This is a genomic window from Carnobacterium inhibens subsp. inhibens DSM 13024 (assembly GCF_000746825.1).
Lineage (GTDB): Bacteria > Bacillota > Bacilli > Lactobacillales > Carnobacteriaceae > Carnobacterium_B > Carnobacterium_B inhibens.
The window spans coordinates 2,316,199-2,373,869 of record NZ_JQIV01000006.1 but is presented as its reverse complement, the minus strand read 5'-3'; the positions used below and the strand labels follow the sequence as shown (position 1 = coordinate 2,373,869).

At 35.7% G+C, this 57,671-nt stretch carries 48 protein-coding genes, 3 rRNA genes and 1 other annotated feature (2 of these 52 only partly in view); of the genes, 11 read left to right on the top strand and 40 right to left on the bottom strand.

The window, feature by feature from the left end; genetic code table 11:
• The 6 genes from comGD to BR65_RS12455 form a co-directional block, all read right to left on the bottom strand.
• Positions 1 to 264 carry the 5' portion of a competence type IV pilus minor pilin ComGD gene (gene comGD, locus BR65_RS12480; RefSeq protein ID WP_023177161.1) on the bottom strand. It extends 174 nt beyond the left edge of the window, so 264 of the gene's 438 nt are visible here — the first part of the coding sequence; its start codon is at positions 262 to 264; the stop codon falls past the left edge of the window.
• A gap of 2 nt (positions 265 to 266) precedes the next feature.
• A complete protein-coding gene (comGC, locus tag BR65_RS12475) occupies positions 267 to 584 on the bottom strand; it encodes a competence type IV pilus major pilin ComGC (protein ID WP_023177160.1) in 318 nt (105 codons plus the stop codon).
• Complete coding sequence (gene comGB / locus BR65_RS12470; RefSeq protein ID WP_034538450.1) at positions 581 to 1,639, bottom strand: competence type IV pilus assembly protein ComGB; 1,059 nt, start codon at positions 1,637 to 1,639, stop codon at positions 581 to 583. Before comGB ends, comGC begins: the two co-directional genes overlap by 4 nt.
• Positions 1,593 to 2,660 (bottom strand): competence type IV pilus ATPase ComGA, encoded by a 1,068-nt coding sequence (comGA, locus tag BR65_RS12465; protein WP_023177156.1) that lies wholly within the window; start codon positions 2,658 to 2,660, stop codon positions 1,593 to 1,595. The genes comGB and comGA overlap by 47 nt, the downstream gene beginning before the upstream one ends.
• A 254-nt stretch (positions 2,661 to 2,914) precedes the next feature.
• Complete coding sequence (locus BR65_RS12460) at positions 2,915 to 3,640, bottom strand: YebC/PmpR family DNA-binding transcriptional regulator (protein WP_023177155.1); 726 nt, start codon at positions 3,638 to 3,640, stop codon at positions 2,915 to 2,917.
• Between the two features lie 103 nt (positions 3,641 to 3,743).
• Complete coding sequence (locus tag BR65_RS12455) at positions 3,744 to 4,274, bottom strand: VanZ family protein (protein ID WP_023177154.1); 531 nt, start codon at positions 4,272 to 4,274, stop codon at positions 3,744 to 3,746.
• 212 nt (positions 4,275 to 4,486) lie between these two features.
• On the opposite strand from BR65_RS12455, the gene BR65_RS12450 reads away from it, so the two are divergent.
• Entirely contained in the window at positions 4,487 to 6,298 is a 1,812-nt protein-coding gene (locus BR65_RS12450) for a M3 family oligoendopeptidase (RefSeq protein ID WP_023177152.1), read from the top strand.
• A gap of 56 nt (positions 6,299 to 6,354) precedes the next feature.
• On the opposite strand, the gene BR65_RS12445 is transcribed toward BR65_RS12450, so the two are convergent.
• Both BR65_RS12445 and BR65_RS12440 read right to left on the bottom strand, forming a co-directional pair.
• Complete coding sequence (locus BR65_RS12445) at positions 6,355 to 7,266, bottom strand: diacylglycerol/lipid kinase family protein (protein WP_034538449.1); 912 nt, start codon at positions 7,264 to 7,266, stop codon at positions 6,355 to 6,357.
• 204 nt (positions 7,267 to 7,470) lie between these two features.
• On the bottom strand, positions 7,471 to 8,349 hold the full coding sequence (locus BR65_RS12440) for a glucose 1-dehydrogenase (RefSeq protein WP_034538447.1): 879 nt from the start codon (positions 8,347 to 8,349) through the stop codon (positions 7,471 to 7,473).
• A gap of 200 nt (positions 8,350 to 8,549) precedes the next feature.
• Here BR65_RS12440 and BR65_RS12435 point away from each other — a divergent pair, with 200 nt between their 5' ends.
• The gene (locus BR65_RS12435) at positions 8,550 to 10,244 is read left to right on the top strand and encodes a glycoside hydrolase family 13 protein (RefSeq protein WP_034538446.1); all 1,695 of its coding nucleotides are present in this window, start codon (positions 8,550 to 8,552) and stop codon (positions 10,242 to 10,244) included.
• 59 nt (positions 10,245 to 10,303) lie between these two features.
• Here BR65_RS12435 and BR65_RS12430 read toward each other — a convergent pair whose 3' ends face one another.
• Positions 10,304 to 11,716 (bottom strand): C40 family peptidase, encoded by a 1,413-nt coding sequence (locus BR65_RS12430; RefSeq protein WP_034538444.1) that lies wholly within the window; start codon positions 11,714 to 11,716, stop codon positions 10,304 to 10,306.
• Positions 11,717 to 11,856: 140 nt separating this feature from the next.
• A complete protein-coding gene (locus tag BR65_RS12425) occupies positions 11,857 to 12,402 on the bottom strand; it encodes a DNA-3-methyladenine glycosylase I (RefSeq protein WP_023177144.1) in 546 nt (181 codons plus the stop codon).
• A 151-nt stretch (positions 12,403 to 12,553) separates the two neighbouring features.
• On the opposite strand from BR65_RS12425, the gene trhO reads away from it, so the two are divergent.
• Positions 12,554 to 13,519 (top strand): oxygen-dependent tRNA uridine(34) hydroxylase TrhO, encoded by a 966-nt coding sequence (trhO, locus tag BR65_RS12420; RefSeq protein WP_023177142.1) that lies wholly within the window; start codon positions 12,554 to 12,556, stop codon positions 13,517 to 13,519.
• Positions 13,520 to 13,739: 220 nt separating this feature from the next.
• Here the strand turns inward: trhO and BR65_RS12415 are convergent, their stop codons facing one another.
• The 3 genes from BR65_RS12415 to BR65_RS12405 are packed head-to-tail and all read right to left on the bottom strand — an operon-like array spanning position 13,740 to position 16,437.
• Positions 13,740 to 14,543 (bottom strand): ABC transporter ATP-binding protein, encoded by an 804-nt coding sequence (locus BR65_RS12415; protein ID WP_023177141.1) that lies wholly within the window; start codon positions 14,541 to 14,543, stop codon positions 13,740 to 13,742.
• Complete coding sequence (locus BR65_RS12410) at positions 14,540 to 15,430, bottom strand: ABC transporter permease (RefSeq protein ID WP_023177139.1); 891 nt, start codon at positions 15,428 to 15,430, stop codon at positions 14,540 to 14,542. Before BR65_RS12410 ends, BR65_RS12415 begins: the two co-directional genes overlap by 4 nt.
• Positions 15,431 to 15,456: 26 nt before the next feature.
• On the bottom strand, positions 15,457 to 16,437 hold the full coding sequence (locus tag BR65_RS12405; protein WP_023177138.1) for an ABC transporter substrate-binding protein: 981 nt from the start codon (positions 16,435 to 16,437) through the stop codon (positions 15,457 to 15,459).
• 570 nt (positions 16,438 to 17,007) lie between these two features.
• On the opposite strand from BR65_RS12405, the gene BR65_RS12400 reads away from it, so the two are divergent.
• Positions 17,008 to 19,857 (top strand): transglycosylase domain-containing protein, encoded by a 2,850-nt coding sequence (locus BR65_RS12400; RefSeq protein ID WP_034538442.1) that lies wholly within the window; start codon positions 17,008 to 17,010, stop codon positions 19,855 to 19,857.
• Positions 19,858 to 20,080: 223 nt separating this feature from the next.
• Here BR65_RS12400 and ccpA read toward each other — a convergent pair whose 3' ends face one another.
• Positions 20,081 to 21,091 (bottom strand): catabolite control protein A, encoded by a 1,011-nt coding sequence (gene ccpA, locus BR65_RS12395; RefSeq protein ID WP_034538439.1) that lies wholly within the window; start codon positions 21,089 to 21,091, stop codon positions 20,081 to 20,083.
• A 223-nt stretch (positions 21,092 to 21,314) separates the two neighbouring features.
• Here ccpA and BR65_RS12390 point away from each other — a divergent pair, with 223 nt between their 5' ends.
• Positions 21,315 to 22,409: a M24 family metallopeptidase gene (locus BR65_RS12390; protein ID WP_081901386.1), complete on the top strand. Its 1,095-nt coding sequence runs from the start codon at positions 21,315 to 21,317 to the stop codon at positions 22,407 to 22,409.
• A 47-nt stretch (positions 22,410 to 22,456) separates the two neighbouring features.
• Here the strand turns inward: BR65_RS12390 and BR65_RS12385 are convergent, their stop codons facing one another.
• Both BR65_RS12385 and BR65_RS12380 read right to left on the bottom strand, forming a co-directional pair.
• Positions 22,457 to 23,128: a YtxH domain-containing protein gene (locus tag BR65_RS12385; protein ID WP_034538435.1), complete on the bottom strand. Its 672-nt coding sequence runs from the start codon at positions 23,126 to 23,128 to the stop codon at positions 22,457 to 22,459.
• Between the two features lie 55 nt (positions 23,129 to 23,183).
• Positions 23,184 to 23,615 (bottom strand): DUF948 domain-containing protein, encoded by a 432-nt coding sequence (locus BR65_RS12380; RefSeq protein ID WP_034538434.1) that lies wholly within the window; start codon positions 23,613 to 23,615, stop codon positions 23,184 to 23,186.
• 345 nt (positions 23,616 to 23,960) lie between these two features.
• Between BR65_RS12380 and BR65_RS12375 the strand changes: the two genes are divergently transcribed.
• Positions 23,961 to 24,863: a mechanosensitive ion channel family protein gene (locus BR65_RS12375; RefSeq protein WP_034538432.1), complete on the top strand. Its 903-nt coding sequence runs from the start codon at positions 23,961 to 23,963 to the stop codon at positions 24,861 to 24,863.
• Positions 24,864 to 24,896: 33 nt separating this feature from the next.
• Positions 24,897 to 26,081, top strand: a complete 1,185-nt coding sequence (locus BR65_RS12370) for an MGDG synthase family glycosyltransferase (protein ID WP_034538430.1) — start codon at positions 24,897 to 24,899, stop codon at positions 26,079 to 26,081.
• 113 nt (positions 26,082 to 26,194) lie between these two features.
• On the opposite strand, the gene BR65_RS12365 is transcribed toward BR65_RS12370, so the two are convergent.
• The 6 genes from BR65_RS12365 to racE all read right to left on the bottom strand — a co-directional run bounded on the left by BR65_RS12365 (position 26,195) and on the right by racE (position 31,531).
• A complete protein-coding gene (locus BR65_RS12365) occupies positions 26,195 to 27,334 on the bottom strand; it encodes an N-acetyldiaminopimelate deacetylase (protein ID WP_034538429.1) in 1,140 nt (379 codons plus the stop codon).
• 90 nt (positions 27,335 to 27,424) lie between these two features.
• On the bottom strand, positions 27,425 to 28,126 hold the full coding sequence (gene dapD / locus BR65_RS12360) for a 2,3,4,5-tetrahydropyridine-2,6-dicarboxylate N-acetyltransferase (protein ID WP_023177124.1): 702 nt from the start codon (positions 28,124 to 28,126) through the stop codon (positions 27,425 to 27,427).
• A 29-nt stretch (positions 28,127 to 28,155) separates the two neighbouring features.
• Positions 28,156 to 28,635, bottom strand: coding sequence for a cyclic-di-AMP-binding protein CbpB (gene cbpB, locus BR65_RS12355; protein ID WP_034538427.1), 480 nt, complete (start codon positions 28,633 to 28,635; stop codon positions 28,156 to 28,158).
• A 125-nt stretch (positions 28,636 to 28,760) separates the two neighbouring features.
• Positions 28,761 to 29,279, bottom strand: coding sequence for a metallophosphoesterase (locus BR65_RS12350; protein WP_023177122.1), 519 nt, complete (start codon positions 29,277 to 29,279; stop codon positions 28,761 to 28,763).
• Positions 29,280 to 29,308: 29 nt separating this feature from the next.
• Positions 29,309 to 30,673: a ribonuclease PH gene (gene rph / locus BR65_RS12345; RefSeq protein WP_034538426.1), complete on the bottom strand. Its 1,365-nt coding sequence runs from the start codon at positions 30,671 to 30,673 to the stop codon at positions 29,309 to 29,311.
• Between the two features lie 39 nt (positions 30,674 to 30,712).
• The gene (gene racE / locus BR65_RS12340) at positions 30,713 to 31,531 is read right to left on the bottom strand and encodes a glutamate racemase (protein WP_023177120.1); all 819 of its coding nucleotides are present in this window, start codon (positions 31,529 to 31,531) and stop codon (positions 30,713 to 30,715) included.
• 220 nt (positions 31,532 to 31,751) lie between these two features.
• On the opposite strand from racE, the gene BR65_RS13520 reads away from it, so the two are divergent.
• Positions 31,752 to 32,330: a YslB family protein gene (locus tag BR65_RS13520; protein ID WP_244877175.1), complete on the top strand. Its 579-nt coding sequence runs from the start codon at positions 31,752 to 31,754 to the stop codon at positions 32,328 to 32,330.
• A 260-nt stretch (positions 32,331 to 32,590) separates the two neighbouring features.
• Here the strand turns inward: BR65_RS13520 and BR65_RS12330 are convergent, their stop codons facing one another.
• The 7 genes from BR65_RS12330 to BR65_RS12295 all read right to left on the bottom strand — a co-directional run bounded on the left by BR65_RS12330 (position 32,591) and on the right by BR65_RS12295 (position 39,554).
• Entirely contained in the window at positions 32,591 to 33,856 is a 1,266-nt protein-coding gene (locus BR65_RS12330; RefSeq protein WP_023177119.1) for an ABC transporter permease, read from the bottom strand.
• Complete coding sequence (locus BR65_RS12325) at positions 33,849 to 34,748, bottom strand: ABC transporter ATP-binding protein (protein ID WP_023177118.1); 900 nt, start codon at positions 34,746 to 34,748, stop codon at positions 33,849 to 33,851. Before BR65_RS12325 ends, BR65_RS12330 begins: the two co-directional genes overlap by 8 nt.
• A 202-nt stretch (positions 34,749 to 34,950) precedes the next feature.
• Positions 34,951 to 35,523, bottom strand: a complete 573-nt coding sequence (locus tag BR65_RS13515; RefSeq protein WP_051932781.1) for a general stress protein — start codon at positions 35,521 to 35,523, stop codon at positions 34,951 to 34,953.
• A 627-nt stretch (positions 35,524 to 36,150) separates the two neighbouring features.
• Positions 36,151 to 37,407, bottom strand: a complete 1,257-nt coding sequence (uvsE, locus tag BR65_RS12310; protein ID WP_034538425.1) for a UV DNA damage repair endonuclease UvsE — start codon at positions 37,405 to 37,407, stop codon at positions 36,151 to 36,153.
• 140 nt (positions 37,408 to 37,547) lie between these two features.
• A complete protein-coding gene (gene trhA / locus BR65_RS12305) occupies positions 37,548 to 38,195 on the bottom strand; it encodes a PAQR family membrane homeostasis protein TrhA (RefSeq protein WP_034538422.1) in 648 nt (215 codons plus the stop codon).
• Between the two features lie 249 nt (positions 38,196 to 38,444).
• Complete coding sequence (locus BR65_RS12300; RefSeq protein WP_051932780.1) at positions 38,445 to 39,155, bottom strand: alpha/beta fold hydrolase; 711 nt, start codon at positions 39,153 to 39,155, stop codon at positions 38,445 to 38,447.
• A gap of 132 nt (positions 39,156 to 39,287) precedes the next feature.
• Positions 39,288 to 39,554, bottom strand: a complete 267-nt coding sequence (locus BR65_RS12295) for a hypothetical protein (RefSeq protein WP_023177112.1) — start codon at positions 39,552 to 39,554, stop codon at positions 39,288 to 39,290.
• A 313-nt stretch (positions 39,555 to 39,867) separates the two neighbouring features.
• On the opposite strand from BR65_RS12295, the gene BR65_RS12290 reads away from it, so the two are divergent.
• The gene (locus BR65_RS12290; protein ID WP_034538421.1) at positions 39,868 to 40,761 is read left to right on the top strand and encodes a helix-turn-helix domain-containing protein; all 894 of its coding nucleotides are present in this window, start codon (positions 39,868 to 39,870) and stop codon (positions 40,759 to 40,761) included.
• 94 nt (positions 40,762 to 40,855) lie between these two features.
• On the opposite strand, the gene trxA is transcribed toward BR65_RS12290, so the two are convergent.
• From trxA to BR65_RS12270, 4 genes are all read right to left on the bottom strand, one after another.
• A complete protein-coding gene (gene trxA, locus BR65_RS12285; protein WP_023177110.1) occupies positions 40,856 to 41,167 on the bottom strand; it encodes a thioredoxin in 312 nt (103 codons plus the stop codon).
• A 97-nt stretch (positions 41,168 to 41,264) separates the two neighbouring features.
• Positions 41,265 to 43,631 (bottom strand): endonuclease MutS2, encoded by a 2,367-nt coding sequence (locus tag BR65_RS12280; protein WP_034538420.1) that lies wholly within the window; start codon positions 43,629 to 43,631, stop codon positions 41,265 to 41,267.
• Positions 43,632 to 43,770: 139 nt separating this feature from the next.
• Complete coding sequence (locus tag BR65_RS12275; protein ID WP_023177108.1) at positions 43,771 to 44,322, bottom strand: CvpA family protein; 552 nt, start codon at positions 44,320 to 44,322, stop codon at positions 43,771 to 43,773.
• A 23-nt stretch (positions 44,323 to 44,345) separates the two neighbouring features.
• Positions 44,346 to 44,642 carry a cell division protein ZapA gene (locus tag BR65_RS12270; protein ID WP_034538418.1) on the bottom strand — a complete coding sequence of 99 codons (297 nt, stop codon included), beginning with the start codon at positions 44,640 to 44,642 and terminating at the stop codon, positions 44,346 to 44,348.
• 156 nt (positions 44,643 to 44,798) lie between these two features.
• On the opposite strand from BR65_RS12270, the gene rnhC reads away from it, so the two are divergent.
• On the top strand, positions 44,799 to 45,731 hold the full coding sequence (gene rnhC, locus BR65_RS12265) for a ribonuclease HIII (RefSeq protein WP_034538417.1): 933 nt from the start codon (positions 44,799 to 44,801) through the stop codon (positions 45,729 to 45,731).
• Between the two features lie 53 nt (positions 45,732 to 45,784).
• Here the strand turns inward: rnhC and BR65_RS12260 are convergent, their stop codons facing one another.
• The 4 genes from BR65_RS12260 to BR65_RS12245 all read right to left on the bottom strand — a co-directional run bounded on the left by BR65_RS12260 (position 45,785) and on the right by BR65_RS12245 (position 51,478).
• Positions 45,785 to 47,119: an APC family permease gene (locus BR65_RS12260; RefSeq protein ID WP_023177105.1), complete on the bottom strand. Its 1,335-nt coding sequence runs from the start codon at positions 47,117 to 47,119 to the stop codon at positions 45,785 to 45,787.
• 126 nt (positions 47,120 to 47,245) lie between these two features.
• The gene (pheT, locus tag BR65_RS12255) at positions 47,246 to 49,663 is read right to left on the bottom strand and encodes a phenylalanine--tRNA ligase subunit beta (protein ID WP_034538416.1); all 2,418 of its coding nucleotides are present in this window, start codon (positions 49,661 to 49,663) and stop codon (positions 47,246 to 47,248) included.
• A 4-nt stretch (positions 49,664 to 49,667) separates the two neighbouring features.
• A complete protein-coding gene (gene pheS, locus BR65_RS12250; RefSeq protein ID WP_034538415.1) occupies positions 49,668 to 50,714 on the bottom strand; it encodes a phenylalanine--tRNA ligase subunit alpha in 1,047 nt (348 codons plus the stop codon).
• Between the two features lie 80 nt (positions 50,715 to 50,794).
• Positions 50,795 to 51,040, bottom strand: a binding site (T-box leader).
• 72 nt (positions 51,041 to 51,112) lie between these two features.
• Positions 51,113 to 51,478 carry a winged helix-turn-helix transcriptional regulator gene (locus BR65_RS12245; RefSeq protein ID WP_034538413.1) on the bottom strand — a complete coding sequence of 122 codons (366 nt, stop codon included), beginning with the start codon at positions 51,476 to 51,478 and terminating at the stop codon, positions 51,113 to 51,115.
• Positions 51,479 to 51,764: 286 nt separating this feature from the next.
• Here BR65_RS12245 and BR65_RS12240 point away from each other — a divergent pair, with 286 nt between their 5' ends.
• On the top strand, positions 51,765 to 52,937 hold the full coding sequence (locus BR65_RS12240) for an alpha-hydroxy-acid oxidizing protein (protein WP_156098869.1): 1,173 nt from the start codon (positions 51,765 to 51,767) through the stop codon (positions 52,935 to 52,937).
• Between the two features lie 126 nt (positions 52,938 to 53,063).
• Here BR65_RS12240 and rrf read toward each other — a convergent pair.
• From rrf to BR65_RS12225, 3 genes are all read right to left on the bottom strand, one after another.
• Positions 53,064 to 53,179, bottom strand: a 5S ribosomal RNA gene (gene rrf / locus BR65_RS12235).
• A 91-nt stretch (positions 53,180 to 53,270) separates the two neighbouring features.
• A 23S ribosomal RNA gene (locus BR65_RS12230) occupies positions 53,271 to 56,191 on the bottom strand.
• A gap of 217 nt (positions 56,192 to 56,408) precedes the next feature.
• A 16S ribosomal RNA gene (locus BR65_RS12225) occupies positions 56,409 to 57,671 on the bottom strand; it runs 299 nt beyond the window's last position.
• The 16S, 23S and 5S rRNA genes sit together here, the layout of an rRNA operon.

Genomic DNA, 57,671 nt, shown 5'->3' with positions numbered 1-57,671 from the left:
TTCATTCTGTTCATCATCAATAACTCTAAATTGAATCGACTTGTGTTGAGATGACACAATCATTGCGGTTACTTCTCCAGACAAAACAGCATAGTTTTGAATAGCTGTTAGTTGGCTTTGTAATTCTTCAACAAATAATTGATTTTCTAAATGAATTTTAGTTTGCTTAGTATATATTGTTGGAATGAATAGTAATGCAGCTGCAATGAATAGAACAAGGACCAACTCAACCAGCAACATCCCTTTTTCATCTAACTCTCTCATTATTATTTACTCGAACTCACAATACCATTTGTGATACTAATCGATTTAGCTGTTGCTTGTTTAACTTGTTTAGCAGATAAATAACCCTGACTTTCCAAAGCAGAAAAGGTAGCGGCTTCTGTATGACCGTCCAATTCATATAGTTCAACTTGAGTTTGAATGACTGTCACTAAGGCTTCTGTACCTTGAGTGTCAATTTGATTTTTTTGTTTTACTACGTTTGGAACAATAAGCAGCATCAATACTGAAATGATAAAAAGAACCATAACCATTTCAATTAGTGTAAAACCTTTTTGATTCAATTTCTCTTTACATCTCATAGAATCTCCTCCATCATCGTAAACGTCGGTAATAATAACGCTAAATAAACACACATAATAAAAAAAGCAATCACTAAAAAAATAATCGGTTGAATCCAACTAAAGATTTTCTGTATCTTATCCATTAATCTTAATTGACAATCTTTTGCATATACTGCTAATTCTATTCCTAAACGACTAGTTGCTTCACCATGCATAATAATAAATCCAAGTTCACTATTAAAAAAGGTGAACTGGCTCATTGATTCTTTAAAATTAAGTCCTTTTCTCAATTCTTTTTCAATTTCATTCGCAACCTCTTGCATAAGCTGAGTGGTTTCTTTTGTTTGCATTAATTCAATAATTTTATTCATTTGTAGTCCACTTTTTAACAACTGGCTCCATTCATAACTAAATAAATTTGTATAATACAGTCTTAGCATTGCAGAAAGAAGAGGAATCTTCATAAAAAAAGTAGTACGTTGAATGGCAGTACGTTTTCCTAATTGATTTTTGATAATCAGAGTGCTTAAACACACTACTAGAGAAATTATTCCTAATAATGTAGGGAAGTGATAGATAAAACCAATCGCAATATTATTGATACTAGATCCATTTGTTGCATTCATTTGTTCAAAGTTAGGCAATATCATAACTCGAATAGCCATTAAAATACCAATCATAAAAACCAATAAAAATAACGGGTACTGCAATAATTTTGTTAACTGACCTTGTTGCTTTGCTTTTTCTTCCAAGTAGCTTCCACTTGCCGCTAGAGCTTCTGTCAAATTGCCATGAATAAAAGATAAATAAATTTGAGCAGAAACTCGATCAGGAAAACCTTGCTTTTTTATGCTACTATCGAAACGTTCCCCTTCTTCCAATTCTTCTAAAACAGCCTGAATCCAGTGTTTTTCTTTTGGTAAGATCATTTGTAAAAATAGTAAAGACTCTCTTAACGAAAAGCCTTCTGCCATCAAGGAAGATAATTTTATTAAAAAAGATGCTTGAACAGCTGATGATTTTTTTTTACGGAATCTGAAAGTGAATAAAGTTTTGTTCAGTAATGTAGCCATATGCATACGCCTTTCTTAACAACAAATTAAAAGACCTAGTTTGTTTTCTTTGAATTTCTTCTTCCGTTTTTATCTGAGCGAGATATTGTTTCAGTTCTTTTCGCGAAAAAACCTCATATAAAACGGCTCTCTTTTCGTATATACGCATGTGTCCACATGAGGGAACACAATCACCGTTACAAAAAGAGCAATACCTTGGAATCAACTTTTGAAATATTACTCCAAGTAATGTTTGTTTTAATTGTTCTTGTGTTACTCCCAATTCCAATAAGCGAGAAATGACCCCTACAGTATTCTTTGCATGTACACTAGCAATAATTAAATGACCGGTCAAAGCTCCTCTTATCACCATTTTTGCCGTCTCATCATCTCTAATTTCACCAATAATAATTGTATCTGGATGATGTCTTAAACTAGATTTTAATAATGTTTCATACGTAATTCCCGCTTTTTCATTTACTTGCGTCTGTAAAAACATTGGTTCATCAATTTCCACAGGATCTTCAACGGTAATTACTTGTTGTTTGTTTTTATGATAACTTTCACGAACAAGCTGATACATGGTTGTAGTTTTCCCTGATCCTACAGGTCCTGAAAAAATAAGCAGCCCACTATTAAACTGAGCCAAGCTCTCTATTAACTTGACTTCTTTTTTAAAATAAGCTGTCTTTGATAAAGATAAGTTTACGGTTTGATTTAATATTCTTATGACCATAGATTCTTGCGTTCTAAAATTGGTTATAGTTGAAAAACGAAGTGCTATATTTTTTCCTTGAACCATTAATTGTGCTGCTCCACTTTGCGGCTTTCTCCTCTCTCCAACGTCCATATTTGATAAATATTTAAAATAAGATATAAATCGTCTGCCTTCTTCATCTGGTATTGCATTCCAAAAACACAATTTCCCTCCAATTCGAAAATAAAAATGGTATTGCTTCTCTTCAGGCAAAATATGTATATCGCTAGTTCCTACTTCTTGGGCTTTTGAGATGACATATTGTGTAAATTCTTCAATTTCCAATTTTCTTCTCCTTCCCAGATAGCTCTTGTTAGTGTTCTTATTTAAACTATGTGCAATTAACCCTGTATTTCGTTATTCTTTTATCTTTTTACTCTACCGAACTTTGTAATGTTTTTTCAAAATGAATCATTGCTAGTTTCTATTGCATTCTTCCTCACAAGGATAATTATTTTTTCAAAAACTAAAAAGACAGCAGTGCTATCCAATTGGATATGGCACTGCTGTCTTTTCAGTTTATAATAAGATTTTAACGTTTATAATTCAGCGTTGTGGAAGACTTCTGACACATCATCGTCTTCTTCAAGTTTATCAATCATTTGATTGAATAAAGCTTTTTTATCTTCTGGTAATTCAACGGTTGTTTGTGGAATCATGGTTACCTCTGCTTGTGCTAGTGTATAGCCTTCTTTTTCTAAAGCATCACGCACATCTGGTAAATCAGAAGGATCAGTATAAATTTCAAATACTTCATCTGATGTTTCCATTTCATCTCCGCCAGCTTCTAAAACACTCATCAACATCGTGTCTTCATCTACATCTAAACCTTCACGTTCAATGGCAATGTAGCCTTTACGGTCAAACATGTAGCTAACAGAACCTTTTTCACCTAATGAACCACCATTTTTATTAAAAGCGACACGGACATTCGTTCCTGTACGATTTAAGTTGTCAGTCAAAGTGTGCACCAAAACAGCCGTTCCTTTTGGACCATAACCTTCATAGATCACTTCATCATAATTTTCATTTTCACCAGTTGCACTGCCTTTTTTTATAGCACGTTCAACATTATCATTTGGCATATTATTCGATTTAGCTTTGTCCATAACCATACGCAACGAAGGATTTATGCTCGGATCAGGTCCACCACTTTTCACAGCCATGTAGATTTCTCTTGATATTTTTTGGAATACTTTTCCGCGTTTTGCATCTTGTGCATTTTTACGCCCTTGAATATTGCTCCATTTTGAATGTCCTGACACTCCAAACTCCCCATTTCATAGTATAAGTGTAATTAGCTAGAATAAATAGCCCTACTTATTTTATCAAAAAACCTGATATAGAGCAACTATTCACCAGTATTAGTTACCGTGTTACCCTTTTAAATGAAGGGTTGATTTTCTTCTTTTTATAAAAGAATAGGAAAAAAATCAAAGCTAACAGAATGCTTGTTAAAGCCCCTGTTGCATCTAAGATCACATCTTCCATTAATGGAGTCCGATCTGGCGTAATACTTTGATGAAACTCATCAAAAGCAGCATATCCAGATGCTAGCAACCAAGAGACAAAAGCGGCTAGCCCCATACTCGTCATTTTATTTTTCAATCCTAAAAACCAACACAGCCCTAATAAAAAATAAGTTCCAAAATGAGCTAATTTTCGAATGAAAAATTCCACAAAAGAACTATACCCTTGTGCTGCAATACTTACTTCACTGCCGGCATAATTAAAGTGGATCAGACTTAATACATTTTTCAAAGGTTCCTTAGCTAGAATTTCATCTAATACACCTGTCAATGATTGGTCGGTGTAAGGTTGTGAAGAACTATAAAATAACACCATCATAATTACAATAGCAAGTGCAATAAATAAATTGTCTTTTACTGTCGAGCGCATCTGTACTTTCCTTCTTTCGCGACTATTTCATCTAACTTTACTCAATGCTTAGCTAGATCGATTGGTTCTATTTTAACCTATCTTAAATTACTTTTGGTATTTATTTTCAACTCCTGCTTACGGTTTATTATCATTTGTTTAATAACACGTTTTAAAACTGCGGCAAACTAGAGTATAATGAATTTATTCAAACCTAGAAAGGAAGTTATTATATGAAATACAGTATGAAATGGGATCTTGATTCCGTTTTCCCTGGTGGAAGCAGTTCGCCCCAATTAAAAGAAAAATTAGCACTTATTCGTGAACAACTAGATGAGTTGTCTGCACTCATTAAAAAGTGGGACACAGGAAAAGACAGTCCAGCATTTAAAAGTCTTGAGACTATTTTACTCGTTCAAGAAAAATTGACGAAAGGCCTTTCTCAAGTCTTTACCTTTGTAGAAGCTGTTCAATCTGCAGATGTTGCAGATAAACAAGCTGGAGCAGTTTTTGGTCAAGTATTTGAATTGAGCAGCGCTTTTAGTACTCTTCAAACAATTCTTACTAAAAAAATGGTTGCCATACCAGATGACATTTGGAATAAAATAATTGAACTTCCTGCTTTTAAAGAAATTGAGTTTAGTTTAAACGAAACTCGTACACAAGGAAAGGAATTGTTAAGCGAAGCAGAAGAAGCTCTGATCAACGCACTTTCTATTGATGGTTTCCAAGGATGGAGCGATCACTACGATTCACTTGTAGCTACTATCGAGATTCCTTTTGAAGACAGTGAAGGACATATTCAACGTCTATCTGCTGGACAAGCCTACAACAAAATGAATACTGATCCAGACGCAAAAGTCCGTGAACAATTATTCGAAAAATGGGAAGAAACTTGGGGCAACATGGCTCCTTTATTCAGTGATACGCTAAATCATTTAGCAGGTTTCCGTTTGGCTGATTATAAAGCTCATGGTGTGAAAGATTACTTGAAACGTCCATTAGAATACAACCGGATGAAACAAGAAACACTAGATGCTATGTGGAAAGCCGTTAGTGACCATAAACAACCATTTGTGGATTACTTAAAGCGCAAAGCTCAATTGCTTGGAAAAGACAAATTATCTTGGCAAGATACTGAAGCACCTGTAATGATTGGAGATGCTGAAGCTAAAGTGTATCCTTATGATGAAGGTGCTGATTTCATTGTAGAAAATTTCCGTAAATTCAGTGAGAAAATGGCTGATTTTGCTCAATATGCTTTTGATCACAGTTGGATTGAAGCCGAAGATCGCGGTGGAAAAAGGCCTGGCGGTTATTGTTCAGAATTGCCAGAAAGTAAAGAATCACGGATTTTCATGACTTATGCCCAATCTCCAAGCGAAGTATCGACATTAGCTCACGAATTAGGTCATGCTTTTCATAGTCATGTCATGACGGATCTTCCAACGCTTAATCAACAATATGCTATGAATGTTGCTGAAACAGCCAGTACTTTTGCGGAACTTATTATAGCTGATGCAACAGTTAAAGAAGCTGCTTCAAAAGAAGAAAAAATCACTTTATTAGATACGAAAATCCAAAATGCTTTAGCTATGTTTTTAAATATCCACGCTCGTTTCTTATTTGAAACTCGCTTTTATGCTGAACGTCAAAATGGTATTGTAACAGATGAACGCCTTGGTGAGTTGATGGAAGAAGCTCAAAAAGAAGCTTATCAAGACTCATTAAGCGACTACCATCCTCATTTTTGGGCAAGTAAACTTCATTTCTTTATTGCTGATGTTCCTTTTTACAATTTCCCATATACTTTTGGGTACTTGTTTAGTCTAGGTATCTATGCTCGTTCATTGGAGGAAGGTTCTAGCTTTGAAGATGACTACATTGCTTTGCTGAGAGATACTGCCTCTATGTCTACAGAAGATCTAGCGATGAAACATTTAAATGTTGACTTAACTAAACCCGACTTTTGGGAAGATGGTATTGCAATCATGAAAAACGATGTGGATACTTTTATGGAATTGACTCAAGAATTTATTAACTAACAAGCAAAAAGTAAGGTGATTTTTCGTATTGAAAATCACCTTACTTTTTTTATATTTTACTTTACTGATGATTTGCTTTCTGGAACAAAAATAGTAATATGACGAGGCAAAATCTGAAGTGCAAGTGGCAACTTGTCTCCTTCATCTCCATCAATATTGCTTATAACTTCCATATCTTCATCTGTAACAGTTATTTTTCCGGATTTGAATTTCCGATAAAGTGTCTCATTTGCTTCCGCCGTATTTCCTTGGATCACTTTAGGAATCAATTTAACTTTGTCCATTAAAGTACTCCCTTTTAAAACAATTAAGTGCAAATACCCATCATCTATTTTTGCCTGTGGGAGCATATTTTCAAAGCCACCTACAGAATTCGTTAATGCAATGAGCAGTAAAATAGATTCATGTTCAATGACCTCATCATCTAACGTTAATTTAAATGGATAGCTCTGACTAACATTAAATGCTTTGGCACCTTCAATAAAATAAGCTAACGCTCCTAAGCGTGTTTTTTGCTCGGTTCCTACATTTTTAACTGCTTCTGGAATTTTCCCTATAGCAATCACATCAATGAAATAACTATCATTTACTTTTCCAATATCTAATTCTTTTGTAATAGCTTTTGGCAACATACGAATAGCTGCTTCAGGATTCAAAGGGATCCCTAAGGCGCGTCCAACATCATTGACTGTACCTAACGGGATAATGCCAAATTTAGGACGATATTCCTCTTCTGCCAGTCCGCAGATACCCTCATTAACTGTTCCGTCCCCGCCCATAACAAAAACGGCTTCTACTCTTTCTCTAGCGGCTGCTTTGGCAAATTGCTCAGCATCTCCGCCTTTTGCTGTTTCCTTCACACTAACACTATCATACATCGATTCTAACGTCTCTTGAGCAAGGACAGTATATTCTTTTCCTTTTTCTCCTCCAGAGGAAGGATTTACGATCAATACAGCTTTTGTCATTGGTCATCAGCCTTTCTAATGTCATTAAAACCTGTTGTTTTTATTAATTTTAGTTTAACTTAATCGCCGTATTATATCTACAAATAAGCAATTCGGCAAAAAAACAAGCAGTAAAGCAAGGTCCTTTAATACCTTACTTTACTGCTGCTTATTTGTTTACTTATTCTTTATTTAATTCATTCATCAGTAATGCTTCTATCAACATTACCCATTAATTACGGTTCCGCCGTTTACGTGAAGAACTTGTCCACTAACATAACTAGAATCTTCACTGGCTAAATAAACATAAGCCGGTGCTAGTTCATAAGCTTCTCCTGCTCGTTTCATTGGAACAGATGCACCAAATTCTTCTTTATCATCATTTGATGTAGTTGCCGGAATTAAAGGAGTCCAAATCGGCCCTGGAGCTACTGCGTTGACACGAACTTTCTTATCAATGATTTCTTGATTTTGTGAAAGCGAACGAGTAAAGGCTACTATAGCTCCTTTAGTAGATGAATAATCTAATAAACCTGGTGAACCTTGATAAGCCGTTACAGAAGTCGTATTAATGATTTTTCCATTTTCATTCATATGAGGCAATGCTGCTTTCACAAAATAAAACATTGAAAAAATATTCGTTCGGAAAGTACGGTCCAATTGTGCAGCAGTAATTTCAGTAATCGATTTACGCGTATGTTGTTCGGCAGCATTATTCACTAAAATATCTACACTACCATATTCCGCTACCGTTTTTTCAATTACTTCTTGTGCAAATGATTCATCCCCAACATCACCGGTGAACCAAAGAACTTTACCACGGATGTCTTCAATTCGTTTTCTTAAATTTTCAGCATCTTCTTTATTTTCGTAATCGGTTACAACAACATCTGCCCCTTCTTTGGCAAATGCAATGGCAACAGCTGCTCCAATCCCGCTGTCTGCTCCTGTTACAATAGCTACTTTTCCTTCCAATTTACCAGCAGGTTTGTAATCTGACGACTCATTTTTTGGAACCGGACTCATTTCTTTATTTGCATCTTCTTGTCGATAATCTTCTTTTGGAGCTTGAGTTTCGATGATATCTTTTTCTCTTTCAGTCATTGACGCTCACCATCCTTAATAAAATTTTATCCATATTTAGTTTAACAATAATTTATCTTCTAATCGAATAGAATGCACTCATTTTATTATTTACAGCTTTTTTCTCTTCACAAGCATGTTAATAGATTATTCCATGTTCTTTCGCTAAAATTAAATTATCTTATTAAATTTAACCCTGTTCACTATTGGAGGACGTATGCATGACTAAAATGAAATGGTGGCAAAAAGCAATTATCTACCAAATTTACCCAAGAAGTTTCCAAGATTCTAATGGAGATGGGATTGGCGACATAAAAGGAGCTTTAAAACATCTTGATTATATCCAATCCTTAGGAGTAAATACGCTATGGGTAAATCCGAATATGCTGTCTCCTCAAGAAGATAATGGTTATGATGTATCAGACTACTATGCGATTGATCCTTTGTTCGGTACAAAAGAGCAATCTGAAAAATTCGTTAAAGAAGTCCATGATCGTGGAATGAAGCTTATTTATGACTTCCCCTTAAATCATACTTCTACTGAGCATTATTGGTTTAAAGAGGCCATTAAAGGTCCAGATAACCCTTATCGTGATTATTATATATGGGCAGACGCTCCTGATGGCAGAGACTATCCAAATAATTGGTATTCTGATGATAAAGAACCATCTTGGACAAAAGAGCCGAATGGAAATCAATTCTATCTGCATCTTTACAAAGATAGTATGGCTGATTTAAATTGGGCTAATCCTAGTGTACGAAAAGAACTGCTAGATATTGGAAAATTCTGGATTCAAAATGGGATTGACGGTTTTCGTTTAGATGCTGTTCTATATATAGATAAAAAAGAGGGATTACCTGATGATCCCGATGCACCTGAAGACGGAGAAGGTTCTGGTAAATTAGTGAACGAACATGGACCAAATATTAGAAAATACCTTGAAGAGTTCAACGAAGAATTAAGAAAATACAATGAAGATCTTTTAGTCATCGGTGAAGCTCCCACTGCTGGGGCTGATTTAGCTTTAGACTATATAGGATCTGAAAATGATATGATAGATAATGTTATTTCATTTACTTATTTTCCCGAGATAGACGATGACAAAGATTCAGAACTCCCTTATGATATCCAAATTGGTCCCTTAGATAAAGGAAAATTTAAAAATGAAATGAATGCTTGGCAAATTAAAATGGCAGATCGTGGCGGTCCTATTCTGTATTGGAATAATCATGATATGCCTAGAGCCGTTTCTAGATTTGGTGATACAGAGGATTATAGAGACAACAGCAGTAAACTATTAGCTACCTTAATGTATCTTCAAAAAGGTGTTCCAATCATTTATTATGGAGAAGAAATTGGAATGAAAAATAGTCCAATCGATGATCTTTCAGGCTTTGAAGTCCCCGGAAAAGAGAAAGTTGTTGAGGAAGCTAAACAAAAAGGCTATTCAGTAAATACAATCAAAAGACAGCTCAAAGCCCGTGCAAAAAATATCAGCCGAGGAGTTATGCAATGGGATGATACAGAATTTGCAGGTTTTTCTACGGTTAAACCATGGATCGAATGGAATACAGAAGAAAAATATAATGTTCAATCTCAAGATTCAGATCCCGGTAGCATCTTAAATTATTACCGAAAGTTACTTTCTCTTAAAAAATATTTTTTATTTGTAGAAGGGACTTTTGAATTAAAACCAACTAAAGAAACTTTATATATTTATGAAAGAACTTTAGGAGCAGAAAAAGCACTCATCTACTGTAATTTTTCTAATAAAGCTGAAAATCTAGAAGTGAGTGAAGATTTACAAAAAGAATGGGCTGTTATTCTTGAAAATCAAGGAAATCATTTAAAAGGTACGCATTTACAGTTAGCTCCATTTGGTGCCGTTGTTTTTAGAAAACAACTCATTGAATGAGTATGAATAGACAAAAAAAGGTCATCATTGCTAAGCAATGATGACCTTTTTCATAAATTTTAGTAACGTCCATATCCAACAAGTTTTGGTCCCCAATAAGATGAGTTAACTGAAGTATATGCCACACCTGTACTACTTTGTGATCCAATAAATTGGCCATTTCCAACATAGATCCCAACGTGAGTAATTGAACCGCCATCCTTAAAGAATACTAAATCACCTGGTTGTGGATTTGTAACTTTAGTAGAAGATGCATATTGTCCTGCCGCTGTACGTGGTAAAGAGATACCTACTTTTGCAAAGACATAAGAAGTAAAACCAGAACAATCAAAACCATTTGTAGTTGTTCCACCATATAAATAAGGTGTACCCATCACGCTAGTTGCATGTGATTGTAATGCTGACCAAGACGTACCACCTGTTGTAGATGGTGCCGGCGTTGTAGGTTTTGGAGTTTCAGGTGTCTTTGTTTCTGTTTTAGCTGGTGTTTCTGTTTTAGCTGGTGTTTCTGTTTTAACTGGCGTTTTTGTTGAAGTAGAATTGGTTGCTTTTTCAGTTTTCTTAGTAGTTTCTGTTGGTGTAGAAGCTACAACTTTAGTTTCTTCAACTGATTTTTGAGATTCTTGTGTTTCTTCTACAACTTCAGTTGTTTCTGAAGATTCTACTACAACAGCTTCTTCAGTTTCTTCTTCAAAACTTGCTAAAACTGCCATTTCAGCTGCTTCTTGTGCTGCTGTATACTCGGCAACTTGACTTTCAGCTTCAGCTTTTTGAGCTATATATTTTTCTTTGTCTGTTTCAGCACTAGCTGTTTCGATAGCTAATTGAGAAACCACTACTTCTTTTTCTAATAATTGTTTTTCCATTTCAGCTTTTGCATTTTCCAGTTGAGCTGCAAGAGCATTTTGTTGTACGATTGATTGTTCAGTTTGTTCTTTCTTTCCAACAACAGCTTCTTTATCATCTGCTTGAGCTTGAACAAGATCTTTGTTAGCTTTTACTAAATCAGTAACGACATCAACGCGTCCAAGAACATCAGACATAGATTCAGCTTCAACGATAAATTCTATGTAGTTTTTTGTATCTCCGTTTACTTGCACTGTACGAGCTTGGTCTTCAAGTTGTTCACTGCGTTGTGCAATTTTTTCTTCAAGAGATTTGATTTCAGATTCTAATGTCTCTTTTTCTTTTTGAGAAGCTTCAATTTCGGCTAATAATGAGGTTGTTTTATCTTTATTTGCATTGATTGTATTTGTGATAGTTGCTAATTCAGTTTCAGTTTGACTTGATTGAGCTTTTAATCCATCAACTTTTTGTTGAGCAGCATCAATGTCTTCTTGAGTTTGATTTACTTGTTGTTCAGATTTATTCACTTTATCTTCATAAGTTTCAGCGCTAGCGGCAGTTGGTAAAATAAGAGAACTAAATGACAAGGTTCCTAGGATCGCAATAGTTAATAATTTTTTATTCACGTGTTTTACCCCTCCATGTTACAATTTGTTTCAAAAATCTAGTTCTTTCCTAGATCTCTTAGCGGTCTTTAGTATAGCATAGAGTATGTGATAAACTCGTATCTTTTATATTACAACTATATTTCAATTGAAACACAAATTTATTTAAACTTACATCCCTCAATATGGTCATTTACCAATCCAGCAGCTTCCATGAACGCATAACATGTTACTGGTCCGACAAATGAAAACCCTCTTTTCTTCATATCTTTAGACATCTTTAGGGATAATTCTGTTTTTGCTGGTAATGATTCCATACTGTTAAAATGATTGATAATCGGTTGTCCATCTACAAATGACCAAATATACCGATCAAATGTCTCATACTCTTGTTTGACTTTAAAAAAGGCTTTTGCGTTTTTTATAATAGATGCATTTTTTAATTTATTTCGGATGATGCCAGGATTTGAATTTAACTCTTCTAATTTTTCTTGATTGTAGAGAACAATTTTAGCAGGATTGAAACCATCCAATGCTTTGCGATAATTTTCTCTTTTAGCTAAAATCGTAGCCCAACTTAATCCTGCTTGCATCGTTTCAAGAATCAACAATTCAAATAAAGATTGATCATCGTGTAAGGGTTTGCCCCATTCTTCATCGTGGTATTTCTTCATTAACTTTGTGGTTGCCCAAGTACATCTTTCCATAGTTGCACATCCCTTATTTTTTATTTAACTTCCTTTTATTTTTGAGACCTTGCTTTCTTTTATTTTTTTAGTGTATAATGTATTGTTAGTATAGATTAACTTAAGGTAGTTCACCTACCTAGTGTTATGAAACAAATTAGGAGGATTTACTATGTCTAAAGATTACCGTGTTTTACTCTACTATAAATATGTTCATATCGAAAATCCAGAAGAATATACTGCAAAACATTTGGCCTTCTGTAAAGAAGTTGGTTTAAAAGGAAGAATCCTAGTTGCTGAAGAAGGTATAAATGGTACTATTGCAGGTACTTATGAAATCACTCAACAATACATGGATGAAATGCATGCCGATCCTCGTTTTTCAGATCTAGTATTCAAAGTAGATGAAGAAGAACGTGCTCCTTTCAAAAAAATGTTTGTGCGCTTACGTCCTGAACTTGTATCTCTAAACTTAGAAGATGACATTGATCCTAATGAAGTAACGGGTGAGTACCTAGACCCTAAGAAATTCCGTGAAGCTATCTTAGATGAAAATACAATAGTCATCGATGCCCGCAATGACTATGAATACGATTTGGGTCACTTCAGAGGAGCTGTTCGTCCAGAAATCAGAACCTTTAGAGAACTGCCTCAATGGATCCGTGATAATAAAGAACAATTTATGGATAAAAGAGTCGTAACTTACTGTACAGGTGGAATTCGTTGCGAGAAATTTTCTGGTTGGTTAGTTAAAGAAGGCTTTAAAGACGTTGGGCAATTACATGGAGGAATAGCTACTTATGGAAAAGATCCAGAAGTTCAAGGCGATTTATGGGATGGTCAAATGTACGTATTTGATGAACGCATCAGTGTTCCTGTCAACCATAAAGAACATGTGATTGTTGGTCGTGACTGGTTCGATGGCACCCCTTGCGAACGCTATGTAAACTGTGCAAATCCAGCTTGTAACCGTCAAATCTTATCTTCAGAAGAAAATGAACATAAATATATGCGTGGATGCTGTCATGAATGCCGCGTAGCGCCAGCAAACTTATACGTAAAACGTAACAGCTTAAGCGAAGAAGATGTTGCCGAACGTTTAGCTGTAATTGGAGAAAAACTTCCAGCATCAGTTTAAAAATTAATGCTAGGTTAAAAGAAAAGATGACTGATATATTTATTGCTGTTTTGAAAAAATGACAGATTTCTTTAACTTTAATGGAACACAAATTAATATATTTCAAGTCCTCTAAACTAATTGCCTCAGCAAATAAAAAAAAACATCTTTTGATGTTTTTTTTTTTATTTAAGTAAAACCAATCATTTTTAGTACTATCAAATAAAAAATTGTAATAAAATCACCCTAGTATCAATGCATCTTCTGTAACAGTGTCGCCACTGTTCTTTTGAAACAAAGCTAGTAAATCTGGTACAGTTAGACTCTTCTTCTCTTCCCCAGAAACATCTACTACTATCTTTCCATTATGAAGCATGACTAGTCTCGTTCCATGAGCAATTGCATCTTCCATATTATGCGTAATCATCATTGCAGTTAATCTTTTTTCACGAACAATTTTATCCGTTAACTTTAATACCATTTGACTAGTTTTTGGATCTAACGCTGCTGTATGTTCATCTAATAAAAGTAATTTTGGTGGGACTATGGTCGCCATCAGCAATGTTAAAGCTTGCCTTTGTCCTCCCGACAGTAATCCCACCTCCATTTTCAACCGGTTCTCTAACCCTAATTCCAAGAATTTTAATTGTTCTTTGAACAATTCCCGTTGTTTCTCTTTTACACCTAACGTTAGCCCTCTTTTTTTTCCTCGATTGACTGCGACTGCTAAATTTTCTTCAATCGTCAGACGTGTTGCAGTTCCCATCTTAGTATCTTGAAATACTCGTCCAATATCTTTTGCTCTTTCATTAGTCCTCTTATAAGTAGAATCCTTACCATTTATAATGACCGCACCTTCATCTACCATATACGTTCCAGCTACACTATTTAATAAAGTTGATTTTCCAGCTCCATTTCCTCCGATAATTGTAATAAATTCTTCTTTTTTTATCGTCAAATCTATTCCTTTTAATACATGATTTTCATTAACCGTTCCTACTTCAAAACTTTTATGAATATTTTTCAATTCTAGGATAGCTGTCATCGTACTTTTGCTCCTTTCGTGCTAACTCTTTTTGATTTCTTTTTAATTAATGGAGTAGAAAGAGCTATGGCTAATATGATAGCTGAGAATAACTTGATATCTTGAGGTTCTACGTTTAACTGTAGTACTAAATCAATGATTAAACGGTAAACAACTGACCCAATAGCAATTGTTACTAAGCGTTTTGCAAAAGATAAGCGATGGAAAATAACTTCTCCAATAATGACTGAAGCTAACCCAATTACAATTGTTCCAATACCCATGCTAATATCCGCATATCCATTATTTTGGGCAATAAGTGCACCGGACAAAGAGATCAAACCATTAGACAACATGTATCCTAGAATTTTCATAGTATTTGTATGAATACCATTGGCTTCACTCATCGCTTCATTATCTCCAGTAGAACGTATGGCCAATCCTATTTCTGTACTAAAGAATAAATACAACACTAGAATAACCAGTGCAACTGCTACCCCGCCAACAATCAATACGGCTAAACGATTTTCTAAACCGTATGACTGCAGAGTCCGCATCAATGTATCTTGTCCTAAAAGAGTGACGTTTGCTTTTCCCAAGATTCTGAGATTGATAGAATATAAGGCCGTCATGGTTAAAATCCCTGTTAATAGAGCAGGAATTTTAAGCTTGGTGTGTAATAAACCTGAAACGACTCCAGCAATCATTCCTCCACCCAATGCCATTAAACTCGCTACCAAAGGAGATATTCCAGATACGATGGCAACAGAACATATCGCTGCCCCTAATGGGAAACTTCCTTCAGCAGTTAAATCTGCAATATCTAAAATTCTAAAGGTAAGATAGACGCCGATAGCCATGATAGACCATAATAAGCCTTGTGAAATACTTGATAAAATAATATCCATTTTAAATTCTCCTTTATCCGTTACGGTTAGTCGGGTAATACAATACTTTCAGGGTCTATACCTAATGATTTTGCCACTTCTTCATTAATGACTAGTTCTAATTTGTTAGATGTTTCAACTGGCATTTCTGCTGGATCTGCGCCTTCTTCAATGATTTGAAGGGCCATTTGTGCTGTTTGACGTCCTAGTTCTTCATAGTTAATACCATAAGTTGCTAGCCCTCCTGCTTCAACCATTTCTGCAGAACCTGGAACTACTGGCAATTGATATTTTTCAGCAATTTCACCAACTGTCGGCATTGTGCTTGCTAATGTATTATCTGTTGGAATATATACAGCATCAACTTCTTGAGCCAACGTAGTCATTACTTGTTGTACATCATTCGTAGTTGTAACAGTCAACGATTTTACTTCCAAGCCTTCAGCTTCAATGGCTTCTTGTGCTAGATCTGCTTGGATTTTTGAATTAGGTTCACTGGAATTGTAAATTATACCAATGGTTTTAGCATCTTTTGCCAGAGACAACAGCAAAGCAATTTGTTCTTCAATCGGAACCATATCGCTTGTTCCTGTTACGTTTCCGCCTGGAACTTCATTATCCGCAACTAATCCGGCATCTACTGGATCTGTAACAGCTGTAAATAAAATTGGGTCTTCTTGTGTGACAGTTGCTAATGATTGAGCAGCTGGTGTTGCAATAGATAAAATCACATCATTTTCTCCCACTAAACTTTCACTCATACTTTGTAAATTTGCTTGATCTCCTTGTGCATTTTGATAATTCAAGGTTAAATTATCACCCTCAAGATACCCTGCGTCCTCTAGCTCGCTAATAAATCCTTTGCGTGCTTGAGACAAAGAATCATGTTCCATATACTGCAATATACCTACATTTATTGTTTCAGTAGTTCCTGTTTCTTCTGTATTGCCACATGCTCCTAATACCAATCCGGTTGCAACTGTAGCCAATCCTAAAAGCATTTTTTTCTTCATTCCATTTGTTCTCATCTCTTCATCCCCCTAATTTGATCTTACTTTTCTGGTAAAACAAAAACACCCACTTAGAGAAAACATCATCTAAGTGGGTGTTTATTTTATATCAAAATAAACGACAAGCTTTATTAATCTACCACCTAGATAATTTCTATGTGGCAAATCATCAGCAAATCAAATTGCTTTAGCCATCATAGATACAAACATTTCTGTTTCCTGTTTGTATCCATAATGAATTATGACTACAAACAGCTTCTAAAATAGCTAAAGTAATAAGTATTTAATTGTGGTTGGTTGATTAAATGGTTTGTCATACTAATCCCTCACAATTTCGATTTGTTCTTACTAGTATAAAAAAACAAATGATAAATGTCAACCATAAAATTAGATTCTTATCACTATAAGCTCATTTTTTTATTACCATAAACTTATAAAGAATATATATCGATCTCACTATCGTTATTTTTCACACAAAATGATAACTTTCTACAATATTTCATCAAAAATTGCTCTTTCTCCTTTCTTTTTGTTATAATAGGCCAAGTAATTAGAGGAATAAAATATAATTTATGAGGTGAACTAACTTTGAATAGTCCACAAAACAATAATGAACCCACTTTTTTTAAAAAATTAAAAGTGTCGTTAAAAAAAGTGCTGCCGTTCATAAAGAATAAATGGATTTCTTTCAAAACAATAATCTTAAAGCAATCAGTGATCTTAAAAGAATCACTTTCACGTAAAGATCAATCTCAAATCAACTCAACATCTGATTCTCAATCAGATAACGATCAAAAGAGAACACAAAGTAAGAACGTACAAAAACCTGCACTAGATAAAGTTCTTTTTGGCTTTAATGTTGGCTACAGCGTGATTAAAAATTTGATTCTTACTATAGTCGTGATTGGGCTAATTGGGGCAGCTTTAGCAGGAGGATTAGGCATAGGATATTTTGCTTATCTAGTATCTGGCGAAGAAATTCCAACTTATGAAGAAATGAAAGCAGACATTGAAAATGTTTCAACAACTTCTGCTATGTACTATGCAACTGGAGAAAAAATTAGTGATTTAAAGACTGATCTAAAACGATCTGAAATTCCTTTAAGTGAAATGTCTCCTTTAGTTCAAGAAGCTATTATTGCTACTGAGGATGAGTACTTCTATAAACATTCTGGAGTTGTTCCAAAAGCTGTTGCTCGAGCATTAGTTCAAGAAGTCACTGGTGCAAGTACAACTTCTGGAGGGTCAACACTTACCCAACAATTGGTTAAGCAACAAATCTTAACCAACGAAGTTTCCTTTAAACGGAAAGCAAATGAGATTTTATTAGCTTTCCGTGTTGAAAATTACTTTACAAAAGAAGAAATTTTAGAAAATTATTTAAACGTCTCTCCTTTTGGAAGAAATAATAAAGGACAAAATATTGCTGGTTTGAATGAAGCTTCAATAGGTATATTCGGCGTAAAAGCTAATGAATTAACTTTACCACAAGCGGCGTTTCTAGCCGGATTGCCTCAAAATCCAATTGTTTATAGCCCTTATACCCAAACAGGTACTCTTAAAGAAGATTTAGCTGCTGGTATGAGCCGTAAAGATGAAGTTTTATTTAGGATGTATCGCGAAAATTATATCACTAAAGAAGAATACGATACTGCTGTAGCTTACGATTTGACACAAGACTTTTTGCCTCAAGAAACAGATGTTAAAGACAGTACTGATTATGTTTACAACTTTGTAGAGCAGCAAGCTCGACAAATTATTATGGAACAGTTGTATACAGCTGATGGTTATTCAGCTGAAGATCTTTCTAATGATCAAGAACTGAGTGATATGTATTATAATCAAGCAGACCAAGACTTAAGAATGAACGGTTATACTGTCTATTCAACCATTGATAAAGGCGTTTATGAAGCTATGAATGACGTAGTTGAACAATATGCAAATCCAGAGATCTCTTATAATGAAAATAATAATCCAATCATAAACAATACAAGTTATCTGGGAAATGTAAAAGTTGCTGATTATATTGATGAAGAAACAAACGAAACAAAAACACTCGTTGAACCGGTCCAAAATGGAGCAGTTTTAAGAGACAATGCCACTGGACGAATCATTTCTTTTATAGGTGGTGTAGATTATGAATTGACTCAAGTCAACCATGCTTATCAATCTCCTCGTTCGCCTGGGTCAACTATTAAACCTTTACTAGCCTTTGCTCCGGCATTGGAAGAAGGAATTATTACACCAGCGACGATGCTTTTTGAAAGTTCTGCTAAAGTACCAAGTTGGGAAAATGGTTCTTTGGGTGTTCATGAAATAACCAATGCTGGAAACGTGATTCCAAATAAATGGACTGATGTTCGGACTGGTCTAACACAATCAAGTAATATCGTTACATCAAAAATTTATCAACAAATGAAAGATACCTATAATATGGAAGAAAAACTTGAATCCTATATGCATAAGATGGGATTTGGATCTGATATCATTACGACAGAAGAATATCAAGGAGTTTATTATGCCCTTCCTATCGGTGGTATAACTAAAGGAACGACTGTTTTAGACCAAACTGACGGCTTTTCTACTTTAGCCAATAAAGGAAACTATACTGAAGGTTATATCATTGAAAAAATCGAGGATCATAATGGAGAGGTCATCTATCAACATGAAGTTAAACCGGTTGAGGTATTCACTCCCGAAACTGCTTATCTAACAACTGATATTTTACGTGATGTCTTAGACTCAGGTACTGCTAAGGATGTAAAAGGGCAATTAAACTTCACAGCAGATATTGCAGGCAAGACAGGAACATCTGACGGTCAAAAAGATATTTGGTTTATTGGCTATACACCTCAAGTAACCTTAAGCTCTTGGATTGGATATGACAATGCTGTTACTACTTCTGTTAATGATTTATCTAACTCAGGATCTGAAAGTCCAAGTTTAAGAAACAAAAGACATTGGGCTCGTTTAATGAATGCTATTTACAATGCAAATCCAACTATCTTAGGCACTGATCAAGCCTTCCAGCAACCAGACGGCATAGTTGAAGCAAAAGTTCTAGCCGCTACCGGTATGCAACCTGGAAAAGTAAAATTAGCTAATGGAAAAGAAGTTACGGCATCTGGTGCTACAAAAACTGAGCTTTTCAATAAAAAATTCCTTCCTAAAACGACCACTTATAATTTTGGTTTTTCTGCTTCTGATAAAGAATTAGCAGATTATTGGGAGAAGACTTCTAAAACTGCAAGTGATGAAGCTGCAAAAAAAGCGAAAGCTGAAACTGATAAGAAAAAGGACGAAACTAAAAAAGCTGAGGAAGCTAAAGATAAAGCTGCTAAAGACAAAGCAGAAAAAGACAAAAAAGCACAAGAAGAGGCTCAGAAAAAAGCAGATGAGGCGAAAAAAAAAGCCGAAGCAGATAAAAAAGCTGAATAAAAAGAGTTTATACTATTTAGTGTTGGTGAGTAAAAATCACCAGCACTATTTTTGTATAAACGAATAAAATAGAGATAGACAAAAATCTCCGTTGGAATAAAGTTACAAACTATTTTCAAGAAGAGAGTTTCACTTGTCACAATCTCATACTATAGAATTACTTTAGATATTAAAGGAAAACAATCATAAAAAAAAAGGCATCGAAATCGATGCCTTTTTTCTTTTAAACTTCTTTAGTTGTTCCTCTATTAGCAATATTATGAGGTAAAATGATTGTTTTTTCGTCTACATCTTCTTTATTCATTAACTTAGTTAACAAACGCATAGCTACAGCACCAATATCATACAATGGTTGAGTGATCGTACTTAATTTTGGTCTAACCATTTCAGATAATTTTGAATTATTTGCTGTAACTACTTCAAATTCTTCTGGTATTTTAACAAAATGATCTAAAGCTCCGTTCATGATACCTACAGCAATTTCATCATCTCCAGCAAATACAGCAGTCGCTCCAGCTTCAGCTAATTTAGAGTATACTTCTTCTCCAGCAGTAAATGAATAAGCTGTTTCAAAAACTAAACTTTCATCGTATTCGATCCCTGCATTTTGTAAAGCTGTTTTATACCCTTTCAAACGATAAATACCGTTAATTGGCTCTTGTGAAATTGAACCTGAGACAAAAGCGATACGTTCATGTCCATTTGAAATCAATTGTGCAATCGTTTGTTCCGTAGCAGCTTCATAATCAATATTTACACTACCCATTTGTTCATCAGGATCAACTGTTCCTGCCAAAACAACAGGGGTTTTTGAACGAGAAAACTCTGCTCTTAATTCATCTGATATTTTGTGTCCCATGTAGATAATTCCATCTACTTGTTTTGCTAAAAGTGTATTCAACACTTGAACTTCTTTTTGATCATTTTGATCAGAGTTTGCTAAAATAATATTGTATTTATACATTGTTGCAATATCATCAATACCTCTAGCTAAAGATGAAAAATATAAATTTGTAACATCAGGAATAATAACTCCTACAGTTGTTGTTTTTTTACTTGCCAATCCACGCGCAACAGCATTAGGGCGGTAATCCAAACGGTCAATGACTTCCAGAACTTTTTTACGAGTAGTTGGTTTTACATTTGGATTGCCGTTTACAACACGGGAGACAGTTGCCATAGAAACGTTCGCTTCTCTTGCAACATCATAAATAGTAATAGTTTGCTTTTCCATAATTAATCTCCTTCGAGTAGATAGATTCGTTTACTTATTTCATAGTACCAATTTAGCAAAATTTTGAACGTAATGCAAGCGTTTCAATTACGTTTTCATGAAAATTTCATAATTTCTTTCATTTTATATTGTAGAGCTTTTATCTATTTTAGTCTAGCTTAAGAAATTTCATTCATTTAGTGATACAATTACTTTATTACTTTCAACGAAAGATGGGATGATGATGAACAAACAACTAACGGCAATGCAAAAATGGTTAGCAAAACAAAGTATCGATGTTGCATTCATTAATGAGCCAAATACTATTGCTTATTTAAGCGGATACGAAAGCGATCCTCATGAACGCATTTTAGCATTGACAGTATTCGCTGGTGCACCACCTTTTCTTTTTACTCCTGAACTTGAAAAGGAAGATGCAATAAATAGTGAATGGGATTATGATGTCTATGGTTATTTAGATAATGAAGATCCATGGGCACTTATTGCAGAACAGATTCACTCACGCAGTGCTAACATTAAAAACTTTGCTATCGAAAAAGATTTTTTAACTGTTAGACGATTTGAACAATTGCAAAACCTTTTTCCAACTGTTACTTTTTCAGATATTACTCCAAAAATACAATCAATGAAGCTGATTAAAACTACTGAAGAAATCAATAAAATGATGGAAGCAGGAAAATGGGCTGATAGAGCTTTTGAAATTGGCTTTAATGCACTAAAAGAAGGTATTTCTGAAGAAGAAATAGTGGCAGAAATTGAATACCAGTTAAAAAAGGAAGGCATTAAGGAAATGAGTTTTGAAACGATGGTCTTAACAGGTGACAATGCTGCTAGCCCACATGGTACTCCAGGGAAAAGACAAGTCCAATTAAATGAATTTGTTTTATTTGATTTAGGTGTTGTCTATAATGGATACACTAGTGATGCGACACGTACAATTGCTTTTGGAGAACCTTCAAAACAGGCTATAGAGATTTATGAGATTGTTTTAAGAGCTCATAATGCTGCTTTAGCTGCTGTTAAACCTGGTATATCTGCTGGTGAATTGGATAGAATTGCTCGTGAGATTATTACTGAAGCTGGATATGGTACTTACTTCACTCACCGTTTAGGACACGGTCTGGGAAGCTCAGTCCATGAATTTCCTTCTATCATGCAAGACAGCGATTTTATTATCCAAGAAGGTATGTGTTTTTCAATAGAACCCGGTATTTATGTACCAAATGTTGCTGGCGTCCGCATTGAAGATTGTGTGGTAGTCACAAGTGATGGTTGCGAAGTTTTCACACATACACCAAAAACATACACTTCTATATAAGTACAAAAAAACAGTGGAGCATTTGCTCCACTGTTTTACTTTATAAATTAAATTCCTACGTTTGTATTAGTAGTTTTGTGTTGATCTTGTTTACCATTTTCTTTAGTTTGTTCTGTGCTAACGTTCGCAGTTGAGTAATCAGGACCTTCAGCTGCTTTTTCTTGGTCATAAGCAAAATCCATTGTGTTTCTTTCAACATCTTCTTTTAAAGAAGTACCGTCATATTTTAAGCTAGTAGAAACTTCATCAGCTTCTTCTTTACTATCTTTTGCTTTTGATTTTACTTCTTCAGATGTATCTTTAGCTGTCGATTTTACTTCTTCTGCAGCTTCAGTAGCCGTTGTTTTAGCTTCTTGAGCTACATCTGTAACTGTTGATTTTGCATCTTTTGCTACTTCAGTTGCTGATTCTTTAAGATCAGTCAAACCTTCACCCACATCTTTTGATGCACGAGTCAACTGTTCTTTCATTTGAGAAGCTGATTCTTTTAAACTAATTTTAATGTCTTCTGATGCATCTTTAGCAACAGATTTCATTTCTTTACCTTTTTCTTTAGCTATATCAGCATAATCTTTTGCAGAACCTTTTACATTGGTTGTTTGTTGATTTAACTCTTCACGTAATTCTTTACCAGATTTTGGTGCATATAATAGAGCTGTAATTCCTGCTGCTGCAGCTCCCACGATTGCTCCTAAAAGAAATCCACCTTTTTTTGTCATATATAGTTCTCCCCTTTTCTCAATTCATGGTATAGACTATTTTTAAACGCTTAAATTAGTTCTCTTTTTTATCTTTTCGCTTTTTATTCATATTTATTGCCGTTTTACCGACTTTAGTCACCATGCCTGTTTGAGCAGTTTTCTTTGTTGCTCCAGCTACATGGCTAGTTAAGTTACGAGTAGAATCATTTAAACTTGAAACAGTTGTTCCTAAATCACCGATAGCTCTAAACAATGGATCTGTTTCACCTAATTTTCCATTGACATCATCTAAAGTAGTATTGGATTTATTCAATAATCCTTCTACTTCAATTAGAAGACTATCCGCGTCTTTTGTAAGAACACTAATACTTTTATTAGCCTCATTAACCGTTTTTTGAACTTCTCCAACTACCTTAGAAACTTTAAGCAGTACGATAATTAAAAATACGACTAATGCTGCAAAAGCTATAGCAGCTATTAGAGCTGCAATTTCTCCACCTGTCATATGAACTCCTCACTTCCCTCTATTCTTTAATTTTTTAGATAATCCAATTACTTTGAACAAACAAAATCAAAATGATCGTTGTTTGCCAAAAAATCTTTTCATCTAGAATTAAAATATCTTTTACAGGTATAGAATACCATTATTTATTTTTTACATCAAATAATATGAAACCGAATACCTTTTTTGTTTTTTATATCTATTATCTATAAGTAATTCCTTAGAAAATAGATCGGTAAGTGTTAGTAAACTTACTTCATAGAGATGTAACTATAAATTTGTCTTATTATTTGTTACTATAAGGTAGAGTAACTAAATAGAAATTCATATAAAGGGAGCATTAAATTTATGGACAGCAGTAATCAATTAGATAGTTCAATTGCCGTTGATGTTGTTGATACAATAACAGAACAGACCAATATTTTTTCTGATTTTTGGAATTCAATTGATTGGTCTAAGATTATTTCAGGAGCCACAGCTGGCATTATTCAAATCCTATTTTTCATGATTTTCTTTTACGCTGTAAAAAGAATCGGAAATTTCTTCATTGAACGGACTTTTGAAAATTATCGTAAGAAAAAAGAAATTTCTACAAACCGATTAAACACATTATACAATTTAACTCAAAACTTATTTCAATCTTTTGTAGGCTTTTTCTTAGCCTATGCTATTCTATCGGCTATCGGTATTCCTGTAGGAACACTACTTGCCGGTGCTGGGGTTATTGGTTTGGCACTTTCACTAGGTGCACAGGGATTCGTTAGCGATATCGTAAACGGATTTTTCCTTTTATTAGAAAAACAAATCGATGTGGGTGATGTGGTTGACTTAGACGCTGTTTCGGGTACGGTCGTTGATGTAAATCTAAAAACGACGAAAGTAAAAAGCTTTGATGGAACACTTAATTTTATTCCCAATCGTTACATCACAATTGTGAGTAATAAATCCCGTGAAGATATGCGAGCTCAAATCGATATCCGTCTTTTACCAGATACAGACATAGCTAAAGTAAATAGAATCATAGAAAATGTAAATGAAAAACTTGTTCCACAGTATCCAGAAATTACTGAGTTGCCAGCAAATTTAGGCTTAATTGATCTTGGAAATGGACACTATGGAATAAGAATCGTCATCTTTACATTGCATGGACACGAATTTGGGGTGCAAAATGCTTTCTCTCAAGAGTACATTACTGCTTTAACAAAAGAAGGTATTGAAATACCTATTAATCCCCTTAATATTAAACCATAGCACTTACTACTATTAAAAAGGAGGCAATCTATAATGTCAGCACCACCTAAAATATTGATTTTGACTGGGAGTTATGGAAATGGCCACCTTGAAGTAACTCGTTCGCTCATAATGGAATTAAATAAACGTGGCATTACAAACATTGTTACCTCTGATTTATTTTATGAAGCTCACCCTTTTTTAACGAATGTTACGAGAAAGTTATATATCAAAAGTTTTACTAAAGGACAGACTATTTATGGTTATCTTTATTATAAATCTGATTTTAGATTAACAGATTTTAGAATCGATCGAATGATTGACAGATATGGATATATGCGTATTAGCCAGTTGATGAAGGAACATGAGTTTGATCTTGTGATCAATACTTTTCCTATGCAAGCTCTGCCTATCTACAAGCAACGTACGAACCCAGAAATACCTTTTATTAATGTGTTAACTGATTTTTGCTTGCATACACGTTGGATTTCGGATGGAATCGATTATTTTTTTGTAGCTTGTGATAGTTTAAAAAAAGAATTACTTGATACTGGTATAAATGAACAGAAAATTACGGTATCAGGTATTCCTATAAAAGAGGAATTTTATTTTGCTGAAAAGATTCCTGATTCTGAAGAAAAAGACTCTAATAAAACTAAAAAGTTACTCATTTCAGCTGGTGCTCATGGAGTCTTGAGTGATTTAGGGAAAATTATTGAAGAATTAAAAATTAAAGAAGAATTATATATAACTGTAGTTTGCGGTTCAAATAAAGTGCTTTTTGAAGAGTTGAGCCAGAATTATCAATTTGACGAAAATGTAAAGATTCTTGGATACGTTTCGAATATGGCCGATTTAATGAAGCAATCTGATATGATGATCAGTAAGGCGGGTGGTATTTCTCTTTCAGAAGCTTTAGCCATTCGAATTCCATTAATTTTAACTCCTGCTGTCCCTGGGCAAGAAAGAGACAATGCACTATTTTTTGAAAAAGAAGGAATGGCTATTGTTACAAAAACAGAAAATGATATTGTTCCTGCTGTTTTATCATTATTAAAACAGCCTCTTCTAGCTCGAAGTTTAATGAATCAAATGGAGAAACATTTCCATCCACATGCTTCTGAACTTATAATAGATAAAGCTTTAGCACTGATCGAAAACCCTCCGATTCGCAAAGAAACAAAAAGTATCTCAAAAGAGTTGAAAAAGAGATTAAAAATTGATAGAAATATCTTTTAACACTTAATCTTATGTTCCTATATTTATTCAATAAACATTGGTCTTATTTTTACAATAAAAGCGTCTCGCAAAATCATGAGTGATTTTACGAGACGCTTTTTTATCTATTATGTTTATAATTGTCTATTGGCTCTCTTTTCCAAGAAATCTCCCACATGCTCTATAGCAAAAGGAATAGCTTCTTCCTTTGGTGTCATTTTTGGATGATGCAATCCATATGGACTATCAACACCCAGCCAAAACATCGTGCCTGGGATTTTATCCAAATAATAACCAAAATCTTCACCTGTCATTTCTGTTCCCATTTCTTTATAAACGACACCTTGTTTTTTAGTCATATAATCAATAAATGCCATCGTTTCTATCTCACTGTTAATAACCGGATAATACCCCGCTTGGTCTAAATCTAAATAAATTTTACAATTATAAGAGAGTTCAATTCCTTTAACAATATCTTTTACCCTTTGTTGAGTTAATTTGCTCATTTCAGAGGTTAATGTACGTATCGTTCCAGTAAGGCTAGCATATCCGCTAATAATATTTCCAGCTGTTCCAGCATGCATCGTTCCTAAAGTAATAACGGCACCTTCCATCGGGTTAACACTTCGACTGACGATTGTTTGGATTTGGTTGATGAATTGACTGGCAGCTACTATCATATCGTTAGATTCATGCGGGTATGCAGCATGTCCGCCTACACCACGAAATTCTACATCAATGGCACATGTACCAGCAAACAATGTTCCTACTTTTGTACCTAACGTTCCTACTGGTAGATCAGGCTTTACGTGCAAAGCATATATTTCATCTGGCATGTAGTCATTTAAAAAACCACTATCATAAATAATTTTAGCTCCACTAACATTTTCTTCAGCTGGTTGAAAAATAAAGACTAAATCATCTATCGTTTGGTGAGAGCTAAAATAAGTCAATAAACCTAATGCAATAGACATATGCATATCGTGTCCACAGGCATGCATTCTTCCTTCGTGAGTAGATTGAAAAGGCAATTCTGTTTCTTCCACTACTGGTAAACCGTCTATATCTGTTCTCCATCCAATGATTTTTTGGCCAATACTACCTTTTACTCGAACCACAATAGCAGTTTCCCAAGTTTTTATTTCTAAATGTTCTTGTGGCAGCTCTTTGATTTTAGACATCAAATAATCATGTGTTTTGTATTCTTCTAGGCCAATTTCAGGAATCAAATGCAATTCTCTGCGTATTTGAATAAAGGGATTTTCTTTTACCATATCCTCACTCTTTTCTAAAAAAAGAGATGAAGCAGAAAGTAGTAGTTCACCTTTCTGTTTCACGCTCTTTAAATTGATTATTTTTTATTTTTATAGTTCGCGTAAAGCATCAATTAGACCTGTTTTGCTTTTTGTTTTTTCATCAATGTCTTTGATTTTTTTAGCTGGTGTTCCTGCTACAACTGTATATGGTTCAACATCCTGAATCACAATAGCACCTGCTGCAACAACTGAGCCTTCTCCAACACGGATGCCCTCTAACACAACAGCATTAGCACCAATCAACACGTTATCCTCTACAATAACAGGTTGAGCACTGGCTGGTTCGACAACACCTGCTAAAACAGTACCTGCACCAATATGACAATTTTTTCCAACGGTTGCTCGTCCGCCTAATACAGCACCCATATCGATCATGGTTCCTTCACCGATAACAGCACCGATATTGATAACAGCACCCATCATAATAACTGCTGAATCTCCAATTTCAACTTGATCCCGTATAAATGCACCCGGTTCAATGCGCGCATTAAATTTTTTCATGTCTACTAACGGAATAGCCGAGTTACGACGATCGTTTTCAATCACCGTGTCATCTATCCATTCTTTATTTTCTTTTAAAAATGGTTCAACGACTTTCCACTCTCCAAAAATCGTTCCTACTTCATCAGTTGTGAAGTTTTTAATGGATTCAGGAAAACTCAATCGATCTAATTTACCTTTTAAATAAACTTTCACCGGCGTTTTTTTTTCACTTTTTGCTATAAATTCAATAATTTCATTAGCATTCATCTGATCATTCCCTGCTGATTAATAAATTTTTAACGCAATTGCTCTGCTTTCCGAATAACATCATATTTATTTTCAAATTCATGTGCGATTCGATTAGTGCCCTTTAAAATTTCGCTTCTCGTGATGATACCTGTAAAACTTCCATCATCACTTGCTACACATATAAAAGCATTATCAACTAACAGATGCAGTACTTCTTCTAAATCATATGGATTATCGATTACGGCAAAATCTGTTTCCATCACATCAGAAACCAATATATCTCCTAATTTATCAAAATCGATATCTTCTAAACCTGTAATGGCTTCAATAATCATTGGCATAGAAATAAGGCCTTTAATTTTGTAATCATAGTCTAAAACTGGTATAACAGAATACCCTATCTTTGTCAGAACTAATAGTGCATGATTTAAACGATTATTTAATTGTACATGAGCAACTCTATCTGCTGGAATCAAAAAATGCTCTTTATTTTCAAGTAACATTTCTCCAATTTCTTTTCCTATCATTATCTTCATTTCCTTCCTTGAGATAACTAAATCCAACTACTATTTTACGTGAAAACAAACTAAAAGAGTAGCAAAATGATGGGAATACCTAAAAATAAATCAAATTCTTTTAAAGAAATAGATGATTAACCATTTTTTGAAAAACGGCACGATAACTCTTCAATTGCTTTATGTGCACGATTATAATAACAAACCTCTATTTGCTGGTCATTACTTTCAATTACTGCATAAGTTGGAATGAGATATTGGCCTCTCGGTTGTGAAATACTCCCAGGGTTCAAAACTAAGATTGTATTTATTTTTTCAACACCCGCTTGATGAGTATGTCCAAAAAATGCAAATTGCGCATTTTGCTCTTCTGCTGCATAAACTAAATTCTGCATACTGTAATTCACGTCATGATGGTGCCCATGAGTCATAAATATTCGTTCACCTTTGACATCTATAAGTTGAGTCAACTCATAATCCGCATTGAAATCCATATTTCCTTTAACCGTCAACATAGATTTCCAAATAGGATCTGTTGGGTCTAATTCGGAATCTCCACAATGAAAGAGCTGATCTACTTTGTCCTTATAACGCTCAATTAATTCAACTAAAATTGCACGATCTCCATGACTATCACTCACAACTAATACTTTCATCCTTTTCACCTCATTAGGTTAGCTATAGGCTAACGATTTATCCATTCGTCCCAAACTTCTTCTAAATTTTCTAATGCTACTGCACGATGGCTGATTGTATTTTTTTCTTCTTGAGATAACTCAGCCATTGTTTTGTCTTTGCTTTCAACATAAAATAATGGGTCATAGCCAAAACCATTGTCGCCTTTAGGAATAGATAAAATCAATCCGTCCACTTCGCCTTCCACAACTAGGCTTTTTTTACCTGGCAATGCAAGTGCTAACGTACAATGAAATTGGGCTGTACGTTCTTCTTTGGGTACATTAGTTAATTCATGTAACAATTTGGCATTATTCGCAGCATCACTTTTGTATTCTCCTGCATAACGAGCAGAAAAAACACCCGGTGCTCCATCTAATACATCTACTTTTAATCCTGAGTCATCAGCCAATACAATCATATTAAGAGTTCGAGCTATTGTTTCCGCTTTTAGTAATGCATTTTCCTCAAAAGTTACTCCCGTTTCTTCAACTTCAGGAATCTCAGGGAAGTCACGTAAGGTGTTTACTTTTATTCCTTTTTTGGCAAATAAGGCTTCAAATTCTTTGGCTTTACCAGCATTATTTGTCGCAATAACAATTTCATTTTTAGGAATCGCTGGTTGAATCATTACAGCTTCTTTTTTCAAAGAAATAGCTTGATTAAAAGCATCCTCTTGTACTTGTATCAATTCATTGATTCCTTTTTTTCCATGTTCCAGCATTACTGAAAGTTGTTCAGGAGAAAAAGTAGCTTCTTCCCCAGTTCCTTGGATCTCAACAAATTGACCACCAGAAGTCATCACTAAGTTCATATCTACCTCAGCTGAACTATCTTCAAGGTAATTCAAATCTAATACAGCTTGTCCATCTTTCAATATTCCTACACTGATAGCTGCTACATTTTCTTTTATTGGACTCAATGCTAGCTCACCATTGTCTAATAACTTTTGAATGGCTAATTTTAGAGCTACAAATGCTCCTGTAATACTTGCAGTACGTGTTCCGCCATCTGCTTGAATGACATCACAATCTACAGTAATTGAGCGTTCTCCTAAGGCTTCTAAATCAATACTTGAACGTAATGAGCGAGCAATTAATCGTTGAATCTCCATTGTTCGACCACTTAATTTTCCTTTGGCTGCTTCACGGATATTGCGCGTATCGGTAGCTCTTGGTAACATACTATATTCCGCATGGACCCATCCGCTTCCCATTCCTTTTAAAAAACGTGGAACTTTTGTTTCGATTGTTGCATTGCAAATTACTTTTGTGTCACCAAAGGAAACCAATACTGATCCTTCTGGGTGTTTCAAATAATTAGTTTCTATTGTTACTAAACGGTTTTCGTCATTTTTTCTGCCATCTGCGCGCATTATTGAACCTCACTTTTTTTGTTGAGCTTTTAGCTCATTTTAAAATTTTTCTGTACCTAATGTTATATGCTCAATATCTAAAGCTTCGTTGTCTAACCATTCCGAGGCAATATCATTAAACATTTGTGTAGATCCTGTCGTATAAAATTTCCGCTCTGATACTTCTTTACTTTTGCTTAACTCAGCAATATTAAAGTAATCTAAGATTGTACTTACTTCACTGATCGTTTCTGCACCTGAATCAATCAATGTTACTGAATCTCCCATAACGTTTTGGATAATGGGGCGCAATAACGGGTAATGCGTACATCCTAAAATCAGTGTATCGATTTCTTTATGTTTAAGCGGTTTTAAGGTCTCTGCCACTATTTTCTTAGCAATAGCACTGCCATATTCATTACTTTCAACCAAAGGTACGAATTTTGGACATGCCAAACTGTTCACTGATGCTAACGTATCTTTAGATTGGATCATTTTTTTATATTTATCGCTTTTTACTGTACCTTCCGTTCCAATAATGCCAATGCGATTATTTTTTGTAGCTTTAATCGCTGCACGACTTCCAGGTAAGATAACACCAATGATCGGTATAGCCAGTTTCTTTTTCAAATCTTCTAACGCCACTGCGGTTGCTGTATTACAAGCAATGACAAGCATCTTTATATCTTTATTTAATAAAAAATGAGTCATTTCCCAAGTAAATTGTCGAACTTGTTCTTCAGGCCTTGGACCATATGGACAGCGTGCGGTATCTCCTACATAATAAATGGATTCATTTGGCAGCTGCCTCATAGCTTCTTTCACTACTGTCAACCCGCCAACTCCTGAATCTATAAAACCTATTGCTTGTTTTTTCATCTTTAACAACCTCTGTTTAGTTTCATTTGTATACTCTTCTTATTCTCGCTTTTTTTACACTGAAATTCAAGAGATTACGAAAATTAACTCTGTCTTTCTTTAAATTACTTCTTTTTTTTACCTTTTAAAATGATTACACTTTAATTTACTTTAAAAAGGTAGGCTTCTGTTTCAAATCACGTTATAATAAATAAGAATGACAAAAGAGGTGAATGAGTAAGTGAATAGAAATAAAAAAGAACAAAAACCAGCTTTAGAAGATTTCAATGGAACAACTTCTTTATTTGGTTATGAACTGATTAGAGATGTAGTGATACCCAACTTATTAGGAACAGATACACACGAAATCTTATATTGGGCTGGTAAAGAATTGGCTAGACAATACCCACTTGCAAACAGGCAAGACATCATTCGCTTTTTCGATAAAGCGGGTTTTGGCTTAATAGAACTAAACAAGAAACAACGCAACAAACAAATTTATACATTATCTGGTGAAATAGTTGAAGTTCGTTTAAATCAGGCAGAACCTAGCTTTAATTTAGAAGCTGGATTTTTAGCTGAACAGATCCAATCCCAAGACGGCATTTATACTGAAGCAGTAACGGAAGTAAATAAGAAAACAAAAATGGTTACATTTACTGTGCAATCGGACTTAAAAGACCGCTTATCGATTGAAGAACCTCTTACTCATTTTGTGATGAGTGAAAATAATGAAGACGAAATTAGTTTGATAAATGAAGAAGCCCCTGAGGAAGATGAGGCAACTTTACCTTCCAGATCTTCAAGACACGAACAGTAATAAATTAAAAGAATGACAGTAAGTTCCTTTTTTATTGAAGGAATTACTGTCATTCTTTTTTTATATAGAAATGGTAAATATCTTTTAAAGTTAGACCATTTTTTTGTATATCTGTATAAAAAAGCTTAATTCATTGATACATTTATATGCCACAAAATTTATTCTTATATCTACTTCCAAAAGTAGTCACAACAACTTGCTAAAAAGCGTTAGTGATAGAGATAGAGATAAGTTTACTCAGTAGTTCAACCCTATAAATATTAGTTTGTTTTTTTGCGCTCATTTTTTAAAATACTAAAAGAGGTTTTCATTGTTTTTATCATTCCTGTATCTGAATAAACTAACACATTTGAACGATACATTACTAGTGACAATAGCGTACACAGAACCGTAAATACAATCATCACGATAATCGAAATCACTATTCCGGCCGTTGAAACTGTTTCACTTGCTACTCTGAACGGCATGATAAAAGGCGTGAAAAAAGGTATTTGAGAACCAATTTTTACAACCGCTTGGTCTGGACTGGCAAAAGCAAATAACCCGCCATAAAACCCAATCATGGCTAAGAAAACCAATGGAGTAACAGCTTTGCTCACATCTTCTATTTTCGTTACTAACGAACCAAAGAATGCAGCCAAACCAGCATAAAGAATAATCCCAAGTACAAAATAAATAAGTGTTGTTCCCAATAAATTGCTTAATAGTGTACCAATATCGACACCTGTTAAAAGATCTTGAACAAAATCAAGATTTTTTATAAACGGATAGGCAATCAAAGCTAAAACGATGTAAATAATGATTTGTGTTAGACAAACCAACAATATTCCTGCTAGTTTACCAAAAAAGTGAACCGTTGAAGTAACACTAGACAAAATAACTTCCATGATACGTGTTCCTTTTTCTGAAGCAATCTCGGTTCCAATAATGCTGGCGTAATTTATAATAAAAATAAAAATCGCAATCCCAACTACATAAGAACTCCACATTTTGATTGTTTCAGCCGTACTGTCTTGATTAGTCATTTCTCCTTCTTCAAAATTGATTGTTTCAGTTGAGATAGCAGCTGGTGACATCAATTCCATTGCCTCTTGTTGAGTCAATCCGTATTCAGTTGCTTTCCTATTTAACTGAATACTCGTTAAAATACTGGTCAATACAGTTGTATCTAATGTATCGCTAGATGACATATCAACATAGTTAGCAGTAACCATTTGATTCTCAGACTCAACTTCAAGATAGCCATCTAACTCTTCCTGCTCCATAGCTTCTTCAGCTGCTTCTTTTGTCGTAATATCTGGATCAACCGTAAATTGATCTTCTTGGGCTGCCAAAAGTGTTTGGATTTCTTGATCCGATGTTAAAACGGCAATCTCAGGTATCTCATTTTCAGATTGACTAATAAAATAAATGATTCCGCCAATAATCAACAACATTACGATAGGCGTCAAAACCATTGTTAAAAAACCAAATGACTTAATATTTTTTTTATAAACATCCCTAACGATCACCCAAAATTTATTCATGAAGCTCACCTGCTTTCATTTTAAAGATTTCTTCTATAGTAGGCGATTGTTGGCTAAATGTTGTAATATAGCCATTTTTAGTAACTTGTTCAAAGATTGCCTTCCCATCTTCTGGATTTTCCAACTCTAAGACTTTTACCCCATCTTTAGTTACTTTTGCTTTGATTACTCCATGCATTTTACTTAGTTCATCAATAGACAGAGGTGTTTCTAAAAAGAGTTTTTTCCGTCCAAACTTTGCTCTGATTTCTTGAACAGTTCCATCTAAGACCATACTTCCATTACGCAACATGACTAATTTGTCACAAATTTCTTCGACGTTATTCATATTATGGCTAGAAAAAATAACACAAGCTCCTTGTTCTTTTAATTCTTTAATACCAGCTTCCAACAACCCGGCATTTACAGGATCTAACCCGCTAAAAGGTTCATCTAAAATAACCAATTTAGGCTGATGGATCAGCGTTGCAATAAGCTGTACTTTTTGTTGATTCCCTTTAGATAAAGATTTGATTTTATCTGTCTTTTTGCCTTTAACTTGAAATTTTTCCATCCATTTATCAATTTGAGGTTTGATCTCTTTTTTAGATTTCCCACGTAACTGCGCAAAATAAATAATTTGATCCTCTATCGAAACTTTAGGATAAAGTCCTCTTTCTTCTGGTAGATAGCCAATCACATCATAATCGGTTTTCTGTAAAGGGCGTCCGTTCCATAAAACTTCACCTGAATCAGCTGTTAAAAAATTTAATATCAGCCTAAAAGTTGTCGTTTTCCCTGCACCATTCTGACCAATCATGCCTAAAATTTGACCATCGGGGATAGTAAAACTGATATCATCAACAGCTGTTAATGTTCCGAAAGTTTTTTTCAAATTCTTAACTTCTAGCATTTTTTCTCCTCCAAACATCTAAATTTTTACTATGTATCTAGATATTCATTCTAACAGAACTATTGAAATTGGACTATGAATAACTAATAACCATTCCTTTTCTCTTTAATTTTTAGACAACTAAAAAAAGAATTGAGACAATTAAATTGTCCCAATCCATTTCAGTCTATTCTTTTTTATTTATCTATTTAACTATCTCTTTTTAACTATCCCTTTGTTGATCCGTACCGGGAGTAGTCGGCATACTTGGATTTTCAATTGGATGATTTCCTCCAAATGTTCCATCACTTTCTTTAAGAGGAATTCCCTCTATAGAAGCATTTGTGTCATTTTCTGAAACAACTTGACCTTTAACAGAAGCTGATACTTCACCTATATTTGACACTGTAGAATCATTTTTATCCTTAATGGGCTTATTCCTAAGATTTTGTTTCGTATGTTCAGTTTCTGGCTCTTCAGTAATAATGACATATCCACCATTTCTTACGGCTTTATTGTAACGTTCAGTAGTTGAAGAATCCAATTTATATTTTCCAAGCGGATTTCCATCATCTGCTTCACCAAAAGTATCTTTGACACGATTCCACACTGACTTATTGTGTTTATTAAGAATTGGGTCCACTTCCGCAATCGTTAAACTTTCAATTGTACCTTTATTTTCTTTATGAGTTACAACAGTTACATCCTCAGGACTGTACCCTTCTGTAATCAAATGTTCAACTTGAGCTGCAGCTTCCTCAACAGATTGATAAGCACCTTTGAATTTTTTCACCATATTCATTCGTCCTCCTATCAAATTATTTTAGTACACTATAATAGTACCAAATAAAGAATGCGTTCCCAACTCATATGTTTAAGAATTCTTTTTACTCAATTAACTCATTTAAATTTTATTCTAAAACAAAAAAAAACTACCTTTACACAAAGGTAGTTGATAAGTAGAAGATAGGATTCGAACCTATACCTTATTTAATAAACACAAGAAAAAACAATCGTTTGACCTCTAAAAAAAGTGAAACACCACGTACATCTACATCTAATAGTATAGCACAGTTTATTAAAGAAAGCACGGTTTATTTGAAAACAACTGCTTTCCACACGATTTGAGAGGAATTGACTATTAAAGCGACTATTTTTTTCTGTTTTTTAGTTTGTTGTAATCTAATACCGTGATTACAATTAGAACAATTCCAGTAATTAAAGAAACTTGATTATTTTCCAAGAATCCGTAAAAAAGTAGAATGATACCTGAAATCAAAATGACTAATGCAATAATTTTTTGTATATTCATATTTTTTTCCTCTTTCATTTCTTCATTAATGTAGCTTATTTTTCGATACAATTAGTTAGTATACTGTATTTTTTTTTGTTCATCAACTATTTGTCAAAATTATCATCTAACTTAGAGCACAAAGTAATAGGACTGGAGCAAATATGGTTGATTGTCATTTACCGCTAACTTCCATAATATATTCTTGAGTGTTTTCAGTGAACCGCCGTTTTTTTCAACTTTTTCCAGTTGTTTAAAAAAGGCTTTTTTTTCTTTTTCTGTTGCAGTTTCCTTAAAGTAACCATATACATGTGTAGCTGCATTGATAGCAGTCCCAGTTGCCACTTCCATCTCTAAAGCTTGGTCAAGTAAACGATAAAAATCCACTACCGGAAAAGCAGTCTTATCTTTTAATAGCTGACGAATAGCATCATATATCTTAGGTGATCTCTCTAAAATACTGTATTTGTATAGACTCCATTCCTTTTCTAATAATTTAATATGCGGCTGTGATGTCGTAGCATTGATGCACTTTACAGCAGAAAGGTTTTTATCTTTCACTTCTAACATAATGTCTAAATCTTCTCTTGCAACTTGATGATAGAAGTTCATAAATGGTTCAAGTGCAATTGTACGCGTATGTGCTCCTATACGGCTCATTGGGCTTTGTTGAGAATAATGAATTTTTTGCGATCCATCTTCAGTCTTCCACGTTTTGTGAGTTTGCTCGATCCAATAGGCATCGTCTTTTGAAACATCACTTGTATTGATTGCATTATGAAGATTATCATAAATAACAGGAGCGCCTGTAATTTTGCTGATAGCCAAAACTTCCGAAACAGTATAAGAACGATCATCATTTTCAATGACTAATCGTTTTTTTATTGCATCTGATAACGTTTGGTAACTTTTTACGAAACGTTGCATTGCTCGTTCTTTTTCTTGGTAGACACCTCCAATATGCAATACGATTTTGTGCTCTGGTCCTACTCCAAGGCTATCTAAAAACTTTGTATGATACACTAAATCTTCTACCGCTCTGGACACTACCTCATTATCTGGTGAATTTAAAACGGTGTATTGTCCAGGATGCATGGATACTCTCATACCGCTTGAAATAATTTTTTGTCCAACTGAATCAAATTGCGGTTTAAATAATTCCCACCAAGCTAATGTATTGACCGGACTTGATCCAAATGGAATAATATCTGAACTAATACGGAATAATTTGATATTATTTTTAATATTATACTCAATGACTTTTTCAAGCGATTCTAAGTTAAAGTAAATCAACTCTTTTAATTTTTCTTCAGTTGCATTTGCTTTCCGACACGTTTTAAAACCTGTGTCTGGAACACCTACCGTTAAGCAAGCATAACCAATACTCATTCTATTCCTCCTCTTTCACTCCTATTCAGTTCATTTATTATATAACTCTTTTAAAAAAAAGCCTAAGAAAAGCACTATGAAGAAAATTAGCTCACCGTTATATGCAAAAAAAAAGCCTTGAAGAAAACATCAGGCTTTTTTTATGCATAAAGTAAAATTGAGAAGTAGATAAAAGCAGTACCCGTTAAGACAAACAAGTGCCACAAGACATGCATATATTTAACATTACGCATGCTGTAAAAGATAGTCCCAATTGTAAATGAAAGTCCTCCAGCCAGCAATAATGCAAATCCATCGAAACCAAGTCCGATATACATTGGCTTGATGGCAAACATGCTAAGCCATCCCATTCCTATATATAAAAGAGTTGACATTTTTTTGAATTTTTCAATCCATAGACATTTGTAAATGATTCCAAAAATTGCAATTGCCCATACGATTCCGAATAAGGTCCAACCCATTCTCCCACCAATTGTTACCAGAGAAATAGGCGTATAGGAACCAGCAATTAACAAAAAGATACTACAATGATCAAAAATTTTAAACACTCTTCTTGCTTTTGTAAAAATCAAGCTATGATAAAGTGTTGAACATAGGTAAAGTAGGAATTGTGAAAATCCGTAAATACTGTAAGAAACCAATTCTAATGTTGAGCCTGTATTTCTAGCCTTCATAATGAGTAATATCATTCCCGCTATACTTAAAATTGCTCCTACACCGTGAGTTACTGCATTCAATACCTCATTGGTCACCAGATATTTTTTTGTATATACTGCTTCATCATTCATTTTTTATTTCCTCCTTAAAAACATATGCCAATAAGTACTCTTACAGAAAGAACATTGTCATTGTTGTCATGTATGCGTTAGTAATTTTTATGTAAGACAAGAATAACACAGTTTCAAAAACTATTCAACCTAGTTATCAATACTAGATGAGAAAACAGAAAAATATTTTTAATCTTTTGTATAATTTTTTCTTTATTATAATTTATTCTGTAAATACTTTTCAAGAAATATGAACTCCTAATTTTACAGCTATACATCACATAAAAAACTTTCAACAAGCTGATTAAACTCTTCATACTTTTCAATCATCAAAAAATGGCTAGCTTTTGGTATGATTACTAACTCGCTGCCATTTATCCATTTATGAATACTAATTGTATGACTTTCATTAATCACATCATACTCTCCAGCAACTATCAAAGTTGGCACTTTTATGGCGAGTAAATCATCAACCTTTAAATCCAATTGGTGCCACATCAAATCTATCACTTGTTTCTTTTTCTCAGCTTTTGAAAAATAGTTACCTAAAATATTTAGGACTGCGTATTCTCTTCTTATTTCCGTTAAAGATTTTTCACTTAACCCATTTACTTTATAATTAGCCCCAATAACAACCAATTTATTGATTCTTTTTGGATAATGACTAGCAAAATATAATGCTATATTTCCTCCATCACTAAATCCCATGATCATTATTTTTTCTAAATTGAGGTAATTTAATACCGCTAGAATATCTTGTGCAATTTTTTTAAAGGTAAGTATTTCTTTACCATGTTCAGAAAGTCCATGCCCTCTCGTATCCATTGCAATCACTTGAAATTGTTTACTAAAATGGATGATTTGATGCTCAAATATTTGATGATCTTCTCCGTTACCATGTAGTAATAGTAATGGTTCCCCAGTTCCTGTAATTTTACAATAGATTTCAACATCCGTTGTACGGATATACATTGATTTCATTTGAATCCCATCCTTATTTATTAGTTATTCTAATATATATGATAGGAGTGTATCAGAATTTTATATTTTTAAACACATAAAAAAGCGTTAATTTTTATCAACGCTTTTAAAATTCAGCTATTTAATTTTATATCACATATTAAGATTAAGACATATCGTGTTTAAGATTATTGTCTGTTCAGCTTCTAATTTTACAAAAAGCAATTTTGTTGTTTTCATTTCATTCAAATCACTTAAGGATAATTTATTTTTTCTTAATACGCCATCAAGAGGACAATCAAGAATTCCATCGGCATTTTCAATTAAGTCTTCTTCATCTACAGGTAACGTATTGCAAAGGTTTTTTCCTTCAAGAATATACGCATAACCGTTCCTTGCCTTTATTATATTAGTTCCCATACTGTCCCTCCTACTCTTAACGTTGACAGAATTAGTATTATCCGATGAATTAGTAAAAGACAGTTAACCAACTGGCTTTTACTAATTCGTTAAAATGACTCAGGGTCAAGGGAAAGGTAAAGAGCGACAAGTGTCTAAGCCTTTTCTAGCCCCCACCGCCCATGAACCAGATTACCGGCAAAAATGCTATCAATTTTTTCAAGATCTTTTTCATGTAATCCCTCCTAACTTTGATTTAATTATAGCAAATGTTTTATAATATCTTGTATAATGTTCATATAATCACATTTTTTTATTGAAAGAAGGTTCAATTATGACACAAATTGGTCAAAAATTTGGAAAAGATTTAAAAAAAATAAGAGAAAACAAAAGTTATACCCAAGCATATGTTGCAAAAGATGCAATGGCACGGTCAACCTACACTAAGTTTGAAACGGGCAGCATTGTTCCAAACATAACCAAATATTTTCAAATTTTAAATAATTTAGATATGACACATGAAGAATTCAACTACATACATAATCATTACCAATTAACTGGAAAAGATGCTATCTTATATCAATTTAAAACTATGGCTGTAAATAATGATTTAAATACCTTAATGAAAGTTAGAGAAACGACAAAAACTTATTTAAAAGAACATAAAGATAATGTTGTACAAGATATCTTTTATATCTGTAATGCACTTATTACACTTTCAAAAACCAACGACTTAACGCAAGCAGCTCCTTTCGCTGAAAAAGTCTGGCATCGTATTTCCTTACTTGATAAGTGGTACTTAACAGAACTGCGTTTATTGAATAACATTCTTTTTTTCTTTGATTTTGACACTTCTCTTTTTATTTCAAAACGTGCATTAGTAGAATTAGAAAATTATACCCATTTTTATGATGCAACAGAGTTAAAGATGGCTTACTCAATGAATTTAATTTATTTATTGATGGAAAATCAAAATTACACACAAGCACTTGAAAAAGCAGATTCTTTAATATCAATTAGTAAAGAAAAAGGGAAATATCGTTTATTAGGTGTCTTATATGTACGAAAAGGAGTTATTTTAACTAAATTAAATAAAGTTGAAGCTGAAACAAAAATGTGGTTTCAAAAAGGCTTTAATCTATTGGAAGCTATTGAAGATTTTTCATTACAAGAAGAACTCAAAAAAGAAGTGGCTTATTATCTAAATCACTCTTCAAAAATAGAATAGAAGAATTTATTCTATTCTATTTTAATTGATTACATAAAAATAGGATTGAGACAATTGTCTCAATCCTATTTACCTTTTTGATTGTTAAACCTAATTATTTGTATTTTGATATAACGTCTTCGATTTGTTCTTTGTTATGGTAACCAATCAATTTTTCAACAACTTCGCCATCTTTTTTCACTAATAAAGTAGGAATACTCATAATACCAAATGAGCTTGGTACTTCTGGGTTAGCATCAACATCCATTTTGACGATTTTTACTTCATCACCAATTTCTTCATCTAATTCTTCTAAGACTGGTGATTGCATGCGACAAGGACCACACCATGTTGCCCAAAAATCCGTAATTGTTAGACCTTCTTTAGTTTCTGTTTCAAATGTTGCATCAGTTACTGCTTGTACCATCACTATTCCTCCCAAAAACTTTTTTACAACTTATTAATAGTAAGCTATATTCTTAGTTCATTATATCAAAAAACATTTTTAATATCTACCCATAAGCTTAAGATTTAAATTCAACGATCGTTGCTCCATTTCCGCCTTGATTAGGTGGTGCATAACGGAAACTTTTTATAGAACGATGTTTTTTCAAAGCATCTGTTACGCCTTGTCTAATAGCTCCGGTCCCTTTCCCATGTACGATTGTTACTTGTGGATAATTAGCCAAAAGGGCTGCATCCAGATAACGATCCAATTCTGCTAATGCATTTTCATATCGCTCTCCTCTTAAGTCTAATTGAGGTGAAACATGATTGTTGGATTCTGAGCGTACCGATGCAATCATTTTACGACTAGGTTCTTTTTCTGGTGCTGTTAAAGTCAAATCACTTTCTTTAAGCTTCATCTTCAGCATACCCATTTGAACGACCCAGTGATTTTTATCAACTTTTTCCATTAAAATTCCTTTTTGCCCAAACGATTGAACTATAACATCATCGCCAGGTTTCATTACTTGTTTAGCTTTAGCTTTTTTTAGAACTTTATTTTTAGCCAAAGCTTCTTCCTGTTTCAAACCGGACAATTGTGTTTTTGCATCAATAAATTCATGTTCTTTTACGCCTTCATATTGTCCTTGAATTTGTTTTTTGCGCAACTCTTTAATGATTTGGTCCGCATTTTCTTCAGTTTCTTCAACAAGGTTATTGGCTTTTTCACGAGCTTTTCTCATTAACTCTTCACGCTCAGCATAAAATTGTTGCACAGCTGTTTGTAGATCTGCATGCAATTGTTCTGCTTCATCTACATAGTGACGGACTTCAAGATATTCCGTTTCAGCCATTTTTCGCCTATTCTCTAAATCAGCAATCATTTCATTTAGATTTTGGCTTTCCCCGTCGATCAATTGACGTGCTGAATCAATGATATCGTTATCTAATCCTAATCTCTTAGAAATTTCAAATGCATTACTACGCCCAGGTACACCAATTAATAAACGGTAAGTTGGACTTAACGTATCAACATCAAATTCCATACTCGCATTAATTGTTTGCGGACGGTTATAGCCATAAGCTTTCAGTTCAGGATAATGAGACGTTACCATTACATAACTGCCTATAGCACCTATCTTATCTAAAATAGCGATAGCCAAAGCAGCACCTTCTTGAGGGTCCGTTCCAGCGCCTAACTCATCAAAAATAATCAAACTTTTTTCATCTACACGCTCTAAGATAGAAACAATATTTGTCATGTGTGATGAGAATGTACTTAAACTTTGTTCAATTGATTGTTCATCGCCAATATCTGCAAATATTTCTGTAAATAACCCAATTTGACTATCTTGAGCAACAGGTAATTGTAAACCAGCTTGCCCCATCAATTGCAGTAAGCCTAATGTTTTAAGAATAATGGTCTTCCCACCAGTATTAGGACCTGTGATGATTACAGCCTGATTCTCACCGCCAATCAAAATATCATTCGCGACAACATTTACTTGGTCTAATAAGGGATGGCGTGCACTTAAAAGCCTTACTTCATTTTGTTCATGGATAACAGGACGATTAGCTGAGATACTTTTAGCATAACTAGCTTTAGCACCAATAAAATCAAGTTTTCCTAATAAGAACATATTATTTAAAATATCTTTACTAAAAGGAGCTATCTCATTCGAAATTTCAGCTAGGATACGATCTATTTCACGACGTTCTTCAATTTGGAGTTGACGTAAACGGTTATTTAATTCAACAACACTTTGTGGCTCAACGAATAATGTTTGGCCCGTTGAACTTTGATCGTGAACGACTCCGCCAAAATGACTCCGATATTCTTGTTTTACAGGAATAACATAACGATCATTCCGAATCGTAATAATTGCATCACTTAAATATTGAGCACTTTTTCCACGTACAATACCATCTAATTTTTCACGAACCGTATTTTCTCCTCGTTTGATTCCTATTCGAATCCCATTTAAAGCAGGACTTGCATCATCCATGACTCGACCATCTTCATCTACTGTTTCACGAATAACTTGATTCAAAGTAGGAGTTGTAACGAAGTTCTCAGCCAACTCATACAACCGGTTCATTTCAATTCCGGTTTCTTTTAAATTCTCAAAAAATCGGTTCATCTCAGAAGTCGTGCGTAAAATTTTCCCGATTTGTGCAATCTCTAATCCGTTTAAACTAGCACCTATATCCAAACGCTTTAAATGTGGACGAACATTTTGTAATTTTGGAATAGGCATATGGCCACGCAATTTTAAAATTCTTGTTCCATCTTCTGTTTCATCTTGCCATAGTTCAATTTCATTTTTATCAATTGAGGGCGATAACGTTAAAACTTGTTCTTTCCCTAAATCTGAAGCAGCAAAATTTGCAATTGCTTGAATAATTTTACTAAACTCCAATGTTTGAAGGATTTTTTTATTCATTTTGTTTCACCTCTTATTTCAATTTTACTTTTATTTAGTTTCACTTCCACTAAACTGGCTTTTATTTTTACTATTCTCAATAAGAAATCGTCCCCCTGATTTAAGAGAAACGATTTTTTCAATCTATTTAACTAATGAGTTATTTCAAGGATGTTTCTATCCATAAATTGTATAGTTGGGCTGAAATAACGGGTGTGTCCTCCACAATCGTACGAGCTAACCAACTAGTATTAAATGCTTCTTGGATCGCATCTATCGGCACCATTGTTAATAAAAACAAAACAAGAAAAATCGCAACATAAGAAACGATAACATTCAAAATTGCTCCACCTAAAGCATTCAATTGTTTCAACACTGGAATAAAGGTTAACGAATTCAATAATCCGCCAACAAAACGAGTGATTAACCACCCGACAAATAAAATCAGTATAAATGCAACTCCATTATAAAAAGCTCCATCAAGATCAAAACCCAATGCTTGATTATAAAAAACAAATTGACTACTTTCAGAAGCTGAAGGGTAAGGCACTATTAATTCCAAATGTGAACCTAATGTTTGGTAGTATTTGCCTGCTAATAAATATGAGATAAAATAACCGATAGTCAAAACCAATTGGAGAATGAGGCCTCTTCTGGCACCACTATAAGCTCCTATGGCTAACAATAGTACTATAATGACTGTCATTAACATGTTGATCACCTTTACTCAGAAAATTAATTGTCGCTTGTTTTCATTTCCTGATCTTTCTCTAATTTCTTTTCTAATTCTTCTACTCTTTTTTGCATATCTTCTAATTTTATCTGCATTTCAATTTGATCTGATACAGCATTTACCGCTACTAACACAGCTCTACGTTCGGGGTCTAATCCTTTTGATAATGATTCAATATGCTGCATTTGTTCATTTACCATTTTAGACACTGATCGCATATGTTCCTCGGGTCTAGCTCCGATGATCGTGTAGGGTCTTCCTGCTATAGTTGTTTTATACCGAATTTTCCCTTTTGACATGGCAGCCCCTCCTAAAAATCACATTTCCCTTATTTTACCATGAATCGACTAATAGTTGCACATTTTTTCATTTCATTTTAATATCCTGCCTTTATTAGACAAAATTCTATGGTAAACTATTTATTAGTTCATTAATAAAAAGAAATGAGTGACACAATGGCGAATGAAGTACTCTTGGTTTCTAAAGAAACGTTAAACGATATGAAACAGCATTACACGACTTACTTAAAACCATCTACTCCTCCTGGCGGTTTATTTGCAGCTAAAAAAGGAGCGGTCAATATAACGGCTTACAACTCTGGAAAAGTTCTGTTTCAAGGCGCCGGTTCTGATCGTGAAGCAGCTGTATGGCAGAAAAAAGCAACAATTGTTCCAGCTAAGAATAAACCCTCTTCTTCTATAAATATTCCTTTACCAAAGGGTTTTAGTTCCTGGTCTGTTATTGGCAGTGATGAAGTCGGAACTGGAAGTTATTTTGGGCCCTTAACGGTAGTAGCTGCTTATGTGGATCAATCCCAACTTGGTTTGCTGAAAGAATTAGGCGTACGAGACTCAAAAGAAATGAAAGACCCTGAAATTATTCGTGTAGCAAAAGATTTAATAACATTCTTACCACACAGCTTACTTAATGTTATGCCTGAAAAATACAATGCCATCCAACCAACAATGACCCAAGGTAAAATGAAAGCTGTTTTACATAATCAAGCTTTAGGACATGTGCTTACAAAAATAAGTCCGCAAAAACCAGATGGTATTTTAATCGATCAATTTGAACTTCCAGCTACTTATTTCAAACATATCAGCGATCAGCCAAACCAAATAAAAGAATCCGTGTATTTCCAAACAAAAGGTGAAGGTCACCATTTAGCTGTAGCAGCCGCTTCAATCATTGCACGTTATGCCTTCTTAAAAGGTTTAGATGAATTGACTGCAAAATCAGGTCTTAAAATACCTTCTGGAGCTGGCAGCAATGTTGATTTAATAGCTGCAAAGTTGCTGAAAAAAGGCGGTCTGCCTTTACTTGGCAAATACGCTAAATTGCATTTTGCAAATACCGAAAAAGCTAAAAAAATCAGTGGTCTTCGCTAATAAACAGAAAGAATCCTACCTCAATAAATCTATTAAGGTAGGATTCTTTCCCTTTATTGGTCTTTTTCGGGCACTCCATATTTCTTTTTACAGTACAGGTAAACGGGTATTCCGATCAACGTGAAGAAAATACCAATGAATGCATTTTGAGGTTGAACAATTAAGGTATTAAATACAATATATAATCCACCAATTATTGCAATTAGTGGAATAATCGGATAAAAAGGAACTTTGTAAGGTCGTTCAATATCCGGTTCAGTTTTTCTCAAAATTAAGACCCCAATAAATGTCAACGTAATAAAAATCCAGATCACAAAAACAATTAAATCTGTCAGTTGATTAAACTGTCCTGTTAAAATCATTAATAGTGCAATTCCTAACATTAAAATTCCACCATTGATTGGTAAATTTGTTTTAGGGTTTATTTTAGCAAACCAATGGCTAAAAGGAAGCATCTTTTGCGTTGCTAAAGCGTATGGAATTCTCAAACCAGATAGAATGTAGCCATTGATCCCACCAAATACAGAAATCAATATACCTATTGTGACCAATTTACCGCCTATCCCTTCAAAAAGATACGAAGCAGCTAAAGCAGCTGGTGTATCCGTTCCGGCTAATTGGTTGCTGTCTAATACAAATAAATAAGCAACATTTATCAATAAGTAAACAGCCATTACTATGGATAACCCACCAATAATTACCTTTGGTAACATCTTACCTGGCTTCTTCATTTCACCTGCCAATGTTCCAACATTGATCCACCCATCATAAGCAAATAAAGTAGCCATTAATGCAGAACCAAAACTTGTTAGCACTGGATGGGACTCTACCGAAAAGGGTACGAGTCTTACTGCACCTCCCCCAGGATAAAGTAATCCAGCAACAATGATCACCAAAATTGGAATCAACTTTAGGATTGTTGCGACCGTTTGAATTCGACCACTATACTTGGTTCCAAGAAAATTGATTCCCATCAAAAATATTGCTGTGGCAATAGCCACCGGTACGATCGTTGAATCCGATAAGGCAAATAAGCTTGAAAATTGAGTTGCAAAGATAATAGTCAATGCAGCTATATTAGCTGGATAATAGATAATCATTTGAGCCCATCCGACTAGAAAACCTACCCATCTCCCATATACTTTTTCTAAATAGATCATCATCCCACCTGTTTGAGGATAGATGGTTCCAATTTCAGCAACTGTCAACCCACCGGCAATTGTAATAATCCCTGCAACAAACCAAGCCAATAAACCTAGTCCTGGCGCACCCGATGCACCATAAACTGCTGTTGGTTTAAAAAATATCCCAGCCCCTATAACTGTTCCGACAACTACGGTCAATGCCGTAAGACCGCTCACTTCTTTTTTTAGTTCTTTCTTTTCCATATAGTTCCCCCTGAAAAGCCTTTATAGAGTCCTAAAACGGGATAGTCCTCTTATATATATTAGTGCTTTTTAGCATAACAAAAAGGCCTTGCATTTAGCAAGACTCTTTTTGCATATTCATACTATTTAACGCACGACTACCTGATATTCTTCCACTAGTGCATTTGTAACTTTATCAAAAGCCTTAGAAACCTCTTCTTCCACCAATGTTGCAGTTGGATTTAGATATGATAACGTATAAGCCATTGATTTTTTGCCATCTTCAATATGCTTACCTTGATAAATATCAAATAAACGTACACTAACCAAGAAGTTGCCGCCTTTTTTATAGATCAAATCTACCAATTGTTGGTTTGTAATCGTTTCATCAACCAATAATGCGATATCTCTAGTCATTCCAGGGAATTTAGGAATAGCTTCATAAATAGTTGGTTCTTTTTCTGCTTCAACGATAGCTTGTATATTTAATTCAAAAGCATATGTTTCATCTAAATCATACTCTTTTGCTGCTAATGGATGAATTTGTCCCGCAAATCCTATTTCTTTTTCACCCAAGTAAAGTACAGCTGTACGACCAGGGTGCATGCCTTCACGTTGGTTATCAGAAACGAATGTAACTTTTTCTGTTAAACCGTATGCAGCAAACAACCCTTCTAAGATTCCTTTCATTACAAAGAAGTCTACTTTTTGAGGTTGACCTTTCCAATCTTTTTCTAATAAAGAACCCGTCAATACTCCTGCCAAATGTTCTTCTTCTACTGGCAGTGTTTGAGTTACCTCTTTATAAAACACACGACCAATCTCATAAAGCATAACATCTTTATTTTTACGAGCTTTATTGTAGCTAGCATCATCTAGCAATCCGCTCAATAAGTTCATCCGCAATGTGCTCCGGTCTTCACTCATAGGCATTTCTAATTGAGTGGCTTCACTTTCACGCATCATATATTGAGCTGCTTTTTCTGGAGTGGTTAATACATAGCTAATCGCTTGTGATAAACCTGCTCCTTCTAAAAAGCGGCGTGTATGACGGACAAGACGTTGTTTATCATTCAAAGCTGCCGGTTGTGCTGCGCTGATTGGTAAAGTAGAAGGAAGATTGTCATAACCAAAGATACGAGCTACTTCTTCAACTAGATCCGCTTCTATGTCAATATCCCAACGACGTGGTGGGATAGCAACTTCAAATAAACCATCTTTTTCTTCAGCCTTAAACCCAAGTCTATCAAAGATCACTTTTACTTCTTCAGTTGAAATAGTTGTTCCTAGCGAACGGTTGATTTTATCTAACGTAATTGATACGATACTATCTTTTACTTCTAAAGATGATTGAGATGCAACACCAGCTACTACGGTTCCACCAGCAAGTTCAGCCATTAAAGCAGCGGCATGGTCTCCTGCAGTTGTAATAGTAGCAGGGTTAATTCCTTTTTCAAAACGAGAGCTAGATTCGCTTCTTAAATTGTATCTTTTAGCTGTTTTACGAACAGATATCGGGTTAAAAATAGCTGCTTCAATAGCTACAGTCACTGTATGGTCTTCAATCTCTGAATCCAATCCCCCCATAGTTCCTGCTAAAGCAACTGGGATAGAACCATTTGTGATAACGATATCTTCAGAAGTTAATAGACGTTCTTCTCCATCTAAAGTTGTTAAAGCTTCTCCATTATTAGCATGACGAACCACTATCTCTTTTGACTGCAATTGATCATAATCAAATGCATGTAAAGGTTGTCCATATTCTAATAGAATATAGTTTGTAATATCTACTACATTATTTAAAGGTCGAATACCTGCATTCATCAATTTTGTTTGCAACCACATTGGACTTTCAGCAATCTTCACATCTTTAACGATGCGGACATTATAGCTTGGAGCATCTTCGCTATTTTCTACAGCAACTTTAATATAGTTTTCAACTGAATCTGTTTTATCTTCTGTTAATTCGAAAGAAGGGAATTTAGGTTGTTGATCGTAAATTGCCCCAACTTCATGGGCAACTCCTCGCATGCTTAATGCATCCGCACGGTTAGGTGTGATCGACAATTCAAGGATCGCATCGTCCATTGCTAGATAAGGAAATACTGGTTCTCCAGGCACTGCGTTTTCTGGCAACACATAAATGCCGTCTGCATATTTTTTAGGAACAACTTTTTCAGAAAATCCTAATTCGGCTAAAGAGCAAACCATACCATTTGATACTTGCCCACGCATTTTTCCTTTTTTGATTTTTGCATTTCCTGTGATACGACTTCCAGGTAATGCGACAATGATTTTTTGTCCAGCAGCAATATTAGGAGCACCACAAACGATTTGTGATAATTCTTCTTCACCGATATCTACTTGGCAGATATGCAAATGATCTGAATCTGGATGATCCACAACTTCAACCGCATGTCCTACTACAATTTTTTTCAACCCTGTTTCCGGAATAGCGACATCTTCAATCTCAATTCCAGTACGTGACATTCTATCTGCCAACGCTTCAGGTGTTACATTTGATAAATCTAAATATTCTTTTAACCATTGATAAGATACATTCATATTCTTACTCCTTTACCTTGAATTGATTTAAGAAACGAACATCATTTTGGTAAAAATGACGTATATCATCAATTCCGTATTTTAACATTGCTACTCGGTCTGGGCCTAAGCCAAACGCATAACCGCTATAAACTGTTGCATCAATACCAGACATTTCAAGTACATTTGGATGAACCATTCCGGCACCCAAAATTTCGATCCAACCAGTCTGTTTACATACATTACAGCCTTTACCGTTACATTTGAAACAACTTACATCTACTTCTACAGAAGGTTCAGTAAAAGGGAAATAACTTGGACGCAAACGTATTTCACGTTCTGAACCAAATAATTTTTTAGCAAAAACTTCTAGCGTTCCTTTTAAATCTCCCATTGTAATATCTTTCGCTACAACTAATCCTTCCATTTGATGGAATTGGTGAGAGTGAGTTGCATCATCGCTGTCGCGACGGTATACTTTTCCAGGACTGATCATTTTTAATGGTCCTTTTGAAAAATCATGTTTGTCCATTGTACGAGCTTGAACAGGAGAAGTGTGTGTACGCAACAAAATTTCATTCGTAATATAAAAAGTATCTTGCATATCACGAGCTGGGTGGTCTTTAGGCAAATTCATACGTTCGAAGTTGTAGCTGTCTTCTTCAACTTCAGGTCCTTCAATAATTTGATACCCCATACCAATAAACAGGTCTTCAATTTCTTCCATTATTTGAGTTAATACATGCGATTGGCCCACAGCTACTTGGCTGCCTGGCAAAGTAACATCAATTGCTTCACTTGCTAAATCACGATTGATTTTTTCCATTTCTAATACTGATTTTCTTGTATCTAAATATGAAGTAATCTTATTTCTCACTTCATTAACCAGTGCTCCAAGAACTGGACGTTCTTCAGGAGAAACAGTCTTCATTCCTTTTGAAATTTCAGTAATTGGGCCTTTTTTCCCTAAATAGGTTATACGTACTTGATCAAGTTCTTTTAAATTTTGAGCTGCTTCAATTTTTTCAACAGCTTCTTTACTTAACACTTGTAAGTTGTCTTTTAAGTCCATTCTTATTCCCCTTTAAATAAAATTATCATTCTTTTGCTTTTTGTGTATTTAAAAATAAGCACACAAAAAGCCTCATCCCAAAAAGGGACGAGGCTACATTCGCGGTACCACCCTTGTTTGAATTTAGCTTACACTAAATCCACACTTCATTTACATAACGGCGTATACCGGAACTTTATTCATTACCTTAATTAGATTAACGTAATTCCCAAAGTCAACTCAGGAAGTGAACCTTCATTTGGTTTTCTATTCAAGTGTTTTCAGCCAACGACACTTGTTCTCTTCTTTAGATAAGCCAAATTACTTTTTTCCATCACTGTTTTTATTATTATTCTCTTTTACATACTTATCTAGTTTAACGTAAGCTTGACTTAAAGGTCAAGTACTTTTCAATAGGATTAAGCTTCTTGTACGCAAATCCACTCGTAAGCCCATTTTTGAACATCAGCCATGACTACTTTTAAGGCTTGGCCTTTTTCAGTTAAGCTATAAGCTACTCTCATTGTAGCATCCGGGTCTACTGTACGAGCTACAAGTCCTTCTTGTTCCAGCTCTTTTAAACGTTCAACCAATACACGATCGCTTACATTAGGAATTGTAGCAGCTATATCTTTAAACCGTTGAGGACCTTCTAATAACACGTCAATGATAAGTCCCATCCATTTTTTACCTAAAATAGCAAAAGTATGTTCAAACTTAGGGCAAATCGCTTTTTGTCTAGCTTCACAAGCGACACTCTTTTCTTCATCTTTAATGGTTATCATATCTTCTTCACCTCTTTTATCTTATTATAGCATTATTGGTTATAAATAGTAAGTAATCTAGCAATGTTTGTCAACCTTTTTTTAATCAATACCCTATTTCGGACATATTTTTTTCACTTTTACTATCTTATTCCTTTACGATACATTAGACAAGAAAAATATAGTTCTATTTAATTTATTTTTTTTCACTTAATTTTAATCAAACTATTTTCTCTTAAAAATTGAATTTTTTATTTCTAGTGGTAAACTTAAATCGATTACCAATCATTTAAATGGAGGGAACATTATGACAGAAACTGAAAAAGATGTAACTATAGAACATTCTTTGGACAATATACAAGAAGCCTCAAAATCCGCTAATCAAGTTCCTTATAAAGCTAGTGAAGCAGAAAAACCGTTAAATATTATCAATGTTTTTGATCTTGAATTGGAAGCAAAAAAAGTTATTCCTGAAGGTGGTTACGGCTATATTTCAAGCGGAGCCGGTGACTTATGGACAATCCAACAAAACATTGAATCTTTTAATCATAAGCTAATTGTTCCTCGTGTATTAAAAAATATTGAAAATCCAGATCAACGTACATCCATTTTTGGTACTGACTTAGCTACTCCCATCATTATGGCGCCAGTTGCTTCTCACGGACTTGCTAACGCAGCTGCCGAACCTGCCACTGCAAAAGCTGTTGCTGAATCTGGTACTATTATGACGATTAGTTCATATGCTAATAAACCTTTTAAAGAAATATCTGAAGCAGGAGCTGGAGCTCCACAATGGTTCCAATTCTATATGAGTAAAGATGATGGAATCAATAGAGATATTTTAGACGAAGCTAAAGCTAATGGAGTAAAAGCTATCGTATTAACGGCTGATGCAACTGTAGGAGGGAACCGTGAAGCAGACAAACGTAATGGTTTTGTTTTTCCTTTAGGCATGCCAATCGTTCAAGCCTACCAATCAGGTGTTGGACAATCAATGGATGCTGTTTATGGCTCTTCCAAACAAACACTTAGTCCTAAAGATATTGAATTTATTGCTTCTTATTCTGGATTACCTGTTTTTGTTAAAGGTGTTCAAACTGCGGAAGATGCTTTAATCTCATTAGCATCTGGTGCTGGCGGAATTTGGGTAACCAATCATGGTGGCCGCCAATTAGATGGCGGACCAGCAGCATTCGATTCATTGCAAACTGTTGCTGAAGCAGTGGATAGAAAAGTTCCTGTTGTCTTTGACAGTGGTGTTCGTCGTGGGCAACATGTCTTTAAAGCTCTAGCTAGTGGTGCTGACTTAGTTGCAATTGGACGCCCAGCAATTTATGGCCTAGCTTTAGGAGGATCTCAAGGTGTTAAATCTGTTTTTGATCACTTCAAGCATGAACTCGAAATAGTGATGCAATTAGCTGGTACAAAAACAGTTGAAGATATTAAAAATACGGTTTTACTTGACAATCCTCACTCTTAAAAACAAAAAATAAGGAAGGCTGTCTATTAAATTAGATAACCTTTCTTATTTTTATTTTCAACTCATTTAGCCGGTATAAAATCAAACAAAAAAAAGACACCATCCGAAGATGATGTCTTTTTGTTTGCGTGGCAGCGTCCTACTCTCACAAAGGGAAACCCTTCACTACCATCGGCGCTAAGAAGCTTAACTGCTGTGTTCGGCATGGGAACAGGTGTGACCTTCTTGCCATCGCCACCACACAAATTTCAATCTAGAGAACGTTGTTCTCTCAAAACTGGATAAGTTAAAAGTTTGTTCTTCGTTTAGAAACCGTCGTACACCGTTTATTCTTTGGTTAAGTCCTCGACCGATTAGTATTGGTCCGCTCCATCTATCGCTAGACTTCCACTTCCAACCTATCAACCTGATCATCTCTCAGGGGTCTTACTCACTTACGTGATGGGAAATCTCATCTTGAGGGGGGCTTCACGCTTAGATGCTTTCAGCGTTTATCCCGTCCACACATAGCTACCCAGCAATGCCCTTGGCAGAACAACTGGTACACCAGAGGTGTGTCCATCCCGGTCCTCTCGTACTAAGGACAGCTCCTCTCAAATTTCCTACGCCCGCGACGGATAGGGACCGAACTGTCTCACGACGTTCTGAACCCAGCTCGCGTACCGCTTTAATGGGCGAACAGCCCAACCCTTGGGACCGACTACAGCCCCAGGATGCGATGAGCCGACATCGAGGTGCCAAACCTCCCCGTCGATGTGGACTCTTGGGGGAGATAAGCCTGTTATCCCCAGGGTAGCTTTTATCCGTTGAGCGATGGCCCTTCCATGCGGAACCACCGGATCACTAAGCCCGACTTTCGTCCCTGCTCGACTTGTAGGTCTCGCAGTCAAGCTCCCTTATGCCTTTACACTCTGCGAATGATTTCCAACCATTCTGAGGGAACCTTTGGGCGCCTCCGTTACACTTTAGGAGGCGACCGCCCCAGTCAAACTGCCCGTCAGACACTGTCTCCCAGCCCGATAAGGGCTGTGGGTTAGAGTGGTCATACAGCAAGGGTAGTATCCCACCAACGCCTCCACCAAGACTGGCGTCCTGGCTTCAATGGCTCCTACCTATCCTGTACAAGCTGTACAAACACTCAATATCAAACTGCAGTAAAGCTCCATGGGGTCTTTCCGTCCTGTCGCGGGTAACCTGCATCTTCACAGGTACTATAATTTCACCGAGTCTCTCGTTGAGACAGTGCCCAGATCGTTACGCCTTTCGTGCGGGTCGGAACTTACCCGACAAGGAATTTCGCTACCTTAGGACCGTTATAGTTACGGCCGCCGTTTACTGGGGCTTCAATTCTGAGCTTCGCCCGAGAGCTAACCCATCCTCTTAACCTTCCAGCACCGGGCAGGCGTCAGCCCCTATACGTCATCTTACGATTTTGCAGAGACCTGTGTTTTTGATAAACAGTCGCCTGGGCCTATTCACTGCGGCTGACCAATTGGTCAGCACCCCTTCTCCCGAAGTTACGGGGTCATTTTGCCGAGTTCCTTAACGAGAGTTCTCTCGCACACCTTAGGATTCTCTCCTCGACTACCTGTGTCGGTTTGCGGTACGGGCAGTTTGTTTCTAACTAGAAGCTTTTCTTGACAGTGTGACATCGGGAACTTCGGTACTTAATTTCCCTCCCCATCACAACTTGTTCTTAAAGAAGCAAGCATTTGACTCACTTCAAAACTTGTTGCTTGGACGCGCATATCCAACAGCGCGTATTCCTTAGCCTACTGTGTCCCTCCATTGTTCAAACAAAACAAACTGGTACAGGAATCTCAACCTGTTGTCCATCGTCTACGCCATTCGGCCTCGACTTAGGTCCCGACTAACCCTGGGAGGACGAGCCTTCCCCAGGAAACCTTAGTCATTCGGTGGACGGGATTCTCACCCGTCTTTCGCTACTCATACCGGCATTCTCACTTCTAAGCGCTCCACTAGTCCTCACGATCTAGCTTCAACGCCCTTAGAACGCTCTCCTACCATAGAACCAATGGTTCTATCCACAGCTTCGGTGTTATGTTTAGCCCCGGTAAATTTTCGGCGCAGGGTCACTCGACTAGTGAGCTATTACGCACTCTTTAAATGATGGCTGCTTCTGAGCCAACATCCTAGTTGTCTAAGCAACTCCACATCCTTTTCCACTTAACATAAACTTTGGGACCTTAGCTGGTGGTCTGGGCTGTTTCCCTTTCGACTACGGATCTTATCACTCGCAGTCTGACTCCCGGATATAAATCAATGGCATTCGGAGTTTATCTGAATTCGGTAACCCGAGAAGGGCCCCTAGTCCAAACAGTTGCTCTACCTCCATGATTCTAATTCCGAGGCTAGCCCTAAAGCTATTTCGGAGAGAACCAGCTATCTCCAAGTTCGATTGGAATTTCTCCGCTACCCACACCTCATCCCCGCATTTTTCAACATACGTGGGTTCGGTCCTCCAGTGCGTATTACCGCACCTTCAACCTGGACATGGGTAGATCACTTGGTTTCGGGTCTACGACCACATACTCATTCGCCCTATTCAGACTCGCTTTCGCTACGGCTCCGTCTCATCAACTTAACCTCGCATGGGATCGTAACTCGCCGGTTCATTCTACAAAAGGCACGCTATCACCCATTAACGGGCTTTAACTATTTGTAGGCACACGGTTTCAGGGGCTATTTCACTCCTCTTCCGAGGTTCTTTTCACCTTTCCCTCACGGTACTGGTTCACTATCGGTCACTAGGGAGTATTTAGCCTTGGGAGATGGTCCTCCCGGATTCCGACGGAATTTCTCGTGTTCCGCCGTACTCAGGATACTGATCAGAGTGGATGTGGTTTCGGATACAGGGCTTTTACCTTCTTCGGCAGACCTTTCCAGGTCGCTTCTCCTACCAAATCCATTTATGACTCTATGTGTTCAGTCCTACAACCCCAGAAAGCAAGCTTTCTGGTTTGGGCTATTCCCGTTTCGCTCGCCGCTACTCAGGGAATCGATTTTTCTTTCTCTTCCTGCAGGTACTTAGATGTTTCAGTTCTCTGCGTCTACCTCTACTAACCTATGTATTCAGTTAGCAGTAACATCCTATCAAAGATGCTGGGTTCCCCCATTCGGAAATCTTTGGATCAAAGCTTACTTACAGCTCCCCAAAGCATATCGGCGTTAGTCCCGTCCTTCATCGGCTCCTAGTGCCAAGGCATTCACCGTGCGCCCTTATTAACTTAACCTATGGTTAATCGTTAATGTTCAATACTCATCTTACGATGAGAACCTTAAAAAAACTCATTTTTAAAACTTTTCGGTGTGTTTCTGGTTTCTTACTTGAATTACAATTTTTAACTTTATCCAGTTTTCAAAGAACAACATCTATCTATTGAGAAGATTAGACCTCTCAAAACTAAACAAAGTAAGTACGAATGTGTGGGTTCCCGTTATATTCCTTAGAAAGGAGGTGATCCAGCCGCACCTTCCGATACGGCTACCTTGTTACGACTTCACCCCAATTATCTGTCCCACCTTAGGCGGCTGGCTCCCAAAAGGGTTACCTCACCGACTTCGGGTGTTACAAACTCTCGTGGTGTGACGGGCGGTGTGTACAAGACCCGGGAACGTATTCACCGCGGCGTGCTGATCCGCGATTACTAGCGATTCCGGCTTCATGCAGGCGAGTTGCAGCCTGCAATCCGAACTGAGAATGGCTTTAAGAGATTAGCTTGGCCTCGCGACCTTGCGACTCGTTGTACCATCCATTGTAGCACGTGTGTAGCCCAGGTCATAAGGGGCATGATGATTTGACGTCATCCCCACCTTCCTCCGGTTTATCACCGGCAGTCTCACTAGAGTGCCCAACTGAATGCTGGCAACTAATAATAGGGGTTGCGCTCGTTGCGGGACTTAACCCAACATCTCACGACACGAGCTGACGACAACCATGCACCACCTGTCACTTTGTCCCCGAAGGGAAAGTCCTATCTCTAGGATTGTCAAAGGATGTCAAGACCTGGTAAGGTTCTTCGCGTTGCTTCGAATTAAACCACATGCTCCACCGCTTGTGCGGGTCCCCGTCAATTCCTTTGAGTTTCAACCTTGCGGTCGTACTCCCCAGGCGGAGTGCTTAATGCGTTAGCTGCAGCACTGAAGGGCGGAAACCCTCCAACACTTAGCACTCATCGTTTACGGCGTGGACTACCAGGGTATCTAATCCTGTTTGCTCCCCACGCTTTCGAGCCTCAGCGTCAGTTACAGACCAGAGAGTCGCCTTCGCCACTGGTGTTCCTCCACATATCTACGCATTTCACCGCTACACGTGGAATTCCACTCTCCTCTTCTGCACTCAAGTTCTCCAGTTTCCAATGACCCTCCCCGGTTGAGCCGGGGGCTTTCACATCAGACTTAAAGAACCGCCTGCGCTCGCTTTACGCCCAATAAATCCGGACAACGCTTGCCACCTACGTATTACCGCGGCTGCTGGCACGTAGTTAGCCGTGGCTTTCTGGTTAGATACCGTCAGGGGATGAGCAGTTACTCTCATCCTTGTTCTTCTCTAACAACAGAGTTTTACGATCCGAAAACCTTCTTCACTCACGCGGCATTGCTCCGTCAGACTTTCGTCCATTGCGGAAGATTCCCTACTGCTGCCTCCCGTAGGAGTCTGGGCCGTGTCTCAGTCCCAGTGTGGCCGATCACCCTCTCAGGTCGGCTACGTAT

Coding starts and splice junctions, on each gene's coding strand:
- trhO (WP_023177142.1), top strand. CDS start 12,554: ATGTCTAAAGATTACCGTGTTTTACTCTACTATAAATATGTTCATATC.
- BR65_RS12370 (WP_034538430.1), top strand. CDS start 24,897: ATGTCAGCACCACCTAAAATATTGATTTTGACTGGGAGTTATGGAAAT.
- comGC (WP_023177160.1), bottom strand. CDS start 584: ATGAGATGTAAAGAGAAATTGAATCAAAAAGGTTTTACACTAATTGAA.
- BR65_RS12380 (WP_034538434.1), bottom strand. CDS start 23,615: ATGACAGGTGGAGAAATTGCAGCTCTAATAGCTGCTATAGCTTTTGCA.
- BR65_RS12455 (WP_023177154.1), bottom strand. CDS start 4,274: ATGCGCTCGACAGTAAAAGACAATTTATTTATTGCACTTGCTATTGTA.
- BR65_RS12425 (WP_023177144.1), bottom strand. CDS start 12,402: ATGGAAAGATGTACTTGGGCAACCACAAAGTTAATGAAGAAATACCAC.
- BR65_RS12275 (WP_023177108.1), bottom strand. CDS start 44,322: ATGTTAATGACAGTCATTATAGTACTATTGTTAGCCATAGGAGCTTAT.
- comGB (WP_034538450.1), bottom strand. CDS start 1,639: ATGGCTACATTACTGAACAAAACTTTATTCACTTTCAGATTCCGTAAA.
- BR65_RS12330 (WP_023177119.1), bottom strand. CDS start 33,856: ATGAATAAATTTTGGGTGATCGTTAGGGATGTTTATAAAAAAAATATT.
- BR65_RS12450 (WP_023177152.1), top strand. CDS start 4,487: ATGAAATACAGTATGAAATGGGATCTTGATTCCGTTTTCCCTGGTGGA.
- racE (WP_023177120.1), bottom strand. CDS start 31,531: ATGAAAAAACAAGCAATAGGTTTTATAGATTCAGGAGTTGGCGGGTTG.
- cbpB (WP_034538427.1), bottom strand. CDS start 28,635: ATGATAGGAAAAGAAATTGGAGAAATGTTACTTGAAAATAAAGAGCAT.
- BR65_RS12325 (WP_023177118.1), bottom strand. CDS start 34,748: ATGCTAGAAGTTAAGAATTTGAAAAAAACTTTCGGAACATTAACAGCT.
- BR65_RS12365 (WP_034538429.1), bottom strand. CDS start 27,334: ATGGTAAAAGAAAATCCCTTTATTCAAATACGCAGAGAATTGCATTTG.
- BR65_RS12375 (WP_034538432.1), top strand. CDS start 23,961: ATGGACAGCAGTAATCAATTAGATAGTTCAATTGCCGTTGATGTTGTT.
- ccpA (WP_034538439.1), bottom strand. CDS start 21,091: ATGGAAAAGCAAACTATTACTATTTATGATGTTGCAAGAGAAGCGAAC.
- trhA (WP_034538422.1), bottom strand. CDS start 38,195: ATGAATGATGAAGCAGTATATACAAAAAAATATCTGGTGACCAATGAG.
- pheS (WP_034538415.1), bottom strand. CDS start 50,714: ATGGACTTAAAAGACAACTTACAAGTGTTAAGTAAAGAAGCTGTTGAA.
- BR65_RS12410 (WP_023177139.1), bottom strand. CDS start 15,430: ATGGATATTATTTTATCAAGTATTTCACAAGGCTTATTATGGTCTATC.
- trxA (WP_023177110.1), bottom strand. CDS start 41,167: ATGGTACAAGCAGTAACTGATGCAACATTTGAAACAGAAACTAAAGAA.
- BR65_RS12245 (WP_034538413.1), bottom strand. CDS start 51,478: ATGATAACCATTAAAGATGAAGAAAAGAGTGTCGCTTGTGAAGCTAGA.
- BR65_RS12440 (WP_034538447.1), bottom strand. CDS start 8,349: ATGACTGAAAGAGAAAAAGATATCATCGAAACTCAAGCTCCAAAAGAA.
- BR65_RS12270 (WP_034538418.1), bottom strand. CDS start 44,642: ATGTCAAAAGGGAAAATTCGGTATAAAACAACTATAGCAGGAAGACCC.
- BR65_RS12415 (WP_023177141.1), bottom strand. CDS start 14,543: ATGACAGCTATCCTAGAATTGAAAAATATTCATAAAAGTTTTGAAGTA.
- rph (WP_034538426.1), bottom strand. CDS start 30,673: ATGCGCGCAGATGGCAGAAAAAATGACGAAAACCGTTTAGTAACAATA.
- BR65_RS12295 (WP_023177112.1), bottom strand. CDS start 39,554: ATGGGAACTAATATAATAAAGGCAAGGAACGGTTATGCGTATATTCTT.
- BR65_RS12435 (WP_034538446.1), top strand. CDS start 8,550: ATGACTAAAATGAAATGGTGGCAAAAAGCAATTATCTACCAAATTTAC.
- BR65_RS12445 (WP_034538449.1), bottom strand. CDS start 7,266: ATGACAAAAGCTGTATTGATCGTAAATCCTTCCTCTGGAGGAGAAAAA.
- BR65_RS12260 (WP_023177105.1), bottom strand. CDS start 47,119: ATGGAAAAGAAAGAACTAAAAAAAGAAGTGAGCGGTCTTACGGCATTG.
- BR65_RS12290 (WP_034538421.1), top strand. CDS start 39,868: ATGACACAAATTGGTCAAAAATTTGGAAAAGATTTAAAAAAAATAAGA.
- rnhC (WP_034538417.1), top strand. CDS start 44,799: ATGGCGAATGAAGTACTCTTGGTTTCTAAAGAAACGTTAAACGATATG.
- uvsE (WP_034538425.1), bottom strand. CDS start 37,407: ATGAGTATTGGTTATGCTTGCTTAACGGTAGGTGTTCCAGACACAGGT.
- BR65_RS12240 (WP_156098869.1), top strand. CDS start 51,765: ATGACAGAAACTGAAAAAGATGTAACTATAGAACATTCTTTGGACAAT.
- BR65_RS12280 (WP_034538420.1), bottom strand. CDS start 43,631: ATGAATAAAAAAATCCTTCAAACATTGGAGTTTAGTAAAATTATTCAA.
- BR65_RS12385 (WP_034538435.1), bottom strand. CDS start 23,128: ATGACAAAAAAAGGTGGATTTCTTTTAGGAGCAATCGTGGGAGCTGCA.
- BR65_RS13515 (WP_051932781.1), bottom strand. CDS start 35,523: ATGGTGAAAAAATTCAAAGGTGCTTATCAATCTGTTGAGGAAGCTGCA.
- BR65_RS12300 (WP_051932780.1), bottom strand. CDS start 39,155: ATGAAATCAATGTATATCCGTACAACGGATGTTGAAATCTATTGTAAA.
- pheT (WP_034538416.1), bottom strand. CDS start 49,663: ATGAATGTATCTTATCAATGGTTAAAAGAATATTTAGATTTATCAAAT.
- BR65_RS12405 (WP_023177138.1), bottom strand. CDS start 16,437: ATGAGAACAAATGGAATGAAGAAAAAAATGCTTTTAGGATTGGCTACA.
- dapD (WP_023177124.1), bottom strand. CDS start 28,126: ATGAATGCTAATGAAATTATTGAATTTATAGCAAAAAGTGAAAAAAAA.
- BR65_RS12350 (WP_023177122.1), bottom strand. CDS start 29,279: ATGAAAGTATTAGTTGTGAGTGATAGTCATGGAGATCGTGCAATTTTA.
- BR65_RS12390 (WP_081901386.1), top strand. CDS start 21,315: ATGAACAAACAACTAACGGCAATGCAAAAATGGTTAGCAAAACAAAGT.